The sequence below is a fragment of the Gemmatimonas sp. genome (assembly GCF_021298855.1).
Taxonomy (GTDB): Bacteria; Gemmatimonadota; Gemmatimonadetes; order Gemmatimonadales; family Gemmatimonadaceae; genus Gemmatimonas.
This window is the reverse complement of the sequence record NZ_JAJTHI010000061.1, coordinates 1-56,623: the sequence shown is the minus strand read 5'-3', so window position 1 is coordinate 56,623 and position 56,623 is coordinate 1. Positions and strand designations below refer to the sequence as shown.

Sequence of the window (56,623 nt, the reverse complement as noted above, 5' to 3'; positions counted from 1 at the left end):
CCTCCGCCGTCGGCGTACGCACGGCCTCTTCGATGGAGGCTCGCAGCGCGGGCGTCACGCGTTCATCGGCGTCGATCGAGAGGATCCACCGCGTGGAGGCCGCCGCGATTCCGGCGTTCTTTTGCTCCCCAATGGTGCCCCCCCGCATAGAGATGACCACGGCGCCGGCCTTCCTGGCGACAGTGACGGTCTCGTCGGCCGAGCCAGCATCCACCACGATGATCTCCGATGCCCAGGCGACCGACGCCAGGCAGTCGGGAAGGCGATCCGCCTCGTTCAGCGTGGGGATGACTACGGTGAGCAGGGTACGTCGTTCGCCTGACAGGTGCGCCGCGAACGAAGGGAGGGACTCGTGCATGGATCAGACAGTGTACGGAATCGGTTAGGACCAAGTAGTCCCGGTTGCCACCCCTAACGAGGTCTTAGCGTTTTCCATATTCTTGCACGCAGCCAACCCCTTCTTGTGGCTGAATAGACACGCATACCCGCCGTTTACCCCTCAATGTCACCGGTTCGCCCTCTCGCGAAGCCCGACCAGCGCGGCAAACGACCTGCTCCTCTTCCCGTTGGTGCTGGGCGCGGCACACTGGGTGGCCTATGCGCACGCCATGCGGCTGCGGGAGGAGTTGCTGGCGCAGTCCGAGCCGTCGCAACTGAAGGCGCCGTTGTACCCGCATTTCCTCCTCAACGCCCTCAACGCGGCCAGCGCCGACGGCACACTGTGCTTCGCCAACGGCCCGTTCTTCCCGCAGCCGGGGAAGCACTTCGACATCTGCCGTGCCGAGCGGTGCAGTGCCGGTTTCTCGCCGCGTGAGGCATTGGACGGTGCGGTAAACAGCACGCCGTCACCACCGACGCTGCCCTTCAGCACGCGTGGGACTTCAATTCCGAGATTTCGGTGGACGGGCGCACGCTGGTCTTCACCCCTCTCCGTCCGGGTGGCTACGGTCCGGGGGACCTATACGTGAGTCAGCACCGCGCCGCCACGTCGTTGCCGCCGCGCAATCTGGGCCCTGCCGCGACCGTCGTGCACGATGCCTTCCACTCCACGCTGTCGCGCGACTGCCGCGGGCTGCTCTTTGTGCAGCGCAGGCCCACGCGACAGCGGCATGGTGACTCCTACCGGATTGCCACCGGGTCATTCCTCGACGCGCGCTGACGTGGCATACTTGGCGCATGCGCACCGCCAAGTACCTCATGACCGCCTTCATGGCGCTGGTGTTGCTCGCCCTGTACTGCTCCGCCACCGCTCCGGTGGAAACGGGGGCGGTGGTAGGGCCGGTACCCGCAGCCCCCCGCTAGTACTGCCGGGTGAGGTTCCCATTGCCTTCCTTGCGGGTTGGTCGTGCTGCGGCGCATGGACACCACGGCCCTGCACGCTGCTGATGGGCGACCATGCCGCTTTCCGGAAACGCTGACGCCATTGCTCGGGCGTACCGAGCGGCAGATGCATGCGGGCGAGTCGGTGCGCGGCAGTACTGCGGGGCACTCGGCAAGACCGCCAATTGCCAGGTGGTGGTCAGCGTGCATTTCGGCACCGAGACGACCAGCCTTCCGCCAACGTGGCCCCTGTATCTGCCCGAGGACTGGATCGACGATCCGGCGCGCCGCGGGCAGGCCCGCGTCCCCGAGGACGTGTGCTACCCGACCAGGATCACCTTGGCCCTCGAGGCGCTGGATGCAGTGCTCGCGTGGGGCGTGGGTCCACGGGTCGTGCTGGCCGATGCGGGCTACGGGACGAGCTACGACTTTCGCGGGGTGCTGGCGGCGCGCGGTCTGTCCTGCTGCGCGCAAACCGCGTCCAGCGTGATGGGCAGCGTCACCGCCTCACCGGCGGCCATGTCGTATCGAAGACAGGGGCAGCCCGCCACGCGCCCACTGGCCGGACAGATCCCCGCGATCCGCCGGCAACACCAAACCCTCCTGATTCGCTGGGACGCCAGGTGTCCGACCTGTCGGCGGGCATGACAAGCATTCCTCCTGACATAGCCTGATGGTACGGCCTGGCCCGTTCGGCCGAGCCGGCCGGCGCAGACACGGCGAGATCGGTCAGGGCTGTCAGGACACCGGCGGTCAGCGTCCCGCGTTCGCGCGCACGGCGAGGGAGCCCAGTCGCTCACCGGCCGCCCGCAGCGTCTCCTCCCGCTTGGCGAAGTGGAACCGGATGAGATGCTTCACCGGCTCGCGGAAGAAGCTCGATCCGGGTACCCCGGCCACTCCCACCTCGCGAATGAGCCATTCACTCGCGGCGGTGTCATCGGCGAACCCCAGCGCGCTGATGTCCACCATCACATAGTACGCGCCCTGCGGCTCCGTGAAGGGCAGCCCGGTGGTGCGCAGCATGTCGAGAAAGAGCTCGCGCTTGGCCGTGTACAGCGTGGTGAGTCCCTCGTAGTACGACGGTGGGAGTTCGAGCGCGCCCACGGCGGCCTCCATGAGCGGCGCTGCGGCCCCCACGGTCAGGAAGTCATGCACCTTCTTCGCCTGGTTGATCACGCGCGCCGGCGCGTGCACGTAGCCCAGGCGCCACCCGGTAATGGAGTACGTCTTCGACAGCGAGTTCACCGTGATCGTGCGCTCGAAGGCGCCGGGCAGCGTGTTGAAGTACACGTGCTCGTGCGGCGCGTAGATGATGTGCTCGTACGGCTCGTCGGTGATGACCCAGGTGTCGTACTGCTCGGCGTAGCGCAGAATGGTGAGCAGCTCCTCGCGCGTGAACACCTTGCCGCTCGGATTCGAGGGATTGCAGATGACGATCGCCTTCGGGTGCTGCGCGAACGCCCGCTTGAGGTCGTCCTCGTCGAAACCGAAGCCGGGCGGATGCAGCGGTACGTAGATCGGCTCCGCCCCCGAGAGAATGGCGTCGGCGGCGTAGTTCTCGTAGAACGGCGAGAAGATGATGACCTTGTCCCCCGGATTGCAGGCCGTCATCATCGCGCACATCATCGCCTCCGTGCTGCCGCACGTCACGACCAGATGCTGGTCGGGATCGACGTCGAGTCCGCTGAAGTGGCTGATCTTCTTCGCCAGCGCCTGCCGGAAACGCGGGGCGCCCCAGGTGACGGCATACTGGTGAAAGGGACCGCGCGTGGCGCGCTCGAGCCCCTCCAGCAGCACCGCGGGGGGATCGAAGTCGGGGAACCCCTGGGAGAGGTTGATGGCGCCGTACTGGTTCGCGAGGCGGGTGGTGCCGCGAATGACGGATTCCGTGAAAACGGACAGGCGGGTGGCGGTGGAAGGCATGGCCGAGAGACTACCGCGCGGTCCCCGAGTACGCCATGGTGTTGCCATGCCTTCACGCGCGATCTGGTTGATCAGTCTTTCGGGGCTGCTGCCGTTTCTCACCTGTCTGGCGCTCGCCTACGGGGTGCCGGCCCACGCCGAATCCGCCAAGACGGTGTTCCTGGTCTATTCGGCGCTCACCCTCACGTTTCTCGGCGGAGCCCGCTGGGGCGCCGAGCTGGTGCGGGCCCCGGACCGCCCCGATCTGCGGCGACTGGTGCTGTCGGCGGTACCGTCGGTGCTGGGGATGTTCGCCCTGGTACCGCGCACCGCACCACCGGTCGCACTGGGGCTGCTGCTGCTGTCGTCGGCCGGCCAGCTGGCGTGGGACCTCCAGGCGTCGCGCGCCGGGCTGCTGCCGGCGTGGAATGGGCGGGTGCGCACCGTCATGACGGCGCTGGGCACGGTGTGCACGGCGGCGATGTGGCCGCTGTTCTGAGGGGTGGTGTGAGCTGAACGGCAGACGGCAGCCCGCAGGAACCACAGTGGGCAGACGGCAGGAGTTTGGTCGAAGAAGACGGGCGCCACTGCTTCGCAGGGCGCCCCATTTCCTTTGCGGTCGGGACATCGGCGGCGGCGCGCAGCGCACGCCGCCGTGTTGTTCTTCCACGTCCCTGCCGTCTGCCCACTGTGGTTCCTGCCAACCGCCGTCTTCAAGCCCGTAACTCGCCCGCGCTCTCCCCAACGCCACGCCCCCAGCGCTCACGCTGGCCGTTCCCCCTGCCCGTTTCCCCGACGGGGGCCCGCTCGTCCTTCCGATGCCACGCCGATCGTTCCGCCGACGTAACGGTCTGAGACGGTGGAACCGGTGGACCTTTGCCAGCTGCCACGTGCCCCAACTCGACAAGATCCTGCCGCGCCTGGAATCGGGCGCGGCGTCGCAGATTCTCCTCGAGAGCGACGCACCCATCCGGTGTGTGACTCCGAATGGGCTGCAGCAAGTGAGCACTCAGGTGCTCACCCAGTCGCAGGTCCTGGCGCTGGTGAGCGAACTGGCGACCCCCGAAAGCCGCCCCGCCATCATTGCGGGTACAGGGATCCGCTTCCTGTACCAGTTCAACGACAAGCAGTGGCTCATCCAGCAGGACGAGGATCCCGCGCTCACGCGCATCCTCATTCGCCGCTGGGCCGACCGTGATGCCACCGGCACGCCCACCGCAGGCGCCCAAAGCACCACGATCCGCAAGCGCGCCACCGACACCGCCTTCGGGGCGCTCGCCACTCCGGACGACGCGCGGGCCACGCTCGAGACGCTGTTGCGCATCCAGGTGTCGCGGGGCGCTGCCGATCTGCACCTGCGCGTGGGCGAGCCCCCCATCTTCCGCCTCGGCGGCGACTTGCTGCGCCTCGAGGACGAGGTGGCGCTGACCGACGAGATGGTCAGTGGCATGATGCGCGCCATCATGCCCGAGAAGAACCGGACCGAGTTCGACCAGAACTGGGACACCGATTTCGCGCACGAGATCGAGGGGGTCTCCCGTTTCCGCGTGAACGTACTGCGCGACCGGCATGGCACCGCGGCAGTCATCCGAACCGTTGCCACAACCACGGTCACCGTGGAGCAGTTGGGGATCTCCCCCGAGGTGCAGGCGCTCTGCCAACTCAGCAAGGGCCTCGTGCTCGTCACCGGCCCCACCGGCTCCGGCAAGTCCACCACGCTCTGCGCCCTGGTCGACCTCATCAACCGCACGCGCTCCGATCACATCATCACGATCGAAGACCCCATCGAGTTCGTGCACGAAAGCAAGAAGTCCCTCATCACGCAGCGGCAGGTGGGGGTGCACACGCAATCGTTCAAGAGTGCCCTGCGGGCCGCCCTGCGCGAGGACCCCGACATCATCCTCGTGGGTGAGCTGCGCGACCTCGAGACCATCGCCATCGCGCTCGAAACGGCGGAGACGGGACACCTCGTCTTCGGCACACTGCACACCAGCACCGCCGCGGGCACGATCAACCGCATCGTGGACCAGTTCCCCGCCGACCGGCAGGAACAGATCCGCATCATGCTGGCCGAGTCGCTCAAGGGCGTGGTTTCTCAGACGCTGTGCAAGAAGATCGGCGGCGGGCGCGTCGCCGCGCGCGAGATCCTGCTGGTGAACAGGGCGGTGAGTGCGCTCATCCGCGAGGGGAAGACGGTGCAGATCCCCAACATCATCCAGACGCAGAAGAAGCTGGGGATGGAGACGCTCAACGACGCCCTGCTCGGCCTCGTGAAGAGCAAGACCATCGAACCCGAGGAAGCGTACCTGAAGGCGGTCGAGAAGAAGGATATCAGCAGCAGGCTCCGCACACTGGGCTACAACATCGACGCCGTGGCCGGCGAGGAATGATGCGGGTGGACGGGGCCGTCAGGTACCGTCCACCCGTTGGGCGAACCGCTGCCCCTTGAGTTGTGTGGTCTCCACGAAGCGCTTGAGATCGTCGACGGTGTGCGGAATGGGGAAGATGACCCGGCTGCCGTAGACCCGCCCGATGAGCCGAGTGAGCGCCCAGCGGCCGAACGCGACCTGAATGCCCACGTCGAAGCGCTCCATCCACCTGGTGATGGCGCGCGGGAGATGTTCGATGGCGGCCCGCTCCCACGGCCACAGACGCACCTTGGGAACACCAATGCGGGCGGCGCCCTCCTCGCCGCACAGGCGGGACACGAACCAGCGGGCCACCTTGAGGCACCAGCCCATCGTGACCGGCAACGGCAGCACCGCGTGCAGGAAGCGCGCGAGCATGACGAGATGTGACGAGGTGAGCGCATGCCCCGCAGGATTGTCGCGCCGCGCCCGCTCCTGCCAATCGGGCGTGCTCCAGCGAATCGGCGGGGCATAGTACTCGGCGCGGTACGCCTCCCAGAAGGCGCGTGCCTCCACCAGCGTACGAGGGAGCCACGCGTCGCTCATGGGCTGCCCGGGCGGATGAATGCCCTTGAAGAGCGCGAAGACGCGCCAGAGGTGCCAGAACGCTTCGTCGTCGCCCTCGTTGAAGGGCACCCCGAGATCACGCAGGCCATCCACCACCAGCAGCGAGAAGGCGATGATGGTGGCGAGCATGTCCGCCTGACTCACGACCTGCTGTGGGCCGGCCTCGGCGCCCGGGCGATCATCGGCATGCGGCCACCCGGCGCGAAAGGCCTCGTAGCCCCCCCAGAGCACATAGTCGTCGGCCCCGGTCCACGCGTCGAGCGTGCGGTCCACCGGTCCGGTGACCACCGCGCCCATGCGCGGCGCCACGTTCGACCGGACTCCCGCGTGCAGCAGCTGCATCTCCTCGGCCGCCACGAACGCCGGAAACCACGGCCCCTCGAAACTGTGGGGGGTGGACACCGTCACCAGCAGCTGCAACGTCCCGAGCAGTCGGTGATACGGCAGGCTCGCCAGTTGCCGCGACAGATTGAGCACCGCCGATGGGCGTGGCGCGGCATAGGCCTCCGGGAGCGATTTGCAGAGCAGCACGATGGTGCTGGGCAGCAGGCGCGTCATGAAGGCGCGCTGCCCGCGCAGGATCAACGACCGGTTGACCCACGGCGGGAACTGCGGCTGATCGCACGCCTCGCAGAAGTGCAGCGATTCCTGCACGTAGGTGGCGAGCGCAGCCAGCGCACGCGACACGTGCTGCTCGTCGAGCGCGCGAATCTCCGCAAGTGCATCGGCCAGCGAGTTGGGGATGGGCTCGGCGGGCAGGCCGAGGTCGCGCCGCTGCTGGGCCGCGAGATCCCGGCCACCCAGCGTCGGATCGGGATTGATGGCCCCGAAGAACCGATGCACATCGCGGTACGGCAGTTTGCCGTCCTCCCGCACGAACGCGTCGGCTGCCGGTACCCCCTGCGTGGACAGGAAACGCAGGAATGCCGAGCCACGGTCCTGCCAGTCGGCGGCGGTGACCGGTGGGCGGGGAGGGAGCGCGTCGTGGGGTAAGGTCATCGCTGCGGGGCTGAGGGACGCGCTAAGTTATGCGAAGGTCTCCCTTCCCCGCTTGTCCATGTCACTTATTCGCATTGCCGGTGCTGGCCCGTCGGGGCTCGCCGCCGCGATCACGTTGGCACGAGCCGGGCGGCCGGTGGAGCTCTTTGAGCGTCGCGAGGATTGCGGAGCGCGCTTCGGGGGCGACCTGCAGGGGCTGGAGTCGTTCTCCAGTGACCGTAGCGTACTCGACGAGTTGCGCGACGCAGGGCTGGAGGCGGACTTCGCCCATCGCGGCTTTACCCGCGGCTTCCAGTTCAATGGAAACCGCGCCGACCTGCACGAGTTCTCGCAGCCGGCGTTCTATGTCGTGCGTCGCGGTACGATGGCCGACAGCATCGACCAGTCGCTCAAGCGCCAGGCGCTGGCGGCAGGGGTGACCCTCCGTTTCGGCGAGTCGCTCGATCCTGCCGCGGCCGACATCATTGCCACCGGCCCGCGTCAGCGGCGGCCATACGCCGTCTGCCGTGGCTTCGTCTTCAAGACCGACGCGCCAGACCTGGCGGTGGCGCTCCTCAACGACGCCGCCGGGCTCAAGGGGTACAGCTACCTGCTGGTGAGCAATGGCGAAGGGTGCCTGTGCACGTCACTCTGGTCGAGTTTCCGCCGGGTGCACCAATGTCTGGCCGAGGCGCGCCGCCTGCTGCTCGAGCGCTGGCCAGTACGCCGCGAGGAGGAGCGCCCCGTGGGGGGCTGGGTGCACTTCTCCGGCCGGCCGCACTGGCGCGAAGGCGGGGCGCTCGTGGTGGGGGAGGCCGCGGGGCTGCAGGACTTTCTCTGGGCGTTCGGACTGCGGGCGGCGCTGCGGTCGGGCGTGCTGGCCGCCAACAGCATCCTGGCTGGGGACGACTTCGCCCGTGCGGCGGCGGCCCAATTCGAGGGGTTCATCAAGGGTGGTGTCGTGAACCGCTTCCTGTGGGAGGTGGGACGACACGGACGGTATCGCGCCCCCATGGCGGCCCTCCGGTGGCGCGGTGCCGAGCGACTCCTGCGGGATTTCTATCGCTACAATCGCCTCCAGCAATTCCTCTATCCGCTTGCCCGTGGTTATGTACGGGTGATGCACCCGCATCTCACCGTCTGACGTACCCCCGTCCCGCTTCGCTCCGATGCTTCCCGGCACCACCGTCGACCATTTCGAGATCACCGAGCGCCTCGGCGCCGGTGGCATGGGCGAAGTGTACCGCGCACGGGACACGCGGCTGGGGCGCGAGCTGGCGCTCAAGGTGCTGCCGATGGCGCGCGTCAGCGACCCCGAGGCCACCGAGCGCTTCCTCCGTGAGGCGCGCGCAGCCAGCGCGCTCAATCATCCCAACGTCGTCACAGTGTACGACATCGGCCGCGGGGAGCGCGGGCTGTACATCGCCATGGAGCTGGTGCGCGGGCATACCCTCGCCACGTACCGCGAGCCGCTCGACGTGAGCACCGTGGCGCGCCTGGGCGCCCAGGCCGCGCAGGCGCTGGCGGTCGCGCACGACGCACGCATCGTACACCGCGACATCAAGCCCGAGAACCTGATGTTGCGCGACGACGGGTACCTCAAGGTGCTCGACTTCGGGCTGGCGCGCCTCTTCGAGCGCAGTGGGCCCATCGAGGCCGACGCCTCGCACACGAAGACCGGCGTGATCATGGGTACGCTGCGCTACCTGTCCCCGGAGCAGGCGTCCGGTGACCCCGTGGCAGCCCCCTCCGACGTCTTCGGCCTGGGCGTGGTGCTGTACGAGCTGCTGGCGGCGTCGCACCCGTTCAACCCCCGCGGCAGCTCGTCGGCGGGGACCCTGGGCGCGATCATTACCAAGGATCCCGTTCCGCTGCAGCAGCTGCGCCCGCAGTTGCCGGTGGCCATGGCGAGGCTGGTGCATGGCATGCTCGCCAAGGAACCGGCAGACCGACCCACGGCGGTTGATGTGGCCCTCGCCCTCGGCGCCCTGACCGGTACCGGACTGGACAGTGGCGGCCTGACGCTCGCCGTTCGGGACACCACCGGCACTCTGGCGGCGACGCCTCCCGGGGGACCAACGACGATCTTCGCCCCCACGCTGCCCGGCACCGGATCGGACGCAGTCGCCACGTCGGCAGCGGCCCCACGGCGCGGCACCGGCGTGGGCGCGCGCACGACCGTGGTGGTGGGGCGTCGCACTGATCGGGCCCTGTTCATGGATGCCTGGCAGCGAGCCAGCAGCGGGCGTGGTTCGTTGCTGGTGGTGAGCGGCGAGCCGGGCGTGGGCAAGACCACGTTCGTGGAGGCCTGCCTGGCGGAAATCGCCGACAGCACCGGCGTCGTCGTGGCGCGGGGGCGATGCTCGGAACGCCTCGCCGGCACCGAAGCCTTCCTCCCCATCCTCGAGGCCATCGAGTCGGCCATGCGCGCCGACCCGTCGGGGGACATTGCGGCGCTCCTGCGCCGCCATGCCCCGACCTGGCACCGCGAGGTGGGGGATTCCGACCCCGCCCACGCCACCGGGGTCGACGGCGCAGCGCCGGGGCTGCAGGCCGCGTCGCCGGAGCGCATGAAGCGCGAGTTGCTCGGGTTCATCGACGCAACGGCGCGCGCGCATCCGCTGGCGATCGTGCTCGAGGATCTGCACTGGGCCGACAGCGCCACGGTTGACATGCTGTCGTACCTCGGGTCGCGTGTCGACGACCTGCCACTGCTCGTCATCACTACCCTCCGCGAATCGGAGATGCGGCTCTCGCGACACCCGTTCATGGCGTCGCTGCTCGACCTGCAGGCGCGCGGCCTCAGCGAGTCCATTGCCCTCGGCCTGCTCGATGCGGACGATGTGCAGGAGCTGCTCGACCGACGCTATCCGGGACATCGCTTTCCTCCCACCTTCGCGCGGCTGCTGCACCACAAGACCGATGGCAGCCCGCTGTTCCTCGTGGACCTGCTGCGCTGGCTGGGCTCCCGTGGCGCGCTGGCCGATTTCGCGGGCGCCTGGCAGCTCACGCGCGGACTCCCCGAAGTGGAGCGCGACCTGCCGCCCTCGGTGCGCGGCATGATCCAGCGCAAGATCGAACAGCTGGAAGAGAGCGACCGCCGACTGCTGACCGTGGCGAGCGTGCAGGGCTTCCTCTTCGATTCCACCGTGCTGGCCGACGTGCTGCACATGGAACAGGCCGATGTGGAGGAGCGGCTCACGACCCTCGACAAGGTGTACGCCTTCGTGCGCCCGGTGGCGGAGCACGACCTGCCCGACGGCGCGTTGTCGGTGCGGCATCGCTTCGTGCACGTGCTCTATCAGAACGCGCTGTATCAGGCGCTTCAGGGGACACGCCGCGTGCAGCTGGCCACCCAGGTGGCGAGCGCGCTGGAAGCACGGTACGGGGCGCGCGCCACCGAGGTGGCGGCCGATCTGGCCGTCCTCTGGGAGACGGCGCGTCATCCCGCCAAGTCGTCGGGGTATTTCGCCGTGGGCGCCATGCGCGCCGGCGAGAAGTTTGCCTACACCGAGTCTGCCGAGCTGGCGTCGCGCGGCCTCGCCCAGATTGCCCTGCTCCCCGACGGCGAGGCGAAAACCACGCTGGAGATCGGGCTGCGGGTATCGCTGGGCTTCACCAACGTGGTGACACGCGGCTTCCACGCCCCCGAGACGTTCGAGCAGATGCACCGGGCGCACGAGCTGTCGAAGGCATCGGGGAATGCGCCGCAGCTCATTCCGGTGCTCTGGGGCATGGTGGTGTACCACATCGCCAGCGGACAGTTCATTCGCGCCTACGAATACGCCGAACAGATGATCGACATCGCCGATGCCGCCGGGGATGTGATGCTGCAGTCCACGGCGTCGAGCGCCCTGTCGGGGGCCGCGTTCTTCCGCGGACGCCTGCAGCTGTCGCGCGAGTCGCAGGCGCGCGCGGAGGCGCTCACCACACCGGCCATGCGCGCGGGCATCCAGGCCATCGTGGGCTCCGACCCGCTGCTGCTGAGCCGCTGTCAGGCGGGGCGGGCGCACTGGATGGCGGGCGACATCGCAGGGGCGCGCGCGATCTTCGATCGCATGCTGGCCGACGTGCGGGTCTCCAAGGATCCGCGCGAACGCGCCCACGGGGCGCTGCACGTTGCCGAGTTCGAACTGGCCGCCGAGCGTCCCGACGAAGCGCTGCGCGTGGCGGCGGAAGCGCTGCACGTGTGCGAGGAGTACGGCGTGGCCTCGGAGCGCCTGTGGACGGCCGCGTATCTCGGGCGGGCGCAGATCGCCGTGGGCGAGCTCGACGCCGGCATTGCGACGCTGGAGGCCACGGTGGGCGCGCTCACCATGTTCCGGTGTCTGGCCAGTGTGTCCGAGTACCAGGGATTTCTGGCCGAAGGCTATCTGGAGGCCGGCCGCGTGAGTGATGCCCGGCAGGCGGTGGACGAGGGGCTGGGGAATGCGAGCAGCACCGGCGAGATCGTCTGGATCCCCGAGCTGCATCGCATCCGGGCCCACGTGCTGCGCGCCGAAGGGGCGGAACGCTCGGCCGTGGCGGCCGAACTGCACCGTGCGCTGACCGCCGCCGATCAGCTGGGCGCGCAGCTCATCGTGCAGCGCGTCACGCGTGACCTGGCTGCGCTGGGCGACTGACCGCCGGCGGCGTTCAGCGCACAGCGCTCAACGTGCCGCGGCGAGGCACTCCAGTTCCACGCGCGCGCCGTTCAGCAACGTGGCCTGCACCGCCGCACGCGCCGGGAAGCGGCCGTTGGTGAAGTACGACCGGTAGACCTCGTTCATCGCCGGCCACTCCGTGAGGTCGGCCAGGTACGCCGTGCACTTCACGAGCCGATCCATGCCAAGCCCCGCCGCCGCCAGCGTGCGCTTGATGTTCTCCATCACCTGCCGGGTCTCGGGCTGAATGCCGCCGGGCACCAGGGTGAGTCCCGTGCCGGTGGTGCCGAGGGTGCCGGAGACGAAGACCAGATCACCGACCCGCACGGCTGGGGAAAAGGGGTTGACCGGCGGACCGTCCGGATGGATGAACACCGGGTCCGGTATCGGGGTGGGACGGGACGCGCTGCAGGCGGTCGTCACGAGGGCAGTCGCCATGAGGGCGGTCAGCCTGACGGCGGAAAAGCGCAACCGACTGGGACGCACGGCAGCGCGAGCGGGGCGAAGCGAGAGGGGCGTGATCATCTCCCAAGCTGCGTCCGCCGCGCTGTTTCCGAAACACCCCTCGCGTGACTCTGTGCCACCCTGCACTATTTGGGGTGAACGCCGGGTACGAACACCGGCGACCCCGGCGCACCTTCCCACCTCGCCGGACAGGCACCGATTGGCCCCTCTCTCCCGGGCCGCGAACAGGAGGCGCAGTGCAGGCTGCACAGACGACGGAGTTCGACGCGATTGTCGTGGGCTCCGGCATTTCGGGCGGTTGGGCCGCCAAGGAACTCACCGAAAAGGGGCTCAAGGTCCTGCTACTGGAGCGTGGTCACAACATCGACCACATCACCGGCTACAAGAACGCCACCAAGGGCCCGTGGGAATATCCGCACCGCGGCGGACGCACGAAGCAGATGGAAGCCGACTATCCGGTGCTGAAGCGCGACTACCCGCTGAACGAGAAGAACCTCGACTACTGGGCCAACGACAAGGACAGCCCGTACACCGAGGTGAAGCGTTTCGACTGGTACCGCGGGTACCACCTGGGCGGCCGCTCGCTCATGTGGGGACGCCAGAGCTACCGCTGGAGCGACTTCGACTTCGAAGCGAACGCCAAGGAGGGGCTCGCGGTGGACTGGCCCATCCGCTACCGCGACATCGCGCCGTGGTACTCCTACGTGGAGAAGCATGCCGGCATTCAGGGGACGCGCGAGAATCTGCCGCAGCTGCCCGACAGCGAGTTCCTTCCGGGGTTCGCGCTCAACTGCGGCGAGCAGCATGTGGCCGAGCGGATCAAGAAGACCTACGGTGGCAAGCGCCACCTCATCATTGGTCGCAGCGCCAACCTCACGCAGCCGCTCCCCGGCCGCGGACAGTGCCAGACGCGCGATGCCTGCTGGTTGGGGTGCATCTTCGGCGCGTACTTCAGCACGCAGTCCAGCACGCTGCCGGCCGCGCAGAAGACGGGCAATCTCACCCTCAAGGTGAACAGCATCGTGCACGAGCTCGTGTACGACAAGAACACCAAGAAGGTGAGCGGCGTGCGTGTGGTGGACGCGGTCACGAAGGAGGCCACCGAATACAAGGCCAAGATCTTCTTCCTCTGCGCGTCGACGCTCAACAGCACCTGGCTGCTCATGCGCTCGGCGCGTGACATCTGGCCCGAGGGGCTCGGCAGCTCGAGCGGTGAACTCGGGCACAACCTCATGGACCACCATTTCCGCCTCGGCGCGGGCGGTCGTCTCGAAGGATTCGACGACAAGTACTACTACGGCCGTCGTCCCACGGGCTTCTACATCCCGCGCTGGCAGAACCTGTTCGGCGACAAGCGTCCGTACCTGCGCGGCTTCGGCTATCAGGGCAGTGCCAGCCGCGAAGGGTGGGGGCGCGCCGTGGCGGAACTGGGGATTGGAGGCGACTTCAAGGACGAGATGGCGCAGCCGGGCGAGTGGACCATTGGCGCCACCGCATTCGGCGAGATGCTCCCCGACCACAGCAACAGGATCAGCATCGACGAGACCAAGACCGACAAGTGGGGGCTGCCCGTGCTCAAGATCGACTGCGAGATCAAGGAGAACGAGCGGCTGATGCGCAAGGACATGACCATCGAGATGGCGGAGATGCTGGAGAGCAGCGGCGTGAAGGACGTGAAGACGTACGACGGCGGCTATGCGCCCGGCATGGGGATTCACGAGATGGGGACGGCGCGCATGGGGCGCGACCCGAAGACGTCGGTGCTGAACGGCAACAACCAGGTGTGGGATGCACCCAACGTGTTCGTGACCGACGGGTCGTGCATGACGTCGGCGGCGGCGGTGAATCCCTCGCTCACCTACATGGCGTTGACGGCGCGGGCGGCGGAGTTTGCCGTGAACGCGCTCAAGCGCCGCGAACTGTAAGGAGATCGCGCGCATGACCGACTTCGAACGCATGTCCGGGATCGATCGCCGCGAAGCGATCCGCCGCGTGAGCATGTTGCTGGGCGGTGTGGCCTTCGTGGGCGGCAGCCAGCTGCTCACCGCCTGCGCGGGCGACCGTCCGGCGGCCACCGACAGTGCGCAGGCCGGGGCCACCGGGCCGGCCGCCATTGGCGAGTTCAGCGTGGCCGACCAGCAGTTCCTCGACGAGGTGGCCGACACCATTCTGCCGTCCACGGCCAAGTCACCGGGCGCCAAGGCCGCGGCGACGGGCCCCTTCATGGCGCTCATGGTCACCGACACCTACACGCCGGCCGATCAGAAGATCTTTCGCGAGGGGATGGCCAAGCTGGAGGAGGCGTGCAAGGCGGCGCACCAGACCGGCTTCATGCAGGCCACGCCGGAGCAGCGGACGGCGGTGCTCACGACGCTCGACCAGGAGCAGCACGCCTTCCAGAAGACGCGCAAGCCCGACGAGCCGCAGCACTACTTCCGCATGATGAAGGAGCTCGCCCTGCTGGGCTTCTTCACCAGCGAGATCGGCTACACGAAGGCGATGCGCTACAAGGAGACGCCGGGCAAGTACGAGCCGTGCCTCCCGTACACCAAGGGGGAGACCAGCTGGGCGTCGCACGCCTGATCATCGCCGGTTTTTCTGACAACGGCCGACGAGTCAATCGTCGGCCGTTGTCATTCGTCCCGTATCCTTCTCCATCCGCGTGAGCACCGTCGTCACGAGCGCGCGCACGATCTCCGGACGATTGGGCTGGACGTGCTTGCCGGGGAACCACACGATCGCTTTCGGCTCACTGGCCGCCGCGTACAGCGCCTCGATGGCCGGGCGAGGCAGGCGCTCGTCTTCCGTGGCGTTGAGCATGGTGTACGGACGCGGCGCCACCCGCTGTACCCACTTCTCCGGCGTGAGATAGGGACCACCCACGATCACGTCGGCCAGCGTCCCCGCCAGCGGCGCAAACAACGCCGGCATCGACTCCTGCGCATTGTGTGCCAGCAGATCGCGGGTCCGTCCCGCGCCGTGCACGCTCCACACGTGCGTGATGCGCGGGTCGAGTGCCGCCGCCACGGTCATGAAGGGGGTGCCCAGGCTGGCGCCCACGCCGTGCACCTCGCGCGCATTCACCCACGGCTGCTGCAGGAGCCAGTCGAGCGCCAGCTGAATGGCCGGCGGCGTATCGTGCAGCGCCTGCCGGATGTCCGGTGCCCACTTGAGGATTTCCAGCCCTTTCATGCGGTGCGGCCCCGTGTACGGGTACGACAGCGCCACCACCACCCGCCCGCGGGTATCGGGAATGAGGCGCGCCGCATCGCGCCCCGTGGCATGGCCGCCGAGAATGAGGACCAATGGCGCGGCGGAGTCGGCCAGCGGGCGCTTCACCAGCATCGGCACGGTGACGCCGCTGGTGGACCGCACGGTCACCGCTTCGATCCGATGCCCCTCCTCAACGGTGGCCTCGTCTCGCGTGACCGACGCGACCTCGCCCCGACGGGCGGCGAACCCGGGCACCGGATCATCAAGCCGCAACGCCCCCAGCGTCGTTGCGCCAAGCAACATCATGCCAATCGCTACCATCCCACCCAGCCGCACGGATCGCCGCATCCACCTCGCTCCTCATCCCCGTGGTCCAATGTTCCCAGTGATGGTCCTTCCCAAGTAGTGATGAGGCCGCCGCGAAGTTCCACCGGGGCGTCAACTTCACCCTTGTCGGGTGCCAACGACGGCGGGAACTTGGCTGCACCCCGGTTCTTCCCACCCCCTTCCGAGCTGCCCGCCATGTATCACACCCTCGAAGAATTCCTCTCGCACTGGGCATTCGAAAGTGCGGACACGCAGAAGCTCATGGACGCGCTCACCGACGCGTCACTCTCGCAGCCGATGTATCCGGGGGGGCGTAACCTCGGCCGGCTCGCTTGGCACATCGCGCAGACCATTCCCGAGATGATGAACAAGACGGGGCTCGCCGTGGGCGGCGTGGGCGAACACGAAGAGGTGCCGTCGACCGCAGTGGAGATTGCGCACGGCTACGCGTCGGCGGCGTTGTCCCTCGTGGAAGAGATCAAGGCCAAGTGGACCGATCTCACCCTCACCACGACCGACGACATGTACGGATTCACGTGGACCAAGGCGATGACGCTGGCGGCACTGATGAGCCACCAGATTCATCATCGAGGGCAGATGACGGTACTGATGCGCCAAGCCGGCCTTCGTGTGCCGGGCGTCTACGGACCGGCGAAGGAAGAGTGGGAAGACCTGGGGATGGAGCCGCCGCTGATCTAGGCGGCAACGCTTTACGCTGTGGTACTCAACGCTCCTGCCGTTTGCCGTACGCCCTCACCCAATCCACCTGCATCTCGCCGGGGAATGTTGTCGTGCTGTCGGGTGAGCCCAGGAATCGGCCACCGATGGCGAGGTTCATGACGAGGTAGAAAGGTTGATCGAAGGGTGCCGTTCCCTTGCCCTTCTGCGTGCTGTCGGTGCCGCTGTACCAGTCGGTCTGCGTCTGGTAGAGCGAGTCGTCCACGAACCACGCGATGCGCCTGGGGCTCCACTCGATGCCGTAGACGTGCCAGTCGCTGATGCGGCCCGTGTTCGGCAGCGTGTAGTCCATGCCGGTGTGCACGTTGTTCGGCCACTGGCCGCCGTAATGCAGCGTGCCCAGCACCACCTGCGGGTTCTGGCCGCGCGCTTCCATGACGTCGATCTCGCCGCTCGCGGCCCAGGTACCGTAGCGGTCGCGCAGCGGCAGCAGCCACAGCGCTGGCCACAGCCCCTGTCCTTCGGGGAGTCGCGCGCGGAACTCGATGCGCCCGTACTGCTGCGCGAACAGCTCGCGCCCGTCGTGCGCCCGCGTCTTGAGGCGCGCCGACGAGTACGCGCAGCGATCGGTGCTGTCACGCGACGACACGTTGGGCACGGACTCCCGCCGGGCGATGATGCGGAGCGCGCCGTCCTGTACCCGCACGTTGGCGGGCGACGTGGTGTAGCACTGCAGTTCGTCGTTGCCCCAGCCGCTCACGTACGCACTGCTGTCGGCGTTCCAGAAGCCGTTACCCTCTTCGGCCGCCCACCTGGTGGCATCAAGGGTCGTGTCGTTGAACTCGTCGTACCAGGCAAGCGTCCAGCCGGGGCGATCGGCATTACCCCTCGACGCCGCGGCCGTGGCCACGGTGCCGAAGCGGTTGCCCCGCGTGTCGCAGGCCGTGACCGCGGCACTCAGCCCCGCAGCAGAAACGCACACCGCCGCGATGCGCAACAGCGCACCGCGGCGGCGACCCCTTCGCCACTCACGCATTACTTGCGCGCCACCGGCTCGAGCCGCACCACGGGGGTTGGCTTGCCCTGCGCGTCGTCCACTGCGAGATAGATGAAGCCATCAGGCCCCTGGCGCACATCACGGATGCGGCCCATCCCCTTCACGAGATTGTCGGCCAGTTCCGCCTTCTGTCCGTCGAGCGTGAGACGCGCCACGCGCATCCCCGCGAGCCCGCCCACGAAGACGCTCCCCTTCCACTCGGGGAACTTGCTGCCGGTGTACACCAGCAGCCCCGACGTGGCGATGGACGGCACCCATACATGCTTCGCGTTTTCCATGCCCGGCGCCATGGTGCTGGCATGAATGGCCTTGCCGGGACCGTAGTTCACGCCAAAGCCCACGACGGGCCACCCGTAGTTCTTGCCGGGCTCCACCAGGTTCAGCTCGTCGCCGCCCTGCGGACCGTGCTCCACTTCCCACAGATCGCCCGTGACCGGGTGCACCAGCAGCCCCTGCGGATTGCGATGCCCGTAGCTCCAGATCTCCGGCTTCGCGCCGGCCTGCCTGGCGAACGGATTGTCCGTCGGTACACTGCCGTCGAGGTCGAGCCGGATGATCTTGCCGTGGTGATTGGACAGGTCCTGCGCGGGGTGTTTCGTCAGGTCGCCCTCGGGCGCGATCTGCCGGTCGCCCACGCTGATGAACAGGTGCCCCGACTTGTCGAAGGTGATGCGCGAACCGAAGTGGCCCGGTCGCCCCTTCGATTCGGCGATGAAGATGTCCTTGCCTCCCACCAGCGCATCGTTCTCGAAGCGCGCCAGATGCAGCGCCGTGGTCGAGCCACCGGGCATCTGCTTGGAGTAGGTGAGGTACACCAGCCGGTTCGTGGCGAACTGCGGGTGCAGCGCCACGTCGAGCAGGCCGCCCTGCCCAGCCGCCACCACGGCCGGCACGCCGGCCACCGGTGTGGCCACGAGCGCGCCACCGCGCACGATGCGCAGCCGCCCGCCCCGCTCCGTCACCAGCAGGTCCCCGTTGGGGAGGAACGCCATGCCCCACGGGTTCACGAGCCCGTCGACGACCTTCACCACGCGGTAGTCGTGGGCTGATGACCGGTAGACCTGCCCCTGCGCACCGGCGGCGCTGGCGGCAAGGACCAGGGGAAGCAGAACCGCGGCGCTGCGCCGCAGGATGGAATCACGCATAGGAGCTCCCAGAGTGCGCTGAGGTGAGAAATACCCCCACAAAGCTATCGCCCCGGAGCGCCAGCGGCTCACCCGGCAGCAAAGGCCCGCAGCACCCGTACCGTGTTGAGGTGCACGGCCACCGTGTCGTGCACGTCACGGCCATAGCCGCCACTCATGGTGGTACACACGGGGATCCCCACGTCGCGGCAGCTGCCGATCACGAAGCGGTCGCGACTCATGAGCCCGTCGAAGGTGAGTCGAAGCCGGCCCAGCCGGTCTCCTTCGTGCGGGTCGGCGCCACTCAGGTACACCACGAGGTCGGGGTGTGATGCGCGCAGCACCTCGGGGAGATGCCGCTGCAGCAGGTCGAGGTACTCGTCATCACCGGTGCCGTCGGCCAGCTCGACATCGCGGGTACCGGGCACCTTGTGGAAGGGGAAGTTCTTGGCGCCGTGCATGCTGAACGTGTAGACGTCGGGGTCGCCGGCAAAGCAGCCGTGCGTGCCGTTCCCCTGGTGCACGTCGAGGTCCACGATGGCCACGCGGCGCACCCGGCCCAGTGCCTGCAGGCGGCGCACCGCCACGGCCACGTCATTGAAAGTGCAGAAGCCCTCGCCGCGGTCAGGGAAGGCGTGGTGCGTACCGCCGGCGAGATTCATGGCCACCCCGTACTGCAGGGCGGCCTCGCTGGCCTCGATGGTGCCCTGCACCACCCGGAAGGCACGCTCCACGAAGGCCTCGCTCCACGGCAGGCCGATGCGACGCTGTTCGGCGTACGGCAGCGTGCCGTGCACGATGTGGGACACGTACGCCGGCGTGTGTACGCGCAGCAGGTCGTCGAGCGAGGCCGGCGCCGGGTCGTGCAGGCGCTCGGGCGGCACCAAGCCCTCGCGCAACACCCCCTCTCGCAGCAGGGCGTACTTGGCCATGGGGAAGCGGTGGCCGTCGGGGAGGTCGATGGCGTAGCGGGAGGAGGACCACAGGTGGAGCATGGGCGGCAATTTACTGGTGTACCGCAGCGTCTCGACAACAGCAGACGGCAGACGGCAGGAACGACAGCACGCAGACGGGAGGAATATGGAAAGCGGCGGTCGGCGCGAAGCGCCGCCGCCGATTTCCCTACCGCAATGGAAATCGGGCGCGACCGCTTCGCGGCGCGCCCGTTCTTCCGCATTCCTGCTTACTGCGTGCTGTCGTTCCTGCCGTCTGCCGTCTGCCGTTAAGTCGCCCGCGACGAAACCGGCCGCTCGACCTCCACGGCCCGCATCTCCCCCGTGATCTTCCGCGCGTCCTCCTCGTGCGTCTCACTCCGTTCGTCCGCCGGAATGATGCCGAGGTCATTCAGCATCAGCCCCACCGCGTCCGGCACCATCGCGGGCCACAGAAACACCCCCCCGAGGCGCACCAGGGGGCGCGAGGTACGCCCGCTCCCCGCGTACTTGCGCCGCGCCCACAGCTCGTACATCACCGTCAGCAATCCACCGAACGCGGCAAACACGCCCCAGGTGACGAGAGCTTCGCGGAGCGGCACATCGACAAGCATCCACACCAACACGCCGTAGCTGAGCGCGAGCCCCATGATCCCCATGCCTTTGCGCAGCGCGGCGTTGAGCACCACACAGGCCGTGGTCCACAGCAGCACACCGAAAAGGACGATGGCCCACATGATGTTCACGGACAGGATGGTCATGTGCGCGAACATGCAGCCATCGAGGGGATGGCGCCAGCGGCGGAAACCGGATGACCGGATGAGGTATGCACCAGCAGACGGAGCACCGGGAACTGCATCTACGAACGACAAACTCCCCTCGAAATCGCCTGCAGTCGAGGGGAGTGTGCAGTCTGGTGTTTCGGTGGTCGGTTCTCAGGGTGTCCTGCGGACGGCCGTGCTCACCTCGCCGCCTGTGCCCCGATTTCCGCCGCCATGCGCTTGTAGTAGCGCAGCTGCGACCGCTGGTCGGCGGTGGGCGTTCCCGTCCAGCGCCCCACGGCCGAGTAGAGCGTGGCCAGACGGGACTGCAGCTCGCCCGCCTGCCGCTTGAGGTCTTGCGTGGCCGCGTCGGTCCCGCTCAGCGCGCGAACCCGGGCAGCCACCTCGGCAACGGCACCAAGCGTGCCTGCCACATCGCGATGAAATGCGGTCCATGCCATGCGCTCCGCACGCGACACGGTGACACGCGGGTCTTCCTTCACCAGCACCTTCCGCTCGAGCGTCCGGCCATCATGCACGAGCCGCACCGTGTAGGTGCCCGGGAGCACCAGCGGGCCCGGCGTCGTGGCCCGCGGCCCTTCGTCGTCGTCCTCGCCCCCGCCGCTGCGCACCGGCAGGTCGGCATGGCGCAGGTTCCACACCACACGGTTCAGCCCGCGCGCAGCCGACGGTGCGAGCGACTGAACCAGCCGCCCCGTGCTGTCATGCACGGTAATCGCCACCTTCGTGCCGTCGTCGCGCAGCCAGTAGTCCACGAGGGCCCCGTTGGCGGGGTTCTCACCGCGGAAGACCATGTCGCCCGTGTGCGGACGCAGGTTGGTGGTGCGAATCTGATGCGCCGGCTGCAGGCTGAAAAGCTGCGCCGGCATGGCAGTCACCTCGGGGGTGAGCTCCTGCAGCGCATTGAGCTGGTCCAGCACCCACACGCCGCGCGCGTGGGACCCCAGCACCAGCGCGTTGTCGCGCGCGTGCAGCGCAATGTCGTTGAACGGCATGAGCGGCATGTTGGCGCGCAATGACACCCAATGGCTTCCCCCGTTGGGCGAGATGAAGAGGCCGAACTCGGTGGCGAGGTACAACAGCCGCGGATTGCGTACATCCTCCCGTATCGTGCGCGCCACCCGGTTGGGCGGCAGGTCGCCTTCGATACGCGACCACGTGACCCCGTAGTCGGTGCTGCGGTACACGTAGTTGGTCAGGTCATTGCTGCGGTGGTTGTCCACCACCACGTACACCGTGCCGGCCGCGTGGCGGCTGGGTTCCACACCGGCGAACCACGCGTCCTTCGGCAAACCGGGGAGCTTGGACTGCGCGTCGGTCCACGACAGCCCCCCGTTGCGCGACACCCGCAGCCGGCCGTCGTCGGTGCCCACGTACAGCAGTCCCTTCACCAGCGGCGATTCGGCCAGCGCCGTCACGCCAGGGAAGTACGGCACGCCGTCGTCGAGCGACAGGGTGGCCTCGCTCGGCGTGCGCCCCATGAGCGGCAGCGTGCTGCGGTCCACGCCGGTCGTCATGTCCCCCAGGCTCTGCCACGTGCGCCCGCCGTCCTTCGACGTGAAGAGATGCTGCATGCCCACGTACAGCGTGTTGGTGTCGTGCGGCGAGATCACGATGGGGGCATCCCAGTTGGCCGGGTGCATGGCGTTCCCCAGCACCTGCGTGGCCCCCGGCTTGCCCCAGGTTTCCCAGTTGCGACGTCCGCCGATGCGACCCGTACTGTCGCCCGGGCGCAGATCCTGCACCTGCCAGGTACGCGTGTCGTTCTTCTGCAGCCCGAGGAACTGCGATGCCGAGTACACGGTGCGTGGGTTCTTCGGGTTGGGCACCACGAAGAATCCATCGCCGCCGCACAGGCGCGACCAGTGCTCGTTGAGAATGCCACTGGTGGTCCAGCTGGCGCTCGGCCCCACCCAGCAACCGTTGTCCTGCAGACCGCCGTACACATTGAACGGCACCGCGTTGTCCACCGCCACGCGATAAAACTGCGACAGCGGGAGCGACGACACGAACAGGAACGTGCGCCCGCGGTCGTAGCTGATGCCGATGCCGCCGTCGTCGAGTTTGATGACGTGGCGGCTGTCCTTCGGGTTCACCCAGACGAACCGGTCGTCCCCATGCGTGGTGGTGCGCGGCGCGGTGAACGTCTTGCCGCCGTCGTCGCTGAACGAATACGCGTTCAGCATGTAGACGCGCTGGTCGTCGTTCGGATCGATGGTGGGCTGGCTCGCGTACATGGGGCGCGGGTTCCAGTCGCTCATGAACGTCCACGTGGCACCGGCGTCTTCACTGCGGTACACGCCGGCCTTGCGCTGGATGTATGCCGTGCTGGCGTTGTAGCGCGCGCCCTGCTCCACGCTGATCACCACGATGCGCGGGTTCTTGCGGTAGATCGCAATGCCGATGCGCCCGTACTCGCCCTCCGGCAGCCCACGGCCCGTGAGCTTCGCCCACGTGTTGCCGCCGTCGGTGCTCTTCCAGAGCGCGCTCCCGGGACCGCCGCCATCGAAGCCATACGCGCTGCGCCGCCGCTGATAGCTGGCCGCATACAGCACGCTCGGGTCGTTCCAGTCGAGGGCCACGTCGGTGACGCCGGTCTCGTCGTCCACATGCAGCGTGCGCGTCCACGTGCGGCCGCCATCGGTGGTCTTGTACAAGCCACGCTCGCCACCGGCACCCCACACGCTGCCCTGCGCCGCCACCCACGCGATATCGGGGTTGGTGGGGTGCAGCTGGATGCGCCCGATGTGCATGCTCGTGCGCAGCCCCATGTTCACCCACGTCCTGCCACCGTCGGTGCTCTTGTACACCCCATCACCCCACCCCACGCTCTGGCGGTTGGCCCGCTCGCCGGTGCCCACCCAGAGGATCTGGGGGTTGGGCTGAAACACGGCCACATCACCGATGCTGTGCACCGGCGCGTCGAAGATGGACGCCCACGTGATGCCGTTGTCGGTGGTGCGCCACAGGCCACCAGTGGCACCGGCCACATACATGGTGTAGGGGTTCGATTCCACGACGTCCATGTCCACGACGCGGCCACTCATGGACGCGGGGCCGATGGACCGGAGCTTGAGGCCACCGAGGTCGGCGGCGCGGAACGGAGCCTGCGCCACCAGGGGCGCGGCGAAGGTTGCCCACAGAAGCACCGTGGGCACCACACGGGGAAGCAGTCGGGTCAGCATGTGCCGAATATGCTGCGTATGTTGCCAGTGTGCTGCGGAGGCCCGGCTCCTGCGCCTGGCCTTCGGCTCCCTGCCCCCCTGCTCCCCGCTCCCCGAGCCATCACGTGCACTCCACACGTTCCCTCACCTCGGTCCTGCTGCTCATCCTGGCCGCCGGCCTGCCGCTCCCCGCTCAGGATCATGCCGCCACGAAAGCAACCAGCGTGCGCACGACCGGGCGAGTCTGGTCCGATGAAGGCCCCGCCACGTGGGCCCCTCGCCCCACGGAGCAGGCGATCACCGCCAATGACCTGCGGACGCGGCTGTATCAGTTCGCCGACGACTCCATGCTGGGTCGGCGCGTGGGCGAAGTGGGCAACTACAAGGGCACCGAATACATCGCGCGGGAGTTCAAGCGCCTCGGCCTCAAGCCGGCCGGCGACAGTGGCAGTTACTTCCAGACGCTGCCCTTCGGCCCCAGCGGCTTCGACGCCGCCACGGCGCGCCTCACCGTGGGCGGCCGCGCACTGACCACGAAGAAGGATTGGGTGCCCACCGTGCCGTCCGTGCTCAACGGGTTCGGCCCGACCATGAAGATCGACGGCGTACCGGCGATTTACGCCGGCCAGTGGGGTGACTCCACCGCGATGATGGATCTGAACGCGGTGCGCGGCAAGGTCATCGTGTTCAGTGCGGCGCCGGCCTCGCAGCGGGTCGCCGCCAGCGTGGGGGCGCCCACCAGTTTCGTGAGCTGCACCGATGTGCCCGACAAGTTCGGCGCGAATGCGGCCATTGCCGAGGAGGCACGCCAGCGGGCGAACCCCAGTGCCCCGCCGCCACGTCGCGGGGTGCCCACCATGCTGCGCGATCCGCGAGCCACGGGCGCGGGGGCCGTGGGGGTGCTCGTGATCGGGCTCGACGACCTGTCGTCGCAGCAGATCGACGCCGCCTTCGCGCAGCCCATGTCCATGCGCCCGGCGCAGGCGCTCAACGCCAATGCCCCGGCCGCGGCCACCATTTCGCGCGCGGTGGCCGAACAGATCTTCGGCAAGCCGGTGAGCGCCCTGCGGGTGGGCGATACCGGTGCCCCCATTTCGGCCGATTTCCGGCACGCGTGGCGTCTCTCACCGTACCCGGCGCGCAATGTCATTGCCGTGCTCCCCGGCAGCGACCCCAAGCTGGCCGGCGAGTATGTGCTGGTTGGTGCGCACAACGATCATGTGGGCGTGAATCCGGTGGTGGTGGACCACGATTCCGTGCGGGCGTACAACATGGTGGTGCGCCGGCAGGGCTCGAATGACCCGGTGTGCACCCCCACGGCCGAGCAGCAGCGCAAAATCGACTCGCTCATCGCCCGCGCCCGCCGCATTCGCCCCGTGCGCCGCGACAGCATCATGAACGGCGCCGACGATGACGGGTCGGGCACGGTGGTGCTGCTGGAACTCGCCGAAAAGTTCGCGCGGGAAAAAACCGGGCGGTCCCTCGTGTTCATTTCGCATCAGGGCGAGGAAGGCGGGCTGCTCGGCTCGCGCTGGTTCACCGACCACCCCACCATCCCGTTGTCGCAGATCGTCGCGGCGCACAACATGGACATGGTGGGAAAGGGACGAAACTGGCAGGTGAAGTACGGCGGCCCCAATTCGGTGCAGATGCTGGGAGCGCGCCGTCTGTCACGGGAGTTCGGCGACATCATCGACTCCGTGAATGCCAACAGTCCGGAGCCCATGGCCATCGACAAGAGCTGGGATGTGCCTGCGAATCCGCTCAATCGGTTCTGCCGCAGTGACCAGGTGAACTACGTGCGCAAGGACATCCCGGTGGTGTACATGTCGCTGGGTTATGCCGTGGACTACCACCAACATACGGATGAGCCGCGCTACATCGACTACGATCACACCGCGCGTCTGGGACGCTTCGTGCACAGCGTCATGGGCGCGGTGGCCAACCGCCCCAACAAACCGGCCATCGCCGGACCGGATCCCACCATGCCGACGTGCAACCGGTAGTGCGCCGGCCTCGTCCGCCGCGCCATCACGTACGTGGCGGTCGCGTGCCGCCATGACGCCGGCCTCATCCCGAGCGCAGGGCCGCCGCGCTGCCACGTTGGCGCTCGTCCTGCTGCTGGTTGGTTGCCGCAACGCCGATACACCCACTGCACCGCCGGCGCTGCCCCCGCCGCCCGTGGTGGAGGTGGGGCGCTTTCCCACCATGCAGATCGTCACCACCGGCGGCGCGCCCATCACCTCGCGCGAAACGTACGTGGGCGGCACATGGCGGCTCATTGGGCCCGACTCGGCGCTGTTGCGAGACGGCAGCCTCGAGGTGCGCGGACGTGGCAACTCCACGTGGTCGATGCCCAAGAAGCCGTATCGCCTGCGGCTCACCACGGGGGCCGAGCTGCTCGGCATGCCCAGCAATCGTCATTGGGCGCTGCTGGCGAACTACGCCGACAAGACCTTGCTGCGCAACGATCTGGTCTTCGATCTCGCGCAGCGGATGGGATGGACCTACGTGCCGCGGTCGCGGTTCGTGCACCTGCAACTCAACGGCCGGTACGAGGGCGTCTACCAGCTGACGGAGCACATCCGCATTGACGCCAGCCGCGTGAACATCCCCGAGGTACGCATCGCCGACACGTCGGCGGCGGCCATCACCGGGGGCTACCTGCTCGAGGTGGACGAACTGTATGGCGAGGACTTCTGCTGGAACACCCCACGCGTGCGGATGCCGGTGTGCGCCAAGAGCCCGGAGACGCTGCGCCAGCCGGGGTGGGAGCGGCAGCAACGATACATCACCGGCTACTTCGCCGATCTCGAGAACGCGCTGTACGGGCCGTCGTTCGCCGATCCGGTCACCGGCTATGCCGCCTACATCGACGTGCCCTCGGCGGTGGATTACTTCCTCGTCAACGAACTGGTGAAGAACGTGGACGGCAACCTGCGCCGCAGCACGTTCCTCACCAAGCCGCGCGGCGGGAAGCTGTACTTCGGACCGCTGTGGGACTTCGACATCACGCTGGGGAACGTGAACTACGGCGGTGCCGACGCCGTTGCCGGCTGGCAGATTCGCTCGGCACCATGGTTCGCCCGCCTGTGGCAGGATCCGGCATTCGTGCAGCGCGTGAAGCTGCGCTGGCAGCAGATCCGCAACGACGGCACGTTCGCCAGTTGGCGACAGGCGATGCTCGCCCGGTGGGATTACATGAGTGTGGAGCAGCGTCGCAACTTCGAACGCTGGCCCATCCTCGACAGCTGGGTGTGGCCCAACCGCGTGGTCACCGGCAGCTACAACGGTGAGATGGCGGCCATGCAGGAATGGCTGACCGCCCGCACCAATTGGCTGGACGACCAGCTGCGCCCCTGAGGCAGGCTTGCGATCCCCCGGTCATCCCCGATGCGTCACCGCGCCTTCTGCCACTGTTCGCACCCGGTAGTGCGACGGGTATCGGCAAGCTCGAGAATACTCCAGGCGCCGCTGCCACCACGCACCAGCAGGAAATGATCCACGCCGCAGTGTGAGAACTTCGCGCCAACGAAGAAGCCGTAGTCCACCCACACCGAGGCCAGATCGCCGTCGATGGCGATGCGCTCGTTGGCGATGCGCTCGTCCCACGCCTCCGGGTGCGGAGTCCCCACGGCCTTGGCGAAGCCGTCGGCGCCTTGCTCCAGCGTGGTCTGCCGCGCGCCGTTGCGCATGGACACGGTGATCATGCGTACGCGCGGGTCGAACACCGAGCGCACCATGCTCGAGTCCCCTGCGCGCATGCCGTCGAACAGTCGGGCGATAACCGCCATGACGGCCTTGGCATCACCGGCGGAGGACGGGGCGAGTTGGGCCCGGACCGCGCGCGGCGCGAGGGCCATGGTGGTGGCGATCACGCCGGCCGTTACCAGCCGGCGTACCACGGGGAGGGCATGAGCAGCTGAGGGCATGGTTGGGGTTCGGGAAAGGAGAGTGCCGTTTCGTCAGCCGGCACGACCGTAGCAGAAGCCGTTGCCTGATTGCCGAATGTCGATCCGGCCTTCATCGTAGCATCTCGCCTTCACGCTGGCCATCCACCGGTTCTCCATGCCTCGGCGCTGCCTTCACTCCCGCCTGCTTGCCGCCGCCGTCGGCGGCGCCCTCGCCGCCGTACCGACTCCGCTTGCCGCACAGGCGCTCAAGCCCGTCGGCAGCCTCGCGGGCAACAATGCCGTGACCCTCGAAACACGGTCGGTGAAACGCCTGCCCACCGAAATCACGGCCACCCTGCGCACCACCTTTGCCAAGCCCGCCAAGGCGCCCGGTGGCGAGTGGTTCGGCTCGCGTACCGTGGTCGCGGTACGTTGCGCCGAGGGGACGGTGGCGGTGAAGGAGAACCGCTACTACGGCGATGCGAAGTTCACCAGGGTTGCCAGCGAGAAGATCGTGAAGATCCCGGGCTATGCGGCACCGGTTCCGGGCAGTGTGCCCGCGCTGGCGCTGAAAGCGCTGTGTCCGGCACGCCAGTAGTCCAGGGGAAGATCCGAGAGGGGAAGCAGCACCACGGAGCACGCGGAATCTCACGGAGAGACACGGCCCGCGCGCACTGGCGTTCCCGTACGATCCGCCGGGTTCGCGTATTCCGTGGTCAACCTCCAGTCTCAGCCTGGACCGATCACGGCTCCCGGCGTTGCTCCCGCACCGTGAGCAGCGCTCCCAGCGCCGTGGCCTTTCCGCCGCCCTCGGGAATGTGAATGGCAGCGTGATAGTACTGGCCCACCAGCTCGAACGTCCGTCGCACGCTGGGCAGATCGGTGAGGTGCCCCACAATGACGGTGTCGGTGAGCTGCTGGGCGCGCGCGGCGTTGATGGCAATGACCGCGATGACCTGCCCCACCATGTTCACGAGTGCCGCTGCCGTATCCTGACGTGAGGCCTCCACCGTGTGACGCGCCACCCGGCCGAAGTTCACCGCCGTCGTCTCGGGGGGAAGCGAACCGATGGCCTGCCCCAGAATCTCACCAATGGTGAGGTTGAGAGCCGTGTCGCTACCCGCCTGGGCGAGCGCATCGATTTCCCGCGGGTCGACGGTGCCCACGAGCAGCCGCGCCAGCCCCACCAGGGTCCCGCCGCCCACCCCCGTGCCACTGATGTGGCGAAACTCGTCGGGGCCGGCGGCCACCACGGCGGTGCCGGAGCCGGCGCTGGCCACCGCCGCCCGCTCGAGCCCGGTCAGCGCCAGACCGCCACGCCCAATGGCCTGAACCTCGGCCACCTGATGCACCGGGCGGCCCTCGAGTGTGGCCGACAGCGTCGTGCGGTTGCCGCCAGTCACGGCAATCCACCGCACATCGGCCGGCGTCACGCCGCCGTGGGCAAGCACCGCGCGCACCCGATCATCGCTGGGATGTCCTTCGCTGGGCACACGCCAATGCCGCACGGTGGCCCCGTCGTGGATCACCACGTCGGTGTTGCTGGCCCCGAAATCGACGGCGGCCGCCGGGAGAGACTCGGAATCGCCGCTCACGGGCGCGTCACTGCCCGGGCTGATACGTGCGCACGGCGTGCTTCTCCACGTCGGCGCGGTAGAAGCTCACGTCCTTGAACTGTCCCGTGGCGTAGCGCTCGCCCTGATTGAAGAAGTAGGGCGATGCCGGGTCCGCGTTCACGCCGCCGGCGAGCACACTCCTGGCGCGTACCCGTGGGCCAAACTCCACCGCTGCCACGAAGCTGTTGCCGCGGTTGCCGTAGTACTTCTTCGTGGTGCGCACGCCGGTCTGCCCGTACGCCGCCAGGGACCCCCAGTTGGCCGAGGCGAAAGGCACGGGGAGGCTCGGCTTGCTGTCGTCGAAGCCGGCGCCAATGTCGCCGCTCAGCCGCTGAAAACGGTTCACGTCGCCCCACGGCATTTGCCACGACCCGAAGTCGCGCTCGAGGCGTTCCACGGCTTGGGCAAGGGCGCCCAGCACGAGCGCCCCGTCGGCGCGCGTGGCCACGAACTCGAGCGTCGGCACTCCCGCCTGCCGCGCGGGGCCGCTGGCCCTCTGCGTCACGTCTTCGCCATACGCATTGGCCAGCGTCATGGCCACGCTGGCCACGCCGAAGCGGTAATCCCAGCTGCGCAGCGTGCGCACCGGCACCGCGAGGCGGCGGCGCAACGGGTCGCCGGCGGGGAGTGCGTCGAACGCCGCCAGCACCGGCGGCACCAGCTGCTCCATGGCCGGCAGGTAGCTGTCGTAGGCGGCGGCAATGAGGCCGTCGAGGGTGAAGTCCTTGCGGTTCTGCAGCACGCGTACGGCGTGCACCCCGCGCGGGTTGTCCTCACGCTGCGCCGACATGTACACCGGCCAGTCGCCGATCTTCGGGCTGTTCGGCCCTGCGGCGGTGAAGGGCCAGTTGTTCGTGTTCATCAGCCAGCCGTTGGCCGGGGTCTTGAGCAGGATCATCTCGTCGAGCGTGTGCAGCCCCTGCCATTCAGTGGCCGGATCACTGCCGTCCACCGGCTTCGTGAAGTCGATCTTGGGATCACGCTTCGGAATGAAGTTGCCGTGGAAGTACGCAATCACGCCGTCGGCATCGGCGTACACGGTGTTGTTGGACGAATTCGTGCGCAGCGTCATGACCTGCTTGAACTCGTCGAACGTGCTGGCCTTGGTGCGTCCGTAGCTCTGCTGAATGGCCTCGAGCGGGTTGTTCATCATCTTCACCGCCACCCACTTGCCCCCCTGTTCACGAATGACCGGTCCGTGGTGCGTGAAATACGCCGTCACCACCTTCTCGGCCATGCCGGTGGCGGTCTTGTAGGGCAGCCGGATGCGCTTGGCCACGACGCTGCGATTGCCCGTACCGTAGCGGTACGTGAACCCCTGGCCCTTGGGGGTCACCGTTTCGAGATACTCGTCGATCACGTCGCCGCCACCGGAGGTGTGCATCCAGCCGAGGCGTTCGTTGAAGCCCTGGTAGATGAAGAACTGCCCCCACGTCACGGCGCCGTAGGCATTGAGCCCTTCCTCGCTCACCATGTGGATCTCGGGGCGGAAGTAGAAGCTCGTGTGCGGATTGATCATGAGCAGCGCGTGGCCGTTCACGGTGTTCTGCGGCGCAACGGCAAAGCCGTTGGAGCCGCCCGGTTCGGCGCCGAAGGGTGACGGGGCGTCACGCTCCTCGTCGCGGGGTGGCGTCGCGGGGCTACCGGCGCGCGGGCCGTAGAACTGCTCGAGCGCGCGCAGGTTCACGCTCTCGATATCCCCGCCAATCGACCCTTCGCTGAACGACAGCGCCATCCACGGTTCGTAGCGCGTGAGCAGCCGCGGCTTCACCTGCGGATGCGTGGCGAGGAAGTAGTTGAGCGCATCGGCCCACGCCGTCATGAGCGCCTTCATGGGGGCCGGACTCACCGCGAACTGCTTCTTGAGCTCGAGCGTGTCGATGAAGAGCTTCATGCGCAGGTCGCGCCAGATTTCGCGTTCGCCCTCCACTTCGGCGAGCCGCCCGAGCGCGTTGATGTAGTTGGTCTCGACGCGCGGAAAGTCGTCCTCGGCCTGCGCGTACACCATGCCGAACACCGCGTCGGCGTCGGTCTTGCCGTACACATGCGCCACGCCGTACTGATCGCGCATGATGGTCACCCGCTTCGCCTGCTCGGCCCAGCGCGCGGATGGCGTGGTGGCCGGCTGCGCGGCGAGGGAGCCGGCCGGCGACAGCGAGGCCACCAGCAGGAGCGCGGTGGCAGCAGAGCAACGAAGCGAAGGAGTCATGGCCTGGTGAGGGAAGCCGGGGGAGGGAGCGGCGGGCGGGAGGCCGGCGCCTTGTCGGCGACGGCCCGGTACACGGAGATGGCGGTTTCCTCGAAGCGCGCGTGCGACGCGGCACGAGGCAGCTGGTGCGTGGTGGCGTGCTCCGCCACGAGGATACGCGACCATGGCGCACGCTGCCACCGTTCGATGAGCCGGTCGAGCATGCGCGATTCGTACGGCGGGTCGGCGAAGGCCACGTCGTACCGATCGGGGGGCAGGGTGTCCGCGAAGGGGAGCGCGTCCTTCTTGTAGACGCGCGTCTTCTCCGTCACGCGCAACGCCTTGATGTTGGCCTGCAGGGCGTGCAGGCTCGCCGGCCGGAACTCCACGAAGTCCACATACTTGGCGCCGCGCGACAGGGCTTCGAGCCCCAGCGCGCCCGTGCCCGCGAACAGGTCGAGCACGCGCGCCCCTTCGAGGTCGTTGCGCAGCAGCTTCATCATGTGCACGCGCACCTCCTCGGCAGTGGGGCGCACCCGGAAGTCGTTGGGCGACGTGAGGGTGCGGCCGCCGAATTTTCCGCCGACAATGCGCATGATCAGCCCGGTTGGTTGCGCATGTGATCGGCAAGCTGCTGCAGCCGCTCGCGCAGGAACGTTTTCAGCTCCTCGGGGGCCTCGTGCTCCGCCAGGGCGCGATCCATGCACCAGAGCCATTCGTCGCGCTCGCGCGCGCCGATGGCGAAGGGGAAATGGCGCATGCGCAGCCGCGGGTGTCCGTACTCCTCCACGTACAGCGGCGGTCCGCCGGTCCACCCGCTCATGAACTTGTAGAGCTTCTCACGCGACACCTTGAGGTTGCGCGCGTGCAGCGTGCGGATGTTGGCCGCCTCGGGCGCGGTGTCCATGAGGTCGTAGAAGCGGTCCACGAGCACGCGAATGCCGGCGTCGCCTCCCAGCTGGTCGTAATGGGTGGTCACCCGCGGAACGCTAGCGGAGCGGCGGAGTGACCGGCAAGCACCACGGGTGCCCACGGCGGTTGCGACACCGCCACGGCCACCCGAGGGATTCGCTGCCGAGCGGCGGCGGTCTGCGTACGTCGACGCGCGGAGCGTGTCGTCAGCGCGGGAACGTGGGACGACGGATACCGCCCCCGTTGGCAATCACCCCGCCCATGACCCCACCCAGAACCCCGCCGCCGGCCATGATGATGTCGCCGCCATACCCACCCATACCGCCGTTGGTACCGCCGCGCCGACGCCCCGCCCGACGCCGGTCGTGCTCCTCGCAGTTGTCGATGCCGGCGGCACCGCCGCGAATGATCACGCCAATGAGGGTGCCCAGGCCGCTGCCACGGCGACCGCGCCCCTGCCCTTCCTCCACGCTCGCCTCACCGTCGTGACCCGCAGACGGGCCGCGGGTCACCGGCATGGGCGCGGGTTCGGGCGCCGGCGCGTCCGGTGCCGCCTCGGGCACTGGCGCGGGGGCGTCCACGGTGGCGGCCTCGTCAGCCACGACCGGTGCGGTGCTGTTCTCGGGTTCCGCGACCGTCGGAACCTCCTCGGGCAGCGCCTGCGGCGCGGCACGCGGAGCGCGACGAGGCGTGGCCACGACGTCCCGTTGTCCGCGTTCGGCGCCGCTGGGGGCGCCACGTGGCCCCCCTTCCAATGCCGACACCACGACCGTCTGCGGCCGGCGCGCCCGCACGGCCAGATCGAGATCACGCTCGAGATCGGCCGTCATGGTACCCGTCTCGGTACCGCCGCACCCCAGCAGCCCCGCTACGGTGAGCCCCGCCACCAGCGCCCTGCGTGCGCCACTCGTCGCCATGTGCACCGATCCTCCGCGTACCCGACGCGTCCCCGGCTCCAGCACCCGGCACCCGCCGGACGCCCGCCGTCGGCGTTGAGAAGAGCAATTGCTGGACCATCCCGGCATTCGCCGTGTTTGAGAGGGACGCAGAGCGCGGAGGCGGGATGGCGCGTCCGCTCCGGTGGACAGTCCGCCTCGCACCCTGTCCTTTTCCCGAGAATGACCTCCCCCCGCTCGTCCCAGCCTCCGATGCCCGCCTTCTGCCGCGCCGCGCGCCGTTGCGGCTCTCTGCGCCTGCCCTGGAGCCGACAGCCACTACGCCTGGCCCTGACCGCAGCGTTGGCTGGCATGTTCTCGCTCACCACGGCGTGCCAGAGTCCGGAACGCCTGACGGCGGCGGAGCGCACGGCCATTGCCGATACGCTCACCGCCCTGGTGACGCAGGCCTACGATCTGCGACACCCGGAGGCACCGGCGCGACTGCTGGCGCTCTACCCGGACAGCGGGCGGGTGATCTCGGCGGTGGCGGGGAGGGTGACGACCACGCGCGACACCCTCGCCGGGGAGATTCGGGGCTTCTGGGAACGGGTGGGGCAGAACATGCGCGAGCCACGCTTCGAACTGGGCTCGACCTATGTCGACCTCATCACCCGCGATGCGGCGGTGGTCACCCTCACCTATCGCATTCCGCACCTGACCCCCCGCAACACCCCGCACGTGGTGAGCGGCGCGTGGACGATGCTCTGGCGCCGGCAGAACGGCCGCTGGCGCATTGTGCAGGAGCACCTCTCCGACACGCCGGAAAGCACGGCGCCGGGACCGCCGGACACCCTCTTGCATTCGTCGCACTGACCGGGTTTGGGACAAGGTCGTGCGCTTCGTACCATTTGGCGCTATCGTTGCCCGTCCCGTCCGCCCCGGGAAGTCCGCCGACCTTCGCCCCCGAGGTACGCCCGTGTCCACGTCCGCCGATCGCCCGTTCTCCCGCCGCCAGTGGCTCAAGTCGTCCGGTCTCGTCGCCGGCGGCGCCATCGCCACGCAGTCGCTCTCGCCGTCACTGCTGCCGGCCCTCGAGGCGCCCGCCGCCGAGTCCGTCGTCAACGGCCAGACCACCTGGCAGGGCTTCCTCGCCCTCGAGCGCGAAATCGAAGCGATGCGCCGCGCCGACGGCCCGCTCCGCCTGGCCTCGAACGAGAATCCGTACGGCATGGCGCCCTCGGCGAAGCAGGCGATCATGGACATGTGGAAGGAGCACGCCTGGTACAACGCCAACGCCGTGCCCGCGCTGCGCAAGGTCTTCGCGCAGCAGGTCGGCGTGCCCGAGGAGTACGTGCTCGTCACCGCCGGCTCGGGCGACGTGCTCTCCATTGTGGCGCTCGCCTATGCCATGCGCGGCGGCGATGTGCTCACGCCGTGGCCCACCTACGAAGGGTTGCCGCGCTACGCCGAGTCCATGGGGGCGCGCGTGCACAAGGTGGCGCTCGACGGCGATCTGGCGCACGACCTCGAGGCGATGAACACGCGTCTCGTGCAGGCGGTGGACCTCGTGTTCGTCTGCAACCCCAACAACCCCACCGGCACGCTCACCGATGCCACCAAGCTGCGCAGCTTCGTGAGCAACGCCTCCCGCAAGGCGGTCACGCTGGTCGACGAGGCCTACCACGACTTCGTGACCGACCCCGGCTACACCAGCATGATCGATCTCGTGAAGGCCGGTGAGAACGTCATCATCTCGCGCACCGCGTCCAAGATTCACGGTCTCGCGGGGCTGCGCACCGGCTTCGCCATCGCGCGCCCCGACATCATTGCGCGCCTGCAGCCGTGTGTCACCAGCTTCCCCGGCGTGTTCGGTGCCCGCGCGGCGGCGGCGTCCATCCAGGACACCGCGTACCAGACCATGTGCCGCGACCGCAACGCCGAAGGGCGCACCATCATGCACACGGCCATCAAGAGCCTCGGCCGTCGCATGACCACGTCGCACACCAACTTCGTGTTCTTCGACACCGGCATGCCGGTGGAGAAGGTGCAGGCCGCGATGCTCGCGAAGGGCTTCATGATCGGGCGCGCGTTCCCGCCGTACAACACGTGGGCGCGCATCTCCATCGGCACCCCGGCGGAGATGAAGCAGGTGGCGGCGGTGCTGCCGGAGATCAACAAGCCGGCGACGACGGGGCAGTAACGCCACTGCAGTTCAGACGCCGCCGGAAGCGCCTGTTGTTCGACTGACAGCGGCCCCGTTCAGCGTAAGGGGTCGTGGGTGAAGCGTTGTGGGTTGGTGGATCGTCGAAACACCCACCCACAACCCTCTACGCACGACCCCCGACGCTGAACGGGGCCGCTGTCAGTATCACCCCCCACACTCCCCTCGCACGCCCACCACGATGCGCGCCTACCATCCGCTTGCCGCGGCCTTGCTGTTCGGCCTCAGCTCACTCGCCGACGCCCAACCAGCACTCCCGACGAACGCCATGCACGCCCTCACCTGGCGTCACATCGGCCCCTTCCGGGCGGGGCGCACCAAGAGCGCCGTGGGCGTGCCGCAGCAGCCGAATGTGTTCTACATGGCCGTGACCAATGGCGGCGTGTGGAAGACCACCGACTACGGGCGCACATGGAACCCCATCATGGACGACCAACCGACCGGCTCCATTGGCGCCGTGGAGGTTGCCCCGTCGGACCCGAACATCGTGTACGTGGGGAGTGGCGAAGGGCTGCAGCGCCCCGATCTCTCGGTAGGGAACGGCATGTACCGGTCGGCCGACGCCGGGCGTACGTGGACGCGACTGGGGTTGCGCGACGGTCAGCAGATTCCGCGCATTGCCGTCGATCCCGTCAACCCCGATCGCCTGTTCGTGGCCGTACTGGGGCATCCTTATGGCCCCAACAGCGAGCGCGGCATCTACCGGTCGGTGAACGGCGGGCGGTCGTTCGAGCGGGTGCTGTACAAGGACGAGAACACCGGCGGCGCCGATGTCGTGCTGTCGCCTGACGATCCCAACACGGTGTACGCGGTGCTCTGGGAAGCGCGCCAGGGGCCGTGGGAGAACGCGGCGTGGAGCGGGAAGAACTCGGGGCTCTTCAAGAGCACCGATGGCGGCGCCACGTGGACACCACTCGCGGGCGGGCTGCCCACCACCGCCGACGGGCTCGGGCGATTCGGGATCGGCATTGCGCCGAGCAACCCGCGCGTGCTGTACGTGACCGCCACCGCCGGTGACAAGAGCGGCATCTACCGCAGCGACGATGCCGGGGCCACCTGGCGACGCACCACCACCGATGCGCGCATCTTCGGTCGTGGCGACGACTTCGCTGCCATCACGGTGGATCCGCGCAATCCCGACGTCGTGTACTCCATGAACGTGGTGGCGTGGAAGAGCACCGACGGCGGCGCCACGTGGAAGAGCTTCCGCGGCGCACCGGGCGGCGACGACTATCAGCGTCTCTGGATCAACCCCACCACCCCCGACGTCATGCTCATGGTGGCCGACCAGGGTGCCATCATCACGGTGAATGGCGGCACCACGTGGAGCTCGTGGTACAACCAGCCCACGGCGCAGTTCTATCACGTCACCGCCGACTACAACTGGCCCTATCAGGTGTGCGGCGGGCAGCAGGAGTCGGGCTCGGCGTGCGTGCCCAGCCGCAGCAACGACGGCAGCATCACGTACCGTGACTGGCGGCCGGTGGGCGCGAGCGAATACAGCTACGTGGCCCCCGATCCGCTCGATCCCCACGTGTACTTCGGTGGCACGGTCACCCGCTTCGACCGCCGCACGGGGCAGACGCAGAATGTGAGCCCCAACGCCGGCCGCGGGCGCGGCGCCGCCGGCAGTGGCCCCGATTTCTTCCGCGGCATCCGCACGATGCCCATCCTCTTTTCGCCCACCAACCCGCGCAAGCTGTACTACGGCACGAACGTGCTCTGGCAGACGGTGAACGGCGGGCAGAGCTGGACGCGACTCAGCGACGATCTGTCACGGGACACGTGGGCGGTGCCCGCCAGTGTGGGCATCTATCGCGACACGCCCAGCGCGAAGCCCACGCGGCGCGGGGTGGTGTACACCATCGCGCCCAGCCCAGTGGACTCGAACACGATCTGGGTGGGCACCGACGACGGGCTCATTCACGTGACGCGCAACGGCGGCAAGAACTGGCGCGACGTCACGCCACCGCAGCTCGGGCCGTGGTGGAAGGTGTCCATCATGGACGCCTCGCACTTCGACGCCAACACCGCCTATGCGGCGGTGAACACGTTCCGTCTCGACGACCTCCGCCCGCATCTCTATCGCACGCGTGATGGTGGGGCCACGTGGACCGAGATCACGGACGGCATGGACACCGATGCGCCCACCAACGTGATTCGCGAGGATCCGAAGCGTCGCGGCCTGCTCTACGCGGGCACCGAGCACATGGTGTGGGTGTCGGGCAACGACGGCGACAGCTGGCAGCCGCTCAAGCGCAACATGCCGGTCATTTCCATTCGCGATCTCATCGTGAAGGACGACGATCTCGCGGTGGCCACGCACGGGCGTGGCTTCTGGATTCTCGACAACGTCACGGCACTGCGGCAGTTCAGCGCCGCCACCGCCGCCACCCCGGCCGTGCTCTTTGCGCCCGCCGTGGCCACGCGGGTGCGCTACAGCATGTATACCGACACGCCGGTGCCGCCGGACGAACCACGTGCCGAGAACCCGCCTGACGGTGCCATGATCGATTACTGGCTGGCGCGCGACGCGGCCGCGGTCACCATCGAGCTGCTCGATGCACGCGGGCGGGTGCTGCGCCGCTATGCGAGCAGCGATCCCGTGCCGCCCCCGGCCGACGCGGGCAACGCGCCCTGGTACTGGTTCCGTCCCGCCGCCGCTCCCGGTACGCGGGCCGGGCTGCAGCGCTTCACCTGGGACCTGCACTACGCACGCCCCACCGACGGCTGCGCCCTCCCCATTTCGGCCACGCCGTACAACACCAAGTGCGAGCCCGAAGGCCCCTGGGTCATGCCCGGCCGCTACACGGTGCGGCTGACGGTCGACGGCACCGTGCTGACGCAGCCGCTCACCGTGCGCATGGACCCGCGCGTGAAGACGGCGCGCGCCGCCCTGCAGGAGCAGCATGACCTGAGCGTGGCGCTCTACGACGCCATGCTGCTGGCGCGCACCCGCGTGGCCCAGGCGCGTGAGGCCGGGCTCACCGAGTTCGTGACCGCCTACGGCGCCGTGGCCGGGACGCATCAGACCGCGATGGACGCCCTGCAGGACAGCGACACGCCGCCGACCGAGTCCATGCGCGCCGCTGCCCGCGAGCGGCTGGCCGCGTGGCGGACCCTCGAGACCCGTTGGGCAGCTCGGCGCTGACGAACCGGAACCGTATTCCCGTGAGCGGCGCCTCCCGTTCTCCGTTTCTCCCAGTGTCAGTTCACCCGGCCACGATGTCGACCTGATGGCGGGAGAATCGGAGTCGCGGAGAAATGGAGGCCGGCGTCGCGCGGTGGTACGGGCTGACCGCACGAGCTACAGCTGCCCGGTGCTTCCCCACTGCGCCACCTGCGCGCAGTACGCCGCATCGTCGTAACGCGACGGCAGAAATGCCCGCTCGTACTCCGGGCGCGAGGCACCGGTGACCTGCGCCGCCAGCAGCTCCGCCGCCGCCGGTGCGGCCATGAGCCCGAAGCCCGAAAAGGCCGCGCACACATACGCACCCCCTGGCCCCATGGGACCCACCAGCGGCCGATTCTCCACGGTCTTCGTGTAGTAGCCACCGTCCATGTACGCGTGCGGCAGCCGCTCCAGGTACGCCGAGAGCCCCGGCGCGAGCCGCGTCATGCCGCGCAGTACCACCTCGGGATACAACGCATCCTCCGGCAGCGGAAACGCCGGGTCGTCGAAGCGGTGCGCGCCGTGATAGTCCCACAGCATGAGCACCGTCTGCGCGCGGCCATACCCCTCGGGGCGCAAGTGAATGCCCGCCGGCAACGGTTCGGTGAGCCAGCGGGTGCTCTCGTCGGCCGCCAGCTCGGCACGCTCCTCCTCGTTCCACTCGAGGGTTTGCGCATCGTCGAGAATGACCAGACCGGTGTTGCGGTCGATCACCCCCCGTGCATCATCGATGGCAATCTTGTAGTGCGCCTCGCTGAAGAGCGGCAGCTCCACCCCGCACAGTGCCGCCACCTGCTTCGCGTACGGGCCCGCGGCATTCACGAACACCGGCGTGCTGATGGTGTGGGTCACTCCGGATGGCATGGCCACCTGCACCCCCGTCACCCGCCCCCCGTCCTGCTGCACGCCGGTCACGCGCCCTGCCAGCAGTGATGCACCGGCCTCGCGCGCCTGTTCCAGCAGCAGCATCCCCAGCTGCTGCCCGCTGAACCAGCCGCACCGGCGCGCATGCAGCACCGCGCAGATATCGGGCGAGAGCCACGGGAAGTGCTTGCGAATGGCCGCAGCGTCGAGAAAGAGATCGGCGCCGGTGGGGTGCCCCTGCCACCCCTGATGCGCCGACGGCTGATAGGTGGCCGCCTCCTGCAGCGAGCGATAGATGCGCACCGCGCCGGCCCCCTGTGACGCCGCCAGCGCCGCATCGGCCTCGAACTGCGCCGCCCGCTCGGCGCGCGCCGTGGCATACACATACCCGCGCCGATTGAGCAGGAACCGGTTGTCGCTGGCCGTGGCCCACGCCTCCAGCAGGTCGATGCTGCGGTTCATGAGCCGCACCATCGCGTCGTCGGGGCCAGGCCACCAGTTGCGATAGGCTTCGGTACTCTTGTCGCTGGTGAGCGTGAGTGGCGGCGTGTCATCCACGATGACCACGCGCGCGAGTCCACGCCCAACGGCCAGCGCCTGCGCCGCCGCAATGCCGGCAATGCCGGCGCCGCAGATCACCGCATCGGCGGTGTCCGTCGCGCCGAGGTGATGCAGGCGATCACTCATACGCGCGCGCCGGCGTGTATGCCGTGTGCCCAGAGTGCGCGCTCCACCATGGTGGCGTGCCAGCCGTTCCCCAGCGCCGCTGCGCGCGCCGTCAGGGCCGCCACATACTTGCGGTAGTACGGCGCCGTCCACGCGATGGTCCCCATCCCCTCCACGTGCGGCGCCACCTGGCCGGTGACGATTTCGTCGAAGAAGGGGAAGCGCTCAGGCGCCATGATGGCCAGCACCGCCGACGCCGTGGCCGGGCCCACGCCGCGCAGCGCACTCACCGCCGCCACCGCCTTGGCCGGCATGTCGAGTAACGCCGACGCACTCGCCGTGGCCGCTTCCACGGTACCGGGAGGGTTGTTGCGCACCAGCACGAGGTTGGGGGCGCGCCAGACGCCGCGCGCCATCTTCCACTCGGTGATGCGCACCATCTCGTCGTGCGTCACGTGCATGGGCGCGCGCGTGTGCACCAGTGCCGGCAGCTCGTGCCGGTACCAGGCATCGTGCGCCGGCAGCTTGCCGTTGGGCAGGGCGGCAATGGCACGGTCGTAGGTGGCGAGCGCCTGAACCCAATGGGAAAGGGTGTCGTCGCGCCACAGCGGAAGGTCGGCCAGGAGTACCATGCGCCTAAGCTACACCCCACCGCGGAACGCGCAGCACGGTCACGGTGCGTCTCCCCGTGGTGTCAGAAACGCAGATCGTCCAGCAGATAGGTGGGCGAATGCGCGCCGGCGCCCTGGGCCTGCGCCGCCGTGGTCACCCCCGTAAGCACGATCGCGCTGGCAATGCCCACGCCGTGAGCGCCGGCAATGTCCGTGTGCAGCGTATCGCCCAGCATGACCGCCTGCCGCGTGCCCACCATCTCCAGTGCCGTTTCGAAGTGGCGCACGGCGGGCTTACCCAGCACCTCGAAGCGGGGCGCGCCGCTGCCCAGCAGCAAGGCGAGCGCCCGCTCCACCATGCCGGCCAGTGAGCCCGCCGTGATGCCGAAGGTGCCGTTGGCCGACGGATAGACCAGGTCGGGATTGGCGAGCAGCAGCACGGGGGCACGGCCGCGTTCGACGGCGGAGAGGATCATGCTGAGCGTCGCATCGAGGGTGCCCAGCGTCTCGAAGCCGCCCTCATCGGCAATGACCACCGCGTCGGCCGGGTCGGCCGGATCGGGGTCCACCACGATCGCCCCCGCCTGCCGCGCGTACGCCGCCGAATCGCCGGTACCCAGCACCACCACGCGCCGCCCGTGCATGGCATGCTCCTCGAGCGCCGGCGCAATGAGCATCCCCGAGCTCAGCACATGCTCCGGCTGCACCGGAATCCCCAGGCGCAAGAAACGGCGCGACGCCCGCTCGGGCGAACGCGACGCGTCGTTGGTTACCACGAGGAAGCGCTGGCGGCGCGCCACCAGGTGGGCAATGGCCTCGGCGGCACCCGGCAGCGCCCCCGCCGCGCTCACCAGCACGCCGTACGCGTCGAACAGGATGGCCTCGTGGCGCTCGACCAGCGACGTGAAGCGGAGGCGCTCCACGGGGCCCACATGGGCGGTATGGCTCACGATGTCGCTCGTGCGCGCAGGGCAATCTCCAGGGGCCGTGTCTTCCGGCGCCCGGGCCGTCGGTTCATGGTGCTCATGAAGCAGAGCTAGACGCTGACGCAGGCGAGGGCAAGTTTGGGTGGTGCGACCCTGCCTCGGCCGTCTCTCTCTCGCGCGAGTGTGCCTGACGATGTCTTTCCCTTCCGTTCGCCCTGCGCGCCGGCTCTCCGGCCACGCCGCCCGTGGTTTCCTCGGCGCCGTGCTGTTGCTCACCGCACCGTGGCGCGTAACGGAGGCGCAGCGCGCCGGCGCCGACGACGTGCCCCGCCCCGCGCTGGCCGAACCGGCGCTGTCGCCCGACGCGCGTGAAATCGTGTTCGTGAGTGGCGCCGACCTGTGGACGGTGCCGGCCGCCGGCGGCGAGGCGCGGTTGCTGGTGGCACACCCGGCGGCGGAGAGTCGCCCGCTGTACTCGCCCGACGGACAGAGCGTGGCGTTCACCAGTACGCGCAGTGGCAACGGGGACGTCTACACCGTCAACCTGCGCACGGGTGCCCTGCGGCGGCTCACCTTCGACGATGCCGCGGAAACGGTGTCGGCGTGGTCGCGCGACGGGCGCTGGCTGTATTTCCACAGCAATGCCGGTGACATCGCCGGCATGCAGGATGTCTACCGCGTTTCGGCGAGCGGTGGCACGGCCATGCCCGTGGCCGCCGACCGCTATGCCAGCGAATTCTTCGGTGCCCCGTCACCCGACGGCAGCACGCTGGTGGTATCGGCGCGCGGTACCGCCAGCGGCCAGTGGTGGCGGCGTGGCCGCTCGCACCTGGACGAAGCGGAGCTGTGGCTGGTGCGCCCGGGGAGTACGCCCGCGTACACACGCCTGTCGGAAGAGGGCGGCGCAAAGGATCTGTGGCCCATGTGGTCCCCTGACGGTGGCACCGTGTACTACATGAGCGACCGTACAGGGCCGGAGAACCTGTGGGCGCGTCCCGCGCGCAGTGGCGCCGCCACGCGGCTCACCAACTTCACGAACGGCCGTGTGCTCTGGCCGCAGATGGCCCACGACGGCAGTGCCATCGTGTTCGAACGCGATTTCGGCGTGTGGCGCTACGACGTGCGCACGCGTGAGGCGGCGCCGGTGGCCGTGACGTTGCGCGGCGTGTCGGCCGCACGCGGCGTGGAGCGCGTCACGGTGTCGCAGGGCTTCACCGCCGACCTCTCCCCCGATGCCCGCAAGCTGGCGCTGGTGGGGCGCGGCGAATTGTGGGCCAGCGATGCGCGCGAAGGGGGCGAGGCCACGCGGTTGACCAGCACCGGCGCGCTCGAAAAGCAGCCGCGCTGGCTGCGCGGTGGCCGCGACGGCGACCGGGAACTGGTGTACGTGGCGTGGAGCGCCACCGGCGGCAAGGTCATGGTGCACGATGTGGCCGCCAACCGGTCGCGAGCACTTACCAGCAGCGGTGACGCGTCGCAGCCCACGCCTTCGCGTGACGGCAAGCGGGTGGCCTACCTGCGCGACGGCAATGCGCTGCACGTGGTGAACGCCGACGGCACCGGCGACCGCAGGCTGGCCACGGGGATCTTCGACCGTGCGCCCTTCGACGACGGGCGCGCCGTGGCATGGAGCCCCGACCAGCAGTGGATTGCCTACCTGTCGCGTGGCCCGCGCGGCTTCACCAACGTGTACGTGGTGCCGGCCAACGGCGGCGACGCGCGGGCGGTGAGCTTTCTCGCCAGCAGCAACAGCGGGTCGCTGGACTGGAGTGCCGACGGGCGGTTCCTCCTCTTCGTGACCAGCCAGCGCACGGAGCCGCCGCGCCTCGTGCGCGTCGATCTCGTGCCGCGTTCACCGTCGTTCCGTGAGGACCGGTTCCGCGACCTGTTCAGCGTACCGGTGCGCGACACGGCGCGGCCGCCGGCGGTGCCCCCCGCCCCCGCGCCGCGCGATTCGAACGGCGCGCGCAACGCGGCTGTACCCGCCGCCGCACCGGCCACGGCCACCCCCACGCGCATCGTGTTCGAAGGCATTCGTGAGCGCGCGCAGGTTCTCGAGCCCGGGATGGACATTGGCCGCGCCTGGTTGGCGCCCGACGGCAAGACCGTCGTCTTCACCAGCGCTGGTGGCGGCCAGCCCAATCTCTACGTCTGGGCGCTCGATGATGGCACGCGTGCGCCAGCCTCCCCGCGCCAGCTCACCACCACACCGGGCGCCAAGTCGCTCATCGGGTTCTCGAGCGATTCGCGTGAGCTCTGGTATCTGGAGGGGGGCCGAGTGGTCATCGTGCCGGTGGCCGGCGGTGCCACGCGCGCGGTGAACGTGACGGCATCGCTCGATGTGGACTTTGTGGCAGACAAGCAGGTGGCCTTCGAGCAGGCATGGGCGACGCAGCGCGACCAGTTCTACGATCCCGCCATGCACGGGGTCGACTGGAGCGCCGTGAAGGAACGGTTCGAGCCGGTCGTGCGCGCCGCCACCTCCCCCGACGAGTTCCGGCGACTGCTGTCGCTCATGGTGGGCGAGCTCAACGCCTCCCACAGTGGAGCGAGCGGGCCGGCGGCGGCGCCGCCCGCGCCCACCGGGCGACTTGGCGTGCGCTTTGATCGCGAGCTGTACGAACGTGACGGCGCGCTGCGCGTGACCGAAGTGGTGAAGCTCGGGCCGGCCGACGTGGCGGGGGTAGCGCCCGGCGATCGGCTCACGGCCGTGGACGGTGTGCCGCTCACGCGCGCGGACAACCTGGACTCCCTGCTGGCCAATCAGGTGGGACGCAAGGTTACCCTCACGCTCGCCGGCCCCGCGGGCGCGCGCACGGTATCGCTGCAGCCCACCACCACCGGTACCGTGAAGGAGCTGCTCTACCGCCAGTGGGTGGAGGAACGGCGCGCGTACGTGGCGCGGGTGTCGAACGGCCGCCTGGGGTACGTGCACATGTTCGACATGGGCGAGCAGTCACTCGCGCGGCTGCACTTCGACCTCGACGCCGAGAACATGGGGCGCGAGGGGGTGGTGATCGATGTGCGCAACAACAACGGCGGCTTCGTGAACGCCTACGCGTTGGATGTGTTCGCGCGGCGCCCGTACATGTCCATGACCACCCGGGGGTCGGTAACGGCTCCGGCGCGGAACCAGCTGGGGCAGCGTGCGCTCGAGCGCCCCACGGTCCTCGTGGTGAACCAGCACACGCTCTCCGACGGCGAGGACTTCACCCAGGGCTACCGGGTGCTGGGGCTGGGGAAGGTGGTGGGCGAACCCACCGCCGGCTGGATCATCTACACGTCGAACATCACGCTGGTGGACGGCACGTCGCTGCGCCTGCCCTTCATTCGCGTGGACGACGACGAGGGGAAGAACATGGAATTGGTGCCGCGGCGGGTGGATGTCCCCGTCACCCGGCCCATGGGCGAGCACGTTACGGGGGCGGATTCCCAGCTCGATGCCGCCGTGCGCGTCCTGCTGGGGCAGCTTGGCGGGGGGCGCTGACCGGCAGACGGGACCGTTGGTGGCCCGCAGGGCGCCGACGGCCCGCTCTTCCGTTTATCGGAAACAATCCCGACCAATTCGTTCTTGTGTATTGCCCCCGGCGCCGGAATGGGGTACCATTCCTTTCAGCGATGCACGCGCGGTTTTCAACCAGCGTGGACAAGTTCCGAATGACACGGGCCTGCCAAAGCGAGCGGGCCCGTTTGCGTTTGCATCGTAGCCATATCGGTATGGCGCCCATCGTGAGGGCGATCACGAGCACGTGGAAGTCGGTATCGTTTTGCATGCGCGCCCTCGGGCGTTGTGCTCCGACAGATCCAGCATCGATCCATCATCAGGAGTACAACGCAATGCGTACGACCGGCACCGTGAAGTGGTTCAACGACGCGAAGGGCTTTGGTTTCATCACCCCGTCGAATGGCCAGAAGGATTGCTTCGTGCACCACTCGGCCATCCAGGGTCAGGGCTTCAAGTCGCTGACCGAAGGCGAGACTGTCGAATTCGACATCGTGCAGGGACAGAAGGGCCCCGCGGCTGAGAACGTCACCCGCATGCGCTAAGACGAGCCGCGCCGGGTCCTCGCACTCGGCGGGTGTGTTCTGTCTCACGCGTGGGAGCGGCTCGTTCCGCTCCCACGCGATGCTGTCTCTTCTGTAACGGTCTTCAGCAGGAGGTCCCGTGATCGACCACGCAGCGCCTGTGGCGCCGTCGGAATCCCGTTTTGGGCCCGACCGCACGAACTTCCTCACGTCTCACCGCGCCCAGTCCGTTGGCGCCCGCGAGTTCACCAAGCTCGCCGAATCGCTGGTGGCGCTCGCCAAGCGGGCCGCCACGCTCAACAGCGCCGAGCCGCCTGTCACCCGGCTCTCTCCCGACCGCTGCATCGTGCAGCTCGGCCCCGTCGCCCTGACCGTGGCGCATATCCGGGTCGGCAACGATGTGCCCCCTGGTGGCCAGCTGCTCGCCATCATCTGGAATGGGACCATTGCTCCACGTGGTGACCACGTCCCCGAGCGCAACGGAGCGCGACGCGTTCCGCCGCCGCCGGTGTCGGTATGGGAAGAGTCGCTGGTCGTATCGGCCGCCGCCGAGTCCAGCTGGCACTGGCATCCGAATGGGATCGACTCGACGGGCTACACGTCCCCCGAGTTGGCCGAACGGTGCATGGCGCAGCTGCAGTCGGCGTTCGAGACGGCGTTGCGCGACAATCCCGAACCGGCTCCACTGTCCTGACCGCCCACTGGAGGGCGCATGAAGCAAGACATGATCGAGTTTGAAGGCACCGTCACCGACGTGCTGCCCAGTACCATGTTCCGCGTCAATCTCGAAAACGGCCACGAAATCCTGGCCACGGTGGCCGGCAAGATGCGCAAGTTTCGTATCCGCATTCTCGCTGGCGACAAGGTGACCGTTGAAGTGTCACCGTACGATCTCAACCGCGGCCGCATCACCTTCCGCCACAAGTAGCACTCACACCGCGCCTTCCCTCGGGGGCGGCGGCGTGAAGCCGCCCTCCAGCAGGTGCACGATGGGCAGGAACAGCGGCGTGGGAAGTGCGTCCCAGGTGAACCACTCCCACGCGTCGCACTTGTGTGGCTCGAGCCGCTGCGGCTCGCCCGCGGCGCTTTCGGCGAGCACGAAGAGCGTGACGTAGTGCTTGTCGGCGCCCGGCTCGGCCCCCGCGAAGTAGTCGTTGGTGAACGGCCCCTGCCCCGTGATGCGCACCTCGAGCCCGGTTTCCTCGCGCACCTCCCGGCGCGCGCAGTCGGCCACCGACTCGCCCCATTCGAGATGCCCACCGGGAAACTGCCACCCCCCGTCGCCGTGCGAGGTGCTGCGGCGCCTGCCCAGCAGCACGTGCCCCCCGCGCTGCACGATGACGCCCACCCCAATGCGCGGCCATCGGTTGCCGTCACCGCCGTCACCGCTACCGCCGTTACCGGTAGCGCCGTCAGACATGACGCCGTCCCTCATGACGCCGTCAGCCCCGACTGCCCCCCCGACTGCTCCCCCGCTCCCGGCAACGCCAGATCCGCCAGGAAGAACGCCGCCAGCTCCGACCGCCCCTGCACCCCCGCCTTGCGGTAGGCTTCCACCGCCTGCTGACGCACCGTGCGCTCGCTGCGCCCCAGCGATGCCGCCACCTGCTTGTGCCCCAGCCCCTTGAGGAGCAGCAGCGCCACCTCACGTTCGGCCCGGGTGAACTGCCACGTCGTGAACTGGCGGTCGATGGCCTGACCGAAGCCAGCCAGCACCTGTTCGGCACTGGCGCGCCACCGGTCGCGCTCTGCCCGACGCTCGTCCAGTTCGCGCGTGGTTGCCGCCAGCGACGCCCGAGCCTGGTTGAGCGCCTGCTGCGAGCGTCGCCAACGGCTGAAGATCAGCACCGCGAAGGACAGACTCACCGCCACCATTCCCACTTCGATCGCGATGTGCGCGGTGAACCACGATTGCGGACGGTCAAGAGCGATATCGGTGAGTCCGCCGGCCACCACGGTGAGCAGAAAGACGACCAGCACCGGGGGCCAGGCGCCGGTCAGGTTGTCCGAACCGTCGATGATTTCGTCGTGATCCATGCGCGAAGTTCGCTCAGTGCGACAGTTGTCGGATGCGGATACGCCTCGATGACGTCACTTGTCGGATGTTCTCGACCCACGGTGCGCCCGAACTTGCCTCTCGAAGGGTGTGGCGATCCCCGCCCACCAGACTCCACGACATTCGGAGCCGACCATGCTGAACAATCTGCCTCTTCATGCCCTCATCGTGCACATGCCGATCGCGCTGACGGTACTCGTACCGCTCTTTGCCCTGCTGGGGCTCTGGCTCGGCCGCCGTGTCATGAAGCCGCATGTCGCCTGGGCATTTCCGGTGGGGATGCTGGCGCTGCTGCTGGCCAGCGGGGTGGCGGCCGACAAGACGGGGGACCAGCAGGAAGACAAGGTGGAGCGGGTGGTCCCGGAGGCCGCCCTCGAGCGCCACGAAGAAGCCGCCGAGCTCTTCCTGCTGGTGACGGGCGGCGTGCTGGTGCTGGCGGCCGGGGGGCTCATGAACAACAGCCTGGGCAGGACGCTGCGCGTGGTGGGCACCGCCGGTACGCTGGCCGTGCTCGCGGCGGGATGGAACGTGGGCCACAGCGGCGGCCAGCTGGTGTATGTGCACAACGCCGGTGCGGCGTATGGCAGTGGCGCGGCCAATAGCGCGGGTTCGAGCACGGAAACCACCGACCCCCACAATCCGTGATCGGCAAACACCCTCAACCCGAACCCCTCGACCCTACACCCTGAACGGTCCCGCCGCCAGTTGACGGGCGATGCCGGCGCAGCCGACTGGCAGCGACACCGTACAGGGTTGGGGGTCGGGAGTTGAGGGTGGTGGGTGACTTACGTCATCTCCGCCCTACGCTTTCGTGTTAAGCCAGTCCGCCAATGCGCTGGCCCATGCGCACCGTGGCGCCCAGCGTGAGCGGCTCGATCACGCCCGCATTGGCGGTGCACACCAGTACCACCGTGCTGCCGAACTCGAAGTGCCCCAGCTGGTCACCGGCGCGCACGACAATGGCGGGATCGTACTGGCGCTGCTGCACCTCACGCCGACGCGCGTTGGTGTGCAGGTCGTCGAACACCAGACGCGTCATGCCCACCATGGTGGCCCCCACCGGCACAATGGCCATGCGGCCACCGTTGGCGCCGTCGAGCATGACCACGATGCGCTCGTTCACGGCGAACAGGTCGGCCACATGCGTCACCGCCGCCACGTTCACCGGCCACAGTTCACCCGGTACGTAGGTGGCCTGCGTGATGCGGCCGTCCATGGGCACGTGAATGCGGTGGTAGTCCTTGGGGGCGAGGTAGAGCGTGGTATACGTACCGCCCTCGAAGGCCTGGGCCAGCGCCTCGTTGCCCAGCAGCGCACCCAGCGAGTAGGTGCGCCCCTTGGCCTGCACCAGCGTGCCCGCCTCCACGATGCCGTAGGCCCCCACGGCAGCATCCACCGGGCTCACAATGGCGTTGGGCGCCACCGGACGCACTCCAGGCTTGAGCGCCCGGGTAAAGAACGCGTTGAGGGTGGGGTACTGCTCGAGCGGCAGCTCCGCTTCTTCCGGGCGCGCGCCGAAGATACGGCTGTAGCCACGATACACGGCGCCACGCCAGCCCACCGGCACGGTACGCGTGGCCAGCCACCCCGCGCCGCGACTGAGCGCGTGCGTGGGGAGGACGGAGAGCAGCAGGATGAGCAGACGGCCGACCATGTGGCGGAATCTAGCGGCGTGCGGTTTTCATGCCCCTGGCGGCAGCACGTTGCCGTTGCGCCGGCCCGCCGCGAAGTCGTCGAGGTTCCCGATGGTGGTCTCGGCAATCGTCGTCATCGCCTCGTGCGTAAAGAAGGCCTGATGACTGGTCAGCAGCACGTTGGGAAACGAGAGCAGGCGGGCCAACACATCGTCCTGCAGGACGGTATCCGAGAGGTCGCGAAAGAACTTCCCTTCCTCTTCCTCGTACACATCGAGCGCCACCCCGCTCACGTGCTGCGAACCGAGGGCCTCGATGAGGGCAGCCGTGTCGATGAGCCCTCCGCGGCTGGTGTTCACGATGATCACGCCGGGGCGCATCATCGCAAGGGACTCGCCGTTCAGCAGATGGTGCGTAGCGGGGAGCAGCGGCACGTGCAGCGACACGATCTCCGCCTCCCGCCACAGGGTCTCGAGCGGTACGTAGCGGACACCGGCCTCACGGAGCGACGCGTCCTCGCGCAGGTCGTGGGCAATCACCGGGCACCCGAAACCCAGCATGATGCGCGCGAAGATCGCGCCGATTCGCCCGGTCCCCACGACGCCGACGGTGCGCCCGTACAGGTCGCGCCCGAGGAGCCCGGCCAGTCGAAAATCGTGCTGCCGAGTGCGACTCGAGGCGCGATGGATACGCCGGTTGAGTGTCTGCAGCAACCCCACGGCAAACTCGGCGACGGAGTGGGGCGAGTATTCGCGCACCCGCATGCAGGTAATGCCGTGCGCGGCGGCCGCGTCGAGATCGATGTTGTTGAAACCCGTGGACCGTTGCACGATGCAGCGCACCCCGCCCGCCGCGAAGCGCGCCATGGCGGCGGCGCCGGCGTGATCGTTCACGAACAGGCAGACGGCGTCGAAGCCGGCAGCCATGGCGGCCGTGTGCGGATCGAGCTGTGCCGCCGTGTGTTCGAGGGTGTGCCGTCCGGCGTTCGCGGCATCGAGGAAGGTGCGATCGTACGAGTGACTGTCGTACACGAGCACCCGCAGCCCGGCGTGCGCGGCCACGGTGGCGTCTGGCATGTCAGGCATCGGCGGCCCTCGACTGTTTGCGTGGGTGCGCCACCGAGTGGCGGTAGAGCGACTCCACCTTCTCGCGGGCCCACGGCGTTTTGCGCAGGAACTTGAGCGACGAGTTCACGCTGGGGTCGTGCGTGAAGCAGCGGATGGTGATGCGCTCGCCCAGCCCCGGCCAGCCGTAGCGCTCCACCAGGTGCTCCACCATGGCCTTGAGGGTGATCCCGTGCAGGGGGTCGGGGGCGCGCGGCGTGGTGGGGGCGTCGGACATGCTGAAATGTAGGCGAGGCGCGATGGCGGCGGCGGCCCCCTGCCCCCTCGCCTGCGCGTGCATGCCAATGGGCGGGGCAGTCGGCGTCAGCTGCGCATCTGCACCGAAATGGGCTGCGCGTTGGCGCGGCACGAGCAATAGAATGCATGGCAATGCGTACCATCATTGCGTTTCTCCTCTATCGACGTGCCCCCCGCACGGCGTTCGTGGGTCTGCTGGTCCTGCCCATGGCGTGCAGCGGCGACAGCTTCACCTGCACCCTGATTGGCGACCCCACCGGATTGACCGTGGAACTGCCGACGCCGATGCAGGGCCCGTTCACGGTCACGCTGCTGTCGCCGCGCCCCGGACTGACCTACACCTACAGCTGCGACGGGGGTCCGGGGTGTGTGGGGACGGTCCGCGTGCTCTTCGCCGGCGTGGTGGTGCCGCAGGCGACCATTCGCGTGACGACCCCACGCGGCACCCGGGACACCCCGCGATCGGGCATTCGGTACGAGGAGAGCTTTCCGAATGGGAGAGGCTGCGAACCCCGCGCCCTCACGGCGACGGTGCGCGCGGAGCTGCCGGAATAGCTGGAACCGTATGGTGGGCGAGCACGGGCGTTTCGCCTCACCGGCGAACGCACCCACGAAGGCTGGATGCCAAGGCGACCCCGCAAAGCCGACGAGTGCGAATGCACGCAGAGCGCGGGGCATTGCTCGTCTGTGATCGAGGGGGGTGAGACGACGTGCCCCGGTGTATACCTCGACGACCGGTGGTCGCGCTGGTGCTACGGGCAGCCGGGACTGCACTTCGTCTACGGCTTCTGGCGACCGGTGCGTTCAGGCGTGAAGTGCCACCAGTCGAGCGCCTCACCGGTGCGTGCCTGATGAATGGCTGCCGCGAACACATCACGCACACACGGGTCCTGTCGCGTTCCGGTGGCGCGTTCGAGGGCGCGATAGAGCACGTCCGGATCGCTGGCCGCGAGTTCCTCCAGCGTGGCAATGCCAAGCAGGGCGAAGTCGCCCAGCGCCGCCTTCCCCACGTTGCGCAGGTCGGCGAGCGACTGGGCGGGATGGCGCTTGGCTCGGCTCACCCGGCCGCCGGCGCAACCGTCTGCCTGATCCACTCGATGGCCGCGTCGAAGGTCGCGGTCATGTTGTTATGGCCTTGCACAGAAGACACGGTGTAGTCGAAGCGATGGCCGGCCCTCCGCAGCGCCATCAGGTTGCGCAGCGACAGATCCACCGGAATGCTGCCGTCGTACCCGCCGTAGATGAAGAAGCCGGGGATGGCCAGCGTGGCCAGATCGGCGGCCGCGTCCGTGTCTCGGCCGAGGAAGTCGGGCCACACGTACGGCTCGGTGCGTGCGGCAAGCGCGGCGGCGTACGGCGGGCGATCAGGTCCATCCGTATCCGCCGTGTATTTGCTGTAGATGTCTTCCTCGCTCACCTTGCACACGGGTGCGCTCCAGAGCAGCAGGAATCGCGCGTGCCTGGTCCTGGTCGCTGCCAATGGTGCAATCCAGCCGGCTTGCGAGATGCCGGCGAGTCCGACGGGCGCTCCGCCCAGCGCATCGCTGGCAGCCAGCACGTCCAGCGCCGCCGCCGCATCGTCTGCGAGCAAGGCGATGTTCATGCCAGTGACACTCTGGTTCCCTTCGTACACGCCGCCGGACCGTGCAACACCACGCTTGTCGTAGACCAGTGCGGCGATGCCTCGCTCCGCGAAACGGCGCGCAAGATCGAGATCGCGCTTCTGCGGGCCGGAGCCGTGGATGAACACCACCGCCGCCGTGATGGGCCGGTCCACGGGCCACGCGATCGAGCCGGCGAGCGTCGCGCCTTGGCTGATAAAGGTCACCTCTTGCAGGCGGGGCTGGGCCGCGTGCACCGGCGAGGCCGTGAGCATGCCGACAAGGGCGCAGCGCATGAGGTGCTTCACTATAGGTGCGGACTGGAGATGGAGGCCGAAGGGGGGCGCTCCTGCGTCTACGGGCAACCCAGGTTGCCGGTTTCGTGCGGGCGCAACGAGTGTATGAGAGCTGGCCGCTGCTCGGCACGAAGACGAGATTCCGGCATGGTGTCCACTGTGCGTCCCAGCATCGTGAATGTCGGCTATCGCTCCACCAACGTGTGGGTGGTGAGCGCCGGCACCTCACGCCTGCTCGTCGATCTCGGCTGGCCCGGCACCATGGACACGTTGCGCAGCAATCTCCAGCGCATGGACATCCCGCTGTGCGAAATCCGCTACGGCCTCGCGACGCATTATCACATCGACCATGCCGGCCTGGCGCAGGATCTCAAGCTGGCCGGCGTGCCGCTGCTGGTGATCGACGTGCAGCAGCCGTTCATTCCCCTGCTGCGCCGGCACATCAAGCCCACCGACCGGTTCACCGAGATCACGCTGCACGACAACGTCGTGATCACGGCCGCCGAGAGCCGGGCGCTGCTGGCGCGTGTCGGCATCCCGGGCGAGATCCTGCACACCCCCGGCCATTCGGATGACAGTGTCTCGCTGCTGCTGGACAGCGGTGAGGTGTTCACGGGCGATCTCACGCACCCGTCGCTGATGACCGACGCCGAGGCGGAGGTCACACGGACAAGTTGGCAGCGGCTGCGTGACCGCGGGGCGACCACGGTGTACGCGGGGCACGGACCGATCCGGCCGTTCTGAGCACCGCTCACGCCCGGTATTCGGCAGGGTACGCCGTCGTGCCCGGTCATCACTGATCCGCCGCGGGGTCGCGTGGCGCGGGACGCGTCGCGCCATTCATGCCGATGTTCGGTGCGCCTGCAGCATGTCCAGGGTGACCACATCGAGGGCGCGCGCATGGCAGGCTTCCAGGATGACCGCCGGCGCCACCCCGGCGTCGAAGGCCTCGCGCCACCGCGACACGCACAGGCACCAGCGATCGCCGGGAACGAGTCCCGGAAAGTTGAACGCCGGACGAGGCGTGATCAGGTCGTTGCCGCGCGCCCGCGAAAACGCCAGAAACTCGGCGGTCACCACGGCGCACACCGTGTGCGATCCCGCGTCCTGCGGACCCGTGCGGCAATATCCATCCCGCCAATAGCCGGTGCGTGGCGCCGTGCAGCAGCAGGCGAGGGGGCCGCCCAGCACGTTGCGCGGACCCACAGGTTCAGGCGAGGCAATCATTCGAGCCTCCTGCACACGCTGGTGTTCACGGTACGTTGAACGCGAACCGCAGAAGCGGGGAGTAGAGCGGGGTGCACCGGTATTCGGCGCGACGCAGATACGGCGCGGCGGCGGGCAGCAGACGGCGCTCCAGCAGCCCGAACAGGACGAGCGGCTCGAGGACGCGGTACCGGAACGCATTGAAACGCGCCTCCGGATGATCACGCTCCCAGCTCGCGAACGGGTCGCGGGCGCTCTGCAGCCACGCCGCATCGGCGAGCGGCGCGAAGGGCGTCCAGTCGTGTGCGGTGCGACCGATCTGGTAAAACGCGTAGGGGAGCGTCTGCTGCAGCCCCAGATGCGGCGTGCCGCTGTACAGGTACCGCAGATCGAACTGCCGGAAGAAGGTGAGAAAGAGCTCCACGAACAGGGAGCCCACCTGCGGGTCAGGAAGGAGTGCCCGCCCGCGCGCGCTGAGCAGCAGCCCCTTGCGCTTGGTGGCCAGCTTGCCGAAGAGCAGGATGTGCTTGAGCACCGGAAGCCACCGCACGTCGTCCTCGTTGCGTACCGGCAGGGGGGCGAGACCACCTCGCTCCTCGAGCAGCGCTTCACTCCGCAGTTGCGGCGCCAACTCGGCCACGGCCGCGCGCGTCAGGTTGCCTTTCGGCGTGAGCTTGACCGGCCCGTTGGCGCCGAGGTACGCCATGAGCAGACGTGCGTCGGCCACGATGGGCACCGCCAGCAGCGCCTCGGGTGCCGCCTCACCGGTAACCCGGAACGCCCCAACCGTTGCCCAGTCGCCGTACAGCAGCTGCGCCGCCTGGTCGGGAGAGAGCCCTCCCAGCTCCGGCTGCGGGGTGGTGTTGTATTGCTGCATCCGCTGCGCGAGGCGGGCATTGAGCGCGTCGATCGAGGGAAAAGGCGCGTCGCGCGCCATCTCGTCGAGCAATGCCTGCAGCTCCGCAGTCTTGAATGGAGATTGCATGACAAGGAGCCTGTCACCGGGGGCGGGATTGCGCCAGTCGCCGAGCACGCGCGGGAACCGAACCCGCCAACCGACACTTTGCTTCTGTGCGAAGTGCGGGCGTCACCGCATGCGCATCCCGGCAATGAGCATTGGCTGACCATGCGCGCGTGCTCCACCACATCGTAGCCACATGGGTGGGTGCCATGGTGCGCGGGGAAAGGAGCGATCGCGCATCATGGTGGGTGTGTCCTACTTCGCCGCCCGAATGAGCCGTTCCTGAACCGCACGCAGCGGAAGCGAAGGCCCGCCGCTGATGTTCCACGCGTTGAACACCACCACCATCTCCTGCTCGGGGAAGGCCATCGGGAACTGGCCGCCGAAGCCGGACCCGGCCCAGATGAACGCGTCCGGCTTCACCGGATTGCTGTAGAGCCACCACTTGTACCCGTACTTGGGCGCGCCGGCGCGCGTGCTGGTCGCGATGTGCGGTGTCACGGATTCGCGCACCCAGCGTTCCGACACGATGGTCTTTCCGTTCCAGCGGCCGCCCTGGAGCCACAGCTGCCAGATCCGCGCAAGGTCGGCCGCTTCGAGATACAAGCCCCCCTCGGTGTCGATGGCGCCCGAGGTGGTGCGCTTCCAGTGCCAGTTGGCAATGCCGAGTGGAGCGAAAAGATGGCGCGCCGCGTACTCCTCGATGTCGACGCCGGTGGCGCGGAAGAAGATGTGCGCGAGCAACGCGCTTTCACCGCTGCTGTAGTTGAACTGCGTGCCCGGCTCGCGCATCATCGGCCGGTCGATGGTGAACTTGACCCAGTCCGGGCTGGCCTCGAGCGCGCCAGCCGTGTTGCGCGGATCGCTGTACGGAATGCTTTCGTTCCAGTCGAATCCGCCCGACATCGTGAGCAAGTGGCGGATGGTGATGCGCCGCTTGCGGTCGTCGAGATTCGCGACGGTGGTGGTGTCCCAATACGTGAGAATCGGCGTATCGAGTGCGGGGAACTCGCCACGGGTGACCGCCACCCCGATGACCACCGAGGCCACGGTCTTGGAGACCGACTGCAGGGTGTGCAGCGTGCCCCGCCGATACGTGGGGTGCCACCACGGGTTGAAGTAGTTGAAGGGGCCGGTCGGGTCGTGCGAGTTGTTCAGCGACGAGGCGGCGCGCGATGAGTCGCCATAGATCTTGTCGTAGTCGCGCGGATACCGCTTGTCCATCGCGATCCGACCGCGACGAATGACCAGCATGCGGTCGATGTTGCCGTACTTCCCTGCCGTGATCTCGGCGTCGAGACTGTCGAGAACCGCGGAATTGAGACCGACCGCCGACGGTGTCGCCGTAGGCCACGTGAACGACGTGGGCTGCGCGCCGAGCGACGGGGCAGCGAGCCACGCGAGGGCGACTGCGGAGGAAAAGAGTTGACGGATCATGGGGGTATTCTACGGCGCCACGCCGGAGGGCGGAATGGCGGTGGTTGGTGCGGCGTGGCTGGCTGTGATGCACGCGGCCAGCACGTTATCGCCCGACCAGGGGTCGCGCAGGCATGTCCATTCGCATGTCCATTCGCGTGTCCATTCGCGTGTCCGGGCCGCATGCATCCCACTTCCTGCCGGAGGAACTCGCCCGGCACGCTACACGAGTCCCCGAACCGTGTGACGAAACCGGCAACGACGAGCGGGCGTAGATTCACGCGTATGGCAACCTTACTGGGGAACGGCCGATGAGCGAAGTGAAGGTGGCCGGCGTGGTGGCGCAGGAGCCATGCGTGTTCTGCGACATCCTTGCCGGGCGTGCTCCGGCCGACATGATTTTCGAGGATGCGCTGACGGCCGCGTTCGTGGATCTGCGACAGTTCCATCCAGGGCACATGCTGGTCGTGCCCAAGGTGCACGTGGCCGATGTGCGCGAGCTCGACGACCGCACCGGCGCGGCGCTCATGGCCACCGTATCCCGCGTCACACGCGCCGT

Annotated in this window: 54 protein-coding genes (1 of these 54 cut by a window edge); 25 read left to right on the top strand and 29 right to left on the bottom strand. The window is 68.4% G+C overall.

Annotated elements, in window-relative coordinates:
• Positions 1–358 carry the start of a glycosyltransferase family 2 protein gene (locus LW840_RS15490; RefSeq protein ID WP_291277316.1) on the bottom strand. It extends 551 nt beyond the left edge of the window, so only the first 358 of its 909 coding nucleotides appear in the window; the start codon lies at positions 356–358; the stop codon falls past the left edge of the window.
• A 211-nt stretch (positions 359–569) separates the two neighbouring features.
• Here LW840_RS15490 and LW840_RS15485 point away from each other — a divergent pair, with 211 nt between their 5' ends.
• The 4 genes from LW840_RS15485 to LW840_RS15470 all read left to right on the top strand — a co-directional run bounded on the left by LW840_RS15485 (position 570) and on the right by LW840_RS15470 (position 1,968).
• Entirely contained in the window at positions 570–968 is a 399-nt protein-coding gene (locus LW840_RS15485) for a hypothetical protein (protein WP_291266391.1), read from the top strand.
• Positions 965–1,159: a hypothetical protein gene (locus LW840_RS15480; protein ID WP_291266392.1), complete on the top strand. Its 195-nt coding sequence runs from the start codon at positions 965–967 to the stop codon at positions 1,157–1,159. Before LW840_RS15485 ends, LW840_RS15480 begins: the two co-directional genes overlap by 4 nt.
• A gap of 17 nt (positions 1,160–1,176) precedes the next feature.
• Positions 1,177–1,302: a hypothetical protein gene (locus tag LW840_RS15475; protein WP_291273335.1), complete on the top strand. Its 126-nt coding sequence runs from the start codon at positions 1,177–1,179 to the stop codon at positions 1,300–1,302.
• A 93-nt stretch (positions 1,303–1,395) separates the two neighbouring features.
• Positions 1,396–1,968: a transposase gene (locus tag LW840_RS15470; RefSeq protein ID WP_291277315.1), complete on the top strand. Its 573-nt coding sequence runs from the start codon at positions 1,396–1,398 to the stop codon at positions 1,966–1,968.
• Between the two features lie 105 nt (positions 1,969–2,073).
• Here LW840_RS15470 and LW840_RS15465 read toward each other — a convergent pair whose 3' ends face one another.
• Positions 2,074–3,243 (bottom strand): aminotransferase class I/II-fold pyridoxal phosphate-dependent enzyme, encoded by a 1,170-nt coding sequence (locus LW840_RS15465; RefSeq protein ID WP_291266395.1) that lies wholly within the window; start codon positions 3,241–3,243, stop codon positions 2,074–2,076.
• A 46-nt stretch (positions 3,244–3,289) separates the two neighbouring features.
• On the opposite strand from LW840_RS15465, the gene LW840_RS15460 reads away from it, so the two are divergent.
• Both LW840_RS15460 and LW840_RS15455 read left to right on the top strand, forming a co-directional pair.
• Positions 3,290–3,721 carry a DUF3429 domain-containing protein gene (locus LW840_RS15460; RefSeq protein ID WP_291260086.1) on the top strand — a complete coding sequence of 144 codons (432 nt, stop codon included), beginning with the start codon at positions 3,290–3,292 and terminating at the stop codon, positions 3,719–3,721.
• Positions 3,722–4,112: 391 nt separating this feature from the next.
• The gene (locus LW840_RS15455; protein WP_291277314.1) at positions 4,113–5,612 is read left to right on the top strand and encodes a type IV pilus twitching motility protein PilT; all 1,500 of its coding nucleotides are present in this window, start codon (positions 4,113–4,115) and stop codon (positions 5,610–5,612) included.
• A gap of 18 nt (positions 5,613–5,630) precedes the next feature.
• Here LW840_RS15455 and LW840_RS15450 read toward each other — a convergent pair whose 3' ends face one another.
• Positions 5,631–7,196: an oxygenase MpaB family protein gene (locus LW840_RS15450; RefSeq protein WP_291266397.1), complete on the bottom strand. Its 1,566-nt coding sequence runs from the start codon at positions 7,194–7,196 to the stop codon at positions 5,631–5,633.
• A 58-nt stretch (positions 7,197–7,254) separates the two neighbouring features.
• Here LW840_RS15450 and LW840_RS15445 point away from each other — a divergent pair, with 58 nt between their 5' ends.
• Both LW840_RS15445 and LW840_RS15440 read left to right on the top strand, forming a co-directional pair.
• Positions 7,255–8,319, top strand: coding sequence for an NAD(P)-binding protein (locus LW840_RS15445; RefSeq protein WP_291277318.1), 1,065 nt, complete (start codon positions 7,255–7,257; stop codon positions 8,317–8,319).
• A gap of 25 nt (positions 8,320–8,344) precedes the next feature.
• Positions 8,345–11,797 (top strand): AAA family ATPase, encoded by a 3,453-nt coding sequence (locus LW840_RS15440; RefSeq protein ID WP_291277313.1) that lies wholly within the window; start codon positions 8,345–8,347, stop codon positions 11,795–11,797.
• Positions 11,798–11,824: 27 nt separating this feature from the next.
• Here LW840_RS15440 and LW840_RS15435 read toward each other — a convergent pair whose 3' ends face one another.
• Positions 11,825–12,343 carry a RidA family protein gene (locus LW840_RS15435; protein WP_291266399.1) on the bottom strand — a complete coding sequence of 173 codons (519 nt, stop codon included), beginning with the start codon at positions 12,341–12,343 and terminating at the stop codon, positions 11,825–11,827.
• A gap of 176 nt (positions 12,344–12,519) precedes the next feature.
• Here LW840_RS15435 and LW840_RS15430 point away from each other — a divergent pair, with 176 nt between their 5' ends.
• Both LW840_RS15430 and LW840_RS15425 read left to right on the top strand, forming a co-directional pair.
• Positions 12,520–14,208, top strand: coding sequence for a GMC family oxidoreductase (locus LW840_RS15430; RefSeq protein WP_291266400.1), 1,689 nt, complete (start codon positions 12,520–12,522; stop codon positions 14,206–14,208).
• A 13-nt stretch (positions 14,209–14,221) separates the two neighbouring features.
• On the top strand, positions 14,222–14,866 hold the full coding sequence (locus tag LW840_RS15425) for a gluconate 2-dehydrogenase subunit 3 family protein (protein ID WP_291266401.1): 645 nt from the start codon (positions 14,222–14,224) through the stop codon (positions 14,864–14,866).
• A 33-nt stretch (positions 14,867–14,899) separates the two neighbouring features.
• Here the strand turns inward: LW840_RS15425 and LW840_RS15420 are convergent, their stop codons facing one another.
• Entirely contained in the window at positions 14,900–15,802 is a 903-nt protein-coding gene (locus LW840_RS15420) for a hypothetical protein (protein ID WP_291277312.1), read from the bottom strand.
• A gap of 216 nt (positions 15,803–16,018) precedes the next feature.
• Between LW840_RS15420 and LW840_RS15415 the strand changes: the two genes are divergently transcribed.
• Entirely contained in the window at positions 16,019–16,522 is a 504-nt protein-coding gene (locus LW840_RS15415; protein WP_291260094.1) for a DinB family protein, read from the top strand.
• A 25-nt stretch (positions 16,523–16,547) separates the two neighbouring features.
• Here the strand turns inward: LW840_RS15415 and LW840_RS15410 are convergent, their stop codons facing one another.
• The 5 genes from LW840_RS15410 to LW840_RS15390 all read right to left on the bottom strand — a co-directional run bounded on the left by LW840_RS15410 (position 16,548) and on the right by LW840_RS15390 (position 23,581).
• A complete protein-coding gene (locus LW840_RS15410; RefSeq protein WP_291266492.1) occupies positions 16,548–17,483 on the bottom strand; it encodes a glycoside hydrolase family 16 protein in 936 nt (311 codons plus the stop codon).
• A gap of 53 nt (positions 17,484–17,536) precedes the next feature.
• Positions 17,537–18,703 carry a PQQ-dependent sugar dehydrogenase gene (locus tag LW840_RS15405; protein WP_291260096.1) on the bottom strand — a complete coding sequence of 389 codons (1,167 nt, stop codon included), beginning with the start codon at positions 18,701–18,703 and terminating at the stop codon, positions 17,537–17,539.
• A gap of 68 nt (positions 18,704–18,771) precedes the next feature.
• Positions 18,772–19,677 carry a histone deacetylase gene (locus LW840_RS15400; protein ID WP_291266493.1) on the bottom strand — a complete coding sequence of 302 codons (906 nt, stop codon included), beginning with the start codon at positions 19,675–19,677 and terminating at the stop codon, positions 18,772–18,774.
• Between the two features lie 227 nt (positions 19,678–19,904).
• Entirely contained in the window at positions 19,905–20,375 is a 471-nt protein-coding gene (locus LW840_RS15395; protein ID WP_291266494.1) for a hypothetical protein, read from the bottom strand.
• 200 nt (positions 20,376–20,575) lie between these two features.
• A complete protein-coding gene (locus tag LW840_RS15390) occupies positions 20,576–23,581 on the bottom strand; it encodes a sialidase family protein (protein WP_291266495.1) in 3,006 nt (1,001 codons plus the stop codon).
• 104 nt (positions 23,582–23,685) lie between these two features.
• Between LW840_RS15390 and LW840_RS15385 the strand changes: the two genes are divergently transcribed.
• Together LW840_RS15385 and LW840_RS15380 are read left to right on the top strand one after the other, a co-directional pair.
• Positions 23,686–25,566, top strand: a complete 1,881-nt coding sequence (locus tag LW840_RS15385; RefSeq protein ID WP_291277311.1) for a M28 family peptidase — start codon at positions 23,686–23,688, stop codon at positions 25,564–25,566.
• 52 nt (positions 25,567–25,618) lie between these two features.
• A complete protein-coding gene (locus tag LW840_RS15380; protein WP_291277310.1) occupies positions 25,619–26,923 on the top strand; it encodes a CotH kinase family protein in 1,305 nt (434 codons plus the stop codon).
• 35 nt (positions 26,924–26,958) lie between these two features.
• On the opposite strand, the gene LW840_RS15375 is transcribed toward LW840_RS15380, so the two are convergent.
• Entirely contained in the window at positions 26,959–27,492 is a 534-nt protein-coding gene (locus LW840_RS15375; protein ID WP_291266498.1) for a nuclear transport factor 2 family protein, read from the bottom strand.
• 136 nt (positions 27,493–27,628) lie between these two features.
• Between LW840_RS15375 and LW840_RS15370 the strand changes: the two genes are divergently transcribed.
• On the top strand, positions 27,629–28,051 hold the full coding sequence (locus LW840_RS15370) for a hypothetical protein (RefSeq protein ID WP_291266499.1): 423 nt from the start codon (positions 27,629–27,631) through the stop codon (positions 28,049–28,051).
• A gap of 145 nt (positions 28,052–28,196) precedes the next feature.
• On the opposite strand, the gene LW840_RS15365 is transcribed toward LW840_RS15370, so the two are convergent.
• The 5 genes from LW840_RS15365 to LW840_RS15345 all read right to left on the bottom strand — a co-directional run bounded on the left by LW840_RS15365 (position 28,197) and on the right by LW840_RS15345 (position 33,086).
• Positions 28,197–29,048, bottom strand: a complete 852-nt coding sequence (locus tag LW840_RS15365) for a hypothetical protein (RefSeq protein ID WP_291266500.1) — start codon at positions 29,046–29,048, stop codon at positions 28,197–28,199.
• 7 nt (positions 29,049–29,055) lie between these two features.
• On the bottom strand, positions 29,056–31,278 hold the full coding sequence (locus LW840_RS15360; RefSeq protein WP_291266501.1) for a penicillin acylase family protein: 2,223 nt from the start codon (positions 31,276–31,278) through the stop codon (positions 29,056–29,058).
• A complete protein-coding gene (locus tag LW840_RS15355) occupies positions 31,275–31,853 on the bottom strand; it encodes an RsmD family RNA methyltransferase (RefSeq protein ID WP_291266502.1) in 579 nt (192 codons plus the stop codon). Before LW840_RS15355 ends, LW840_RS15360 begins: the two co-directional genes overlap by 4 nt.
• A 2-nt stretch (positions 31,854–31,855) precedes the next feature.
• Positions 31,856–32,236, bottom strand: coding sequence for a group II truncated hemoglobin (locus LW840_RS15350; protein WP_291266503.1), 381 nt, complete (start codon positions 32,234–32,236; stop codon positions 31,856–31,858).
• Between the two features lie 139 nt (positions 32,237–32,375).
• Positions 32,376–33,086: a hypothetical protein gene (locus LW840_RS15345; protein WP_291277309.1), complete on the bottom strand. Its 711-nt coding sequence runs from the start codon at positions 33,084–33,086 to the stop codon at positions 32,376–32,378.
• 330 nt (positions 33,087–33,416) lie between these two features.
• Between LW840_RS15345 and LW840_RS15340 the strand changes: the two genes are divergently transcribed.
• From LW840_RS15340 to LW840_RS15330, 3 genes are all read left to right on the top strand, one after another.
• Positions 33,417–33,920, top strand: coding sequence for a nuclear transport factor 2 family protein (locus tag LW840_RS15340; protein WP_291266505.1), 504 nt, complete (start codon positions 33,417–33,419; stop codon positions 33,918–33,920).
• Between the two features lie 103 nt (positions 33,921–34,023).
• Entirely contained in the window at positions 34,024–35,247 is a 1,224-nt protein-coding gene (locus tag LW840_RS15335) for a histidinol-phosphate transaminase (RefSeq protein ID WP_291277308.1), read from the top strand.
• A 202-nt stretch (positions 35,248–35,449) separates the two neighbouring features.
• Positions 35,450–38,419 (top strand): glycosyl hydrolase, encoded by a 2,970-nt coding sequence (locus tag LW840_RS15330; protein ID WP_291277307.1) that lies wholly within the window; start codon positions 35,450–35,452, stop codon positions 38,417–38,419.
• 156 nt (positions 38,420–38,575) lie between these two features.
• On the opposite strand, the gene LW840_RS15325 is transcribed toward LW840_RS15330, so the two are convergent.
• The 3 genes from LW840_RS15325 to LW840_RS15315 all read right to left on the bottom strand — a co-directional run bounded on the left by LW840_RS15325 (position 38,576) and on the right by LW840_RS15315 (position 41,531).
• Positions 38,576–39,991 (bottom strand): FAD-dependent oxidoreductase, encoded by a 1,416-nt coding sequence (locus tag LW840_RS15325; protein ID WP_291260112.1) that lies wholly within the window; start codon positions 39,989–39,991, stop codon positions 38,576–38,578.
• Positions 39,988–40,602, bottom strand: a complete 615-nt coding sequence (locus LW840_RS15320; RefSeq protein ID WP_291273555.1) for a hypothetical protein — start codon at positions 40,600–40,602, stop codon at positions 39,988–39,990. Before LW840_RS15320 ends, LW840_RS15325 begins: the two co-directional genes overlap by 4 nt.
• Before the next feature lie 62 nt (positions 40,603–40,664).
• Positions 40,665–41,531 (bottom strand): HAD hydrolase-like protein, encoded by an 867-nt coding sequence (locus tag LW840_RS15315; protein ID WP_291277306.1) that lies wholly within the window; start codon positions 41,529–41,531, stop codon positions 40,665–40,667.
• A 169-nt stretch (positions 41,532–41,700) separates the two neighbouring features.
• Between LW840_RS15315 and LW840_RS15310 the strand changes: the two genes are divergently transcribed.
• From LW840_RS15310 to infA, 4 genes are all read left to right on the top strand, one after another.
• Entirely contained in the window at positions 41,701–44,994 is a 3,294-nt protein-coding gene (locus tag LW840_RS15310; protein WP_291273557.1) for a S41 family peptidase, read from the top strand.
• 350 nt (positions 44,995–45,344) lie between these two features.
• A complete protein-coding gene (locus LW840_RS15305; protein WP_291260116.1) occupies positions 45,345–45,554 on the top strand; it encodes a cold shock domain-containing protein in 210 nt (69 codons plus the stop codon).
• A 118-nt stretch (positions 45,555–45,672) separates the two neighbouring features.
• The gene (locus LW840_RS15300; protein WP_291260117.1) at positions 45,673–46,227 is read left to right on the top strand and encodes a hypothetical protein; all 555 of its coding nucleotides are present in this window, start codon (positions 45,673–45,675) and stop codon (positions 46,225–46,227) included.
• Between the two features lie 18 nt (positions 46,228–46,245).
• Positions 46,246–46,461, top strand: coding sequence for a translation initiation factor IF-1 (infA, locus tag LW840_RS15295; protein WP_026848355.1), 216 nt, complete (start codon positions 46,246–46,248; stop codon positions 46,459–46,461).
• A gap of 3 nt (positions 46,462–46,464) precedes the next feature.
• Here infA and LW840_RS15290 read toward each other — a convergent pair whose 3' ends face one another.
• Both LW840_RS15290 and LW840_RS15285 read right to left on the bottom strand, forming a co-directional pair.
• On the bottom strand, positions 46,465–46,953 hold the full coding sequence (locus LW840_RS15290) for an NUDIX hydrolase (protein ID WP_291277305.1): 489 nt from the start codon (positions 46,951–46,953) through the stop codon (positions 46,465–46,467).
• Between the two features lie 11 nt (positions 46,954–46,964).
• Positions 46,965–47,570 carry a LuxR C-terminal-related transcriptional regulator gene (locus tag LW840_RS15285; RefSeq protein WP_291277304.1) on the bottom strand — a complete coding sequence of 202 codons (606 nt, stop codon included), beginning with the start codon at positions 47,568–47,570 and terminating at the stop codon, positions 46,965–46,967.
• 154 nt (positions 47,571–47,724) lie between these two features.
• Between LW840_RS15285 and LW840_RS15280 the strand changes: the two genes are divergently transcribed.
• The gene (locus LW840_RS15280) at positions 47,725–48,234 is read left to right on the top strand and encodes a hypothetical protein (RefSeq protein ID WP_291277303.1); all 510 of its coding nucleotides are present in this window, start codon (positions 47,725–47,727) and stop codon (positions 48,232–48,234) included.
• A 169-nt stretch (positions 48,235–48,403) separates the two neighbouring features.
• On the opposite strand, the gene asd is transcribed toward LW840_RS15280, so the two are convergent.
• Genes asd through LW840_RS15265 form a run of 3 tightly spaced genes read right to left on the bottom strand, consistent with a single transcriptional unit; the run spans position 48,404 to position 50,564 of the window.
• A complete protein-coding gene (asd, locus tag LW840_RS15275) occupies positions 48,404–49,243 on the bottom strand; it encodes an archaetidylserine decarboxylase (protein ID WP_291277302.1) in 840 nt (279 codons plus the stop codon).
• A gap of 27 nt (positions 49,244–49,270) precedes the next feature.
• Positions 49,271–50,266, bottom strand: a complete 996-nt coding sequence (locus tag LW840_RS15270) for a 2-hydroxyacid dehydrogenase (RefSeq protein WP_343213701.1) — start codon at positions 50,264–50,266, stop codon at positions 49,271–49,273.
• A gap of 34 nt (positions 50,267–50,300) precedes the next feature.
• Complete coding sequence (locus LW840_RS15265; RefSeq protein ID WP_291260124.1) at positions 50,301–50,564, bottom strand: VF530 family protein; 264 nt, start codon at positions 50,562–50,564, stop codon at positions 50,301–50,303.
• Between the two features lie 152 nt (positions 50,565–50,716).
• On the opposite strand from LW840_RS15265, the gene LW840_RS15260 reads away from it, so the two are divergent.
• On the top strand, positions 50,717–51,139 hold the full coding sequence (locus tag LW840_RS15260; protein ID WP_291267441.1) for a hypothetical protein: 423 nt from the start codon (positions 50,717–50,719) through the stop codon (positions 51,137–51,139).
• Between the two features lie 224 nt (positions 51,140–51,363).
• On the opposite strand, the gene LW840_RS15255 is transcribed toward LW840_RS15260, so the two are convergent.
• On the bottom strand, positions 51,364–51,645 hold the full coding sequence (locus LW840_RS15255) for a helix-hairpin-helix domain-containing protein (protein WP_291267442.1): 282 nt from the start codon (positions 51,643–51,645) through the stop codon (positions 51,364–51,366).
• On the bottom strand, positions 51,642–52,460 hold the full coding sequence (locus LW840_RS15250) for an alpha/beta fold hydrolase (protein ID WP_291267443.1): 819 nt from the start codon (positions 52,458–52,460) through the stop codon (positions 51,642–51,644). Before LW840_RS15250 ends, LW840_RS15255 begins: the two co-directional genes overlap by 4 nt.
• A 168-nt stretch (positions 52,461–52,628) precedes the next feature.
• Between LW840_RS15250 and LW840_RS15245 the strand changes: the two genes are divergently transcribed.
• Positions 52,629–53,225 (top strand): MBL fold metallo-hydrolase, encoded by a 597-nt coding sequence (locus tag LW840_RS15245; protein ID WP_291267676.1) that lies wholly within the window; start codon positions 52,629–52,631, stop codon positions 53,223–53,225.
• A 96-nt stretch (positions 53,226–53,321) separates the two neighbouring features.
• On the opposite strand, the gene LW840_RS15240 is transcribed toward LW840_RS15245, so the two are convergent.
• From LW840_RS15240 to LW840_RS15230, 3 genes are all read right to left on the bottom strand, one after another.
• Entirely contained in the window at positions 53,322–53,708 is a 387-nt protein-coding gene (locus LW840_RS15240) for a DUF2237 domain-containing protein (RefSeq protein ID WP_291277300.1), read from the bottom strand.
• Positions 53,709–53,733: 25 nt separating this feature from the next.
• Entirely contained in the window at positions 53,734–54,672 is a 939-nt protein-coding gene (locus LW840_RS15235; RefSeq protein ID WP_291277299.1) for a hypothetical protein, read from the bottom strand.
• 231 nt (positions 54,673–54,903) lie between these two features.
• On the bottom strand, positions 54,904–56,085 hold the full coding sequence (locus tag LW840_RS15230; protein WP_291267679.1) for a serine hydrolase: 1,182 nt from the start codon (positions 56,083–56,085) through the stop codon (positions 54,904–54,906).
• A 290-nt stretch (positions 56,086–56,375) separates the two neighbouring features.
• Here LW840_RS15230 and LW840_RS15225 point away from each other — a divergent pair.
• A partial coding sequence (locus tag LW840_RS15225; RefSeq protein WP_291277298.1) for an HIT domain-containing protein occupies positions 56,376–56,623 on the top strand: 248 nt, incomplete at its 3' end.

Excerpts from the sequence above, each read along its gene's own strand:
- LW840_RS15475 (WP_291273335.1), top strand. The coding sequence starts at position 1,177 with ATGCGCACCGCCAAGTACCTCATGACCGCCTTCATGGCGCTGGTGTTG.
- LW840_RS15470 (WP_291277315.1), top strand. The coding sequence starts at position 1,396 with ATGCCGCTTTCCGGAAACGCTGACGCCATTGCTCGGGCGTACCGAGCG.
- LW840_RS15465 (WP_291266395.1), bottom strand. The coding sequence starts at position 3,243 with ATGCCTTCCACCGCCACCCGCCTGTCCGTTTTCACGGAATCCGTCATT.
- LW840_RS15460 (WP_291260086.1), top strand. The coding sequence starts at position 3,290 with ATGCCTTCACGCGCGATCTGGTTGATCAGTCTTTCGGGGCTGCTGCCG.
- LW840_RS15450 (WP_291266397.1), bottom strand. The coding sequence starts at position 7,196 with ATGACCTTACCCCACGACGCGCTCCCTCCCCGCCCACCGGTCACCGCC.
- LW840_RS15445 (WP_291277318.1), top strand. The coding sequence starts at position 7,255 with ATGTCACTTATTCGCATTGCCGGTGCTGGCCCGTCGGGGCTCGCCGCC.
- LW840_RS15440 (WP_291277313.1), top strand. The coding sequence starts at position 8,345 with ATGCTTCCCGGCACCACCGTCGACCATTTCGAGATCACCGAGCGCCTC.
- LW840_RS15435 (WP_291266399.1), bottom strand. The coding sequence starts at position 12,343 with ATGATCACGCCCCTCTCGCTTCGCCCCGCTCGCGCTGCCGTGCGTCCC.
- LW840_RS15425 (WP_291266401.1), top strand. The coding sequence starts at position 14,222 with ATGACCGACTTCGAACGCATGTCCGGGATCGATCGCCGCGAAGCGATC.
- LW840_RS15420 (WP_291277312.1), bottom strand. The coding sequence starts at position 15,802 with ATGATGTTGCTTGGCGCAACGACGCTGGGGGCGTTGCGGCTTGATGAT.
- LW840_RS15415 (WP_291260094.1), top strand. The coding sequence starts at position 16,019 with ATGTATCACACCCTCGAAGAATTCCTCTCGCACTGGGCATTCGAAAGT.
- LW840_RS15405 (WP_291260096.1), bottom strand. The coding sequence starts at position 18,703 with ATGCGTGATTCCATCCTGCGGCGCAGCGCCGCGGTTCTGCTTCCCCTG.
- LW840_RS15400 (WP_291266493.1), bottom strand. The coding sequence starts at position 19,677 with ATGCTCCACCTGTGGTCCTCCTCCCGCTACGCCATCGACCTCCCCGAC.
- LW840_RS15395 (WP_291266494.1), bottom strand. The coding sequence starts at position 20,375 with ATGACCATCCTGTCCGTGAACATCATGTGGGCCATCGTCCTTTTCGGT.
- LW840_RS15390 (WP_291266495.1), bottom strand. The coding sequence starts at position 23,581 with ATGCTGACCCGACTGCTTCCCCGTGTGGTGCCCACGGTGCTTCTGTGG.
- LW840_RS15380 (WP_291277310.1), top strand. The coding sequence starts at position 25,619 with ATGACGCCGGCCTCATCCCGAGCGCAGGGCCGCCGCGCTGCCACGTTG.
- LW840_RS15375 (WP_291266498.1), bottom strand. The coding sequence starts at position 27,492 with ATGCCCTCAGCTGCTCATGCCCTCCCCGTGGTACGCCGGCTGGTAACG.
- LW840_RS15370 (WP_291266499.1), top strand. The coding sequence starts at position 27,629 with ATGCCTCGGCGCTGCCTTCACTCCCGCCTGCTTGCCGCCGCCGTCGGC.
- LW840_RS15360 (WP_291266501.1), bottom strand. The coding sequence starts at position 31,278 with ATGACTCCTTCGCTTCGTTGCTCTGCTGCCACCGCGCTCCTGCTGGTG.
- LW840_RS15355 (WP_291266502.1), bottom strand. The coding sequence starts at position 31,853 with ATGCGCATTGTCGGCGGAAAATTCGGCGGCCGCACCCTCACGTCGCCC.
- LW840_RS15345 (WP_291277309.1), bottom strand. The coding sequence starts at position 33,086 with ATGGCGACGAGTGGCGCACGCAGGGCGCTGGTGGCGGGGCTCACCGTA.
- LW840_RS15340 (WP_291266505.1), top strand. The coding sequence starts at position 33,417 with ATGTTCTCGCTCACCACGGCGTGCCAGAGTCCGGAACGCCTGACGGCG.
- LW840_RS15330 (WP_291277307.1), top strand. The coding sequence starts at position 35,450 with ATGCGCGCCTACCATCCGCTTGCCGCGGCCTTGCTGTTCGGCCTCAGC.
- LW840_RS15325 (WP_291260112.1), bottom strand. The coding sequence starts at position 39,991 with ATGAGTGATCGCCTGCATCACCTCGGCGCGACGGACACCGCCGATGCG.
- LW840_RS15320 (WP_291273555.1), bottom strand. The coding sequence starts at position 40,602 with ATGGTACTCCTGGCCGACCTTCCGCTGTGGCGCGACGACACCCTTTCC.
- LW840_RS15310 (WP_291273557.1), top strand. The coding sequence starts at position 41,701 with ATGTCTTTCCCTTCCGTTCGCCCTGCGCGCCGGCTCTCCGGCCACGCC.
- LW840_RS15305 (WP_291260116.1), top strand. The coding sequence starts at position 45,345 with ATGCGTACGACCGGCACCGTGAAGTGGTTCAACGACGCGAAGGGCTTT.
- infA (WP_026848355.1), top strand. The coding sequence starts at position 46,246 with ATGAAGCAAGACATGATCGAGTTTGAAGGCACCGTCACCGACGTGCTG.
- LW840_RS15290 (WP_291277305.1), bottom strand. The coding sequence starts at position 46,953 with ATGTCTGACGGCGCTACCGGTAACGGCGGTAGCGGTGACGGCGGTGAC.
- LW840_RS15285 (WP_291277304.1), bottom strand. The coding sequence starts at position 47,570 with ATGGATCACGACGAAATCATCGACGGTTCGGACAACCTGACCGGCGCC.
- LW840_RS15280 (WP_291277303.1), top strand. The coding sequence starts at position 47,725 with ATGCTGAACAATCTGCCTCTTCATGCCCTCATCGTGCACATGCCGATC.
- asd (WP_291277302.1), bottom strand. The coding sequence starts at position 49,243 with ATGGTCGGCCGTCTGCTCATCCTGCTGCTCTCCGTCCTCCCCACGCAC.
- LW840_RS15265 (WP_291260124.1), bottom strand. The coding sequence starts at position 50,564 with ATGTCCGACGCCCCCACCACGCCGCGCGCCCCCGACCCCCTGCACGGG.
- LW840_RS15260 (WP_291267441.1), top strand. The coding sequence starts at position 50,717 with ATGCGTACCATCATTGCGTTTCTCCTCTATCGACGTGCCCCCCGCACG.
- LW840_RS15250 (WP_291267443.1), bottom strand. The coding sequence starts at position 52,460 with ATGCTCACGGCCTCGCCGGTGCACGCGGCCCAGCCCCGCCTGCAAGAG.
- LW840_RS15245 (WP_291267676.1), top strand. The coding sequence starts at position 52,629 with ATGGTGTCCACTGTGCGTCCCAGCATCGTGAATGTCGGCTATCGCTCC.
- LW840_RS15240 (WP_291277300.1), bottom strand. The coding sequence starts at position 53,708 with ATGATTGCCTCGCCTGAACCTGTGGGTCCGCGCAACGTGCTGGGCGGC.
- LW840_RS15235 (WP_291277299.1), bottom strand. The coding sequence starts at position 54,672 with ATGCAATCTCCATTCAAGACTGCGGAGCTGCAGGCATTGCTCGACGAG.
- LW840_RS15230 (WP_291267679.1), bottom strand. The coding sequence starts at position 56,085 with ATGATCCGTCAACTCTTTTCCTCCGCAGTCGCCCTCGCGTGGCTCGCT.